Consider the following 57,671-nt stretch of genomic DNA (forward strand, 5'->3'; position numbering starts at 1 on the left):
GACAGAAACTGAATATAATTTGATTTAATTTACTGACCTCGTATTCATCAATCAATTTTGAATCGCCTGTGTAGTAAGCGATAATATCCATTTTTTTATTTTTTTGTGCGAAAGTTGTAGAAAGACCAAAGCACATTAAAAATAATGCGATAAGAGTAGTTTGTTTCATTTTTCTGGTTTTTAGAGTTTTTTAGAAAGCTAAATGTACTGCAATAAATTTGATATTTAGCTACTATAATAGATTTGGAGTACTAATTTTAACGAATATTTTGCAGATTTATGCAAAAAAGTTGCGAATTGTAGTTAAAATCTTTCTTAGTTATAATCGTCAAAAATAAACCCGCGCAGTTTCGGACTTGCGCGGGTTTAAACAAATTAAAAGCTAAAAACTATTTTCTATTAGAAGCAGTAAGTATTCTCTGCTACTAATTTTTCTGCAATTTTTTCTCTCAACGCAACTACGTTCGGAAGGTTTGTGTATTTTGTGAAACGTTTCAATCCCATTAACATCATACGTTGTTCGTCTCCTTCAGAGAATGAAGCAATTCCTTCTTTTCCTCTTAAGTTTACGATATCTACGGCTTTGTACAAGTATAATTTTGCCATTGCGATTTGTTCTTGTACTTTATCTTCACCTTGAGATTTCGCTAATTTCTCCGTTCTCAAGATTGTACTTTCAGCCATGTAGATTTCGATTAAGATATCGGCAGCAGCCATTAATAACTGTTGGTGAGAATCTAAATCTGGACCGTATTTTTGAACTGCACTTCCTGCAACCATTAAGAAAACTTTTTTCAAGTTCGCTACGATTACTTTTTCTTCTGAGAATAATTCAGAGAAATCTGGAGTATCAAAAGATGGAATTCCCATTAATTCTTCTTGAACTTTCATTGCAGGTCCAAGTAAATCAACGTGTCCTTTCATTGCTTTTTTGATCAACATACCTACAGAAAGCATTCTGTTGATTTCGTTTGTACCTTCGTAGATACGAGCGATACGAGCATCTCTCCAAGCGCTTTCCATTGGAGTGTCTTCAGAGAATCCCATTCCACCAAAAACTTGAATTCCTTCGTCAGAACAGTTTTGAACGTCCTCAGAAACAGCTACTTTCAAGATAGAACACTCGATAGCGTATTCTTCAACACCTTTCAATTCTGCTTCTTGGTGAGAAGTTCCTTCAGCTTCACGAGCAGCGATTCTGTCTTCGATGTCTTTTGCAGCACGGTAAGAAGCACTTTCTCCAGCGTAAGCGTTAGTTGCCATTTCAGCTAATTTGGAACGAATAGCTCCAAAAGATGAAATAGAAGTGTTGAACTGAATTCTTTCGTTAGCGTATTTTACAGCTCCAGAAGTAACTCTTCTTTGTGCATCTAAACAAGCTGCAGCCAATTTAATACGACCAACGTTTAAGGCATTCATAGCGATTTTGAAACCGTTTCCTCTTTCAGATAACATATTTTCAACTGGAACTTTTGTTTCGTTGAAGAAAACCTGACGAGTAGAAGAAGCACGGATTCCTAATTTATGCTCTTCTTCATTCATAGAAATTCCGTTTGAAGGATCGTTTTCTACGATGAAACCTGTAATATTTTTATCATCTCCAATACGAGCAAAAACGATGAAAACGCTGCAGAAACCTGCATTCGAAATCCACATTTTTTGTCCTGTAATTGAATAGTATTTTCCGTCATCAGATAAAACAGCTTTTGTTTTTCCTGAGTTAGCATCAGATCCTGCGCCTGGTTCTGTTAAACAATAAGCACCAAACCATTCTCCAGAAGCCAATAACGGAACGTATTTTTTCTTTTGTTCCTCAGTTCCGTAAAGTGTAATTGGCATAGTTCCAATTCCTGTATGAGCACCAAAAGCTGTAGAGAAAGATCCAGTTGCTCCAGAAATGTAGTCACAAACTAACATTGTAGAAACAAATCCCATTCCTAATCCGCCGTATTCTTCTGGAACTGCAACTCCTAAAAGTCCTAGTTCACCTGCTTTACGCATTGAAGATTCGGTATAAGCGTAATCTTTCTTTTCAAAACGATCTTTGTGCGCCCATAATTCTTTGTCTACGAACTCTTTTACAGAGTCACGCATCATTAACTGCTCTTCTGAGAAATCTTCTGGAGTAAAAATGTCCTCGCATTTTGTTTCTTTAACCAAAAACTGACCACCACGAGTCACGTTTTTTTCGATTGTATCTGCCATTTTGTTTTTGTTTTTTATGAAAGAAAATAGAATATAGATTATAGAAAATAGACTTTACTTTAGTCCGTTTTGAAAACCCATTGTCATTCTTTGAAATTCTTCTATTTTAATTTCTAATTGGTTAAATTGTATCTCGTTTATATATTTTCTATGTTTAGCAATCAATAATTGTGTAATTAGTTCAAATGAAGAGCCTAGAGAAATGTCTAAAAAGTGACTGAAAGACTTATCAGTTCTTGAAGATCCTTCAGCAATATTACTAGGCATCGAAACCGAACATCTGCTTATTTGAGAACTCAAATCGTATCGTTCGTGTTTTGGAAATTCTATTAATATGTCTGAAATTTCATTGGCAATTGCAATTCCGATCTTCCAAATCTTTAAGTTCTTATAATTGTGTCTCATGTTTTTTTGAGTCAAGTTAATAAAATAAAAAGTAGGAATATTACTATTTTTATTTGTTTTTAAAACTTTTATATAATTTCTAAAAGTCTATCTCTTTTATTCTCAAAGAAACATCTATTCTCTTTATTCTATATTCCTATTCTCTTTTTTAAAGAACTTCGTAAATCCCAGCAGAACCCTGTCCAGTACCCACACACATGCTCACAATTCCGTATTTGTTACCACGACGTTTCATCTCATCAAATAACTGAACAGAAAGTTTAGCACCAGTACAACCTAGAGGGTGTCCTAAAGAAATTGCTCCACCGTTTACGTTTACGATATCTGGATTTAAACCTAATTCGCGAGTTACTGCTAAAGCTTGAGAAGCAAAAGCCTCGTTTAATTCAATTAATTCGATATCGTTTAATGTTAAACCAGCTTGTTTCAAGGCTTTCGGAATTGCTTTTACTGGTCCGATACCCATAATTCTTGGCTCAACACCAGAAGAAGCAAAGTTTACCAAACGTGCAATTGGCTGAAGGTTTAATTCTTTTACCATGTCTTCGCTCATGATTAAAACGAAAGCAGCACCATCACTCATTTGAGAAGAGTTACCAGCAGTTACACTTCCGTCTGCAGCGAAAACGGGTCTTAAACCTGCTAAAGCTTCTTTAGAAGTTCCTGCTCTTGGTCCTTCGTCTTTATTAACCACGTATGATTTCGTTTCTTTTTTACCATTTTCATTGATGAAAGTCTGCTCAACAGTAATTGGAACGATTTGTTTATCGAATTTTCCTTCTGCTTGTGCTTTTAAAGCTTTCATGTGAGAATTATAAGCAAACTCATCCTGATCTTCTCTAGAAACATTGTATTGTTTAGCAACCGCTTCTGCAGTTAAACCCATTCCCCAGTAGTAATCTTCGTGACCTGCAGCGGCAACTTTATAATCCGGAGTTGGTTTGTAACCTCCCATCGGAATATAACTCATACTTTCTGCACCACCAGCAATGATACAATCTGCCATTCCAGACTGGATTTTAGCCGTTGCCATTCCGATAGTTTCTAAACCAGATGCACAGTAACGGTTTACTGTAACTCCAGGAACGTCTTCTACTTTTAATCCCATTAAAGAAATTAAACGACCAACGTTAAGTCCTTGTTCTGCTTCTGGCATTGCATTTCCAACCATAACGTCGTCAATACGTTTTTTGTCAAAATCAGGCAGTTCATTCATCATAAACTGAATGGTTTCAGCAGCTAATTCATCAGGTCTTTTAAATCTAAAAACACCTTTTGGAGCTTTTCCAACTGCTGTTCTATATGCTTTTACTATGTACGCTGTTTTCATTTGTTTTTGTTTTTTTAAATTATTCACAAACAGTTTACCTGTCCGAGGCACTAATTTTATTTTGTTGAATGCCTCGGAGAGGCAAACTGTTACTAGCAAAAAATTAGGATGAGTTAAGAAGCTCCGTAGGAGCGACCTCTTTATTCAATCCAATCAAATAAATATTTCTCATCATATTCAATTTCAAATTTTTCTAAAAATGAAAGATATTCTTCTTTAAATGTTTGTTTTCTATGATGTTCTTTTTGATTTAGAATATATTTCACCACATTATCTAAATGACTTTTCGAATAAGAAAAAGCTCCAAATCCTTCTTGCCAATTAAATTTTGTATTGATCCATTTATTATCATTAATAAATTTTGATGAACCTGCTTTAATGTCTCTTACCAAATCTGATAATGAAAGGTTAGGTTTCATCCCAATTAAAATATGAACGTGATCTGGCATTGCGAAAATCGATAATAATTTTTGACCCCTGTTTGAAACAATACCTGTTATGAATTTGTGTAATTCTTCACGGTTTTCTTCTTTTATCAAATTTGCTCTTCCTTTTACTGCAAAAACAATTTGAATATAAATTTGTGAATATGTATTAGCCATAATTCGTTATTAACAGGTCGCTCCTACGGAGCTAAATCAAAAAACATCATTTTATTTTCTACAAACAGGATGCCTCTCCGAGGCTTTAGTTTCTTAACGGTTTTCCTTTGGTTAACATATACTGAATACGCTCAAGAGTTTTTCTCTCTGTACATAAACTTAAGAAAGCCTCTCTTTCAATATCCAATAAATATTGTTCAGATACCAAAGTTGCTTCAGATAAATCACCACCAGCCATTACATAAGCCAGTTTGTTCGCGATTTTCTTATCGTGCTCAGAGATATATTTTCCAGCTTCCATTTGATCCGTTCCCACTAAGAACATACCTAGAGCTTGTTTTCCTAAAACTTTAATATCGTTTCTTCTGATTGGCTGTGTGTAACCTGCTTCTGCCATTAACAACGCATGTTTCTTAGCTTCAGCAATCTGACGGTCTTTGTTTACTACGATAATATCTTTTCCATGTTGTAAAAGCCCAGTGTCGAACGCTTCATAACCAGAAGTTGATACTTTTGCCATAGCGATAGTCAAGAAATACTCTTGAAGAACGTTCAATTCCACATCGTTTTTGCGGAATAAATCTGAAGCTCTTAAAGTCAATTCTTTAGAACCACCACCACCAGGGATAACTCCAACACCAAATTCAACTAATCCCATATAAGTTTCTGCAGCGGCAACCACTTTATCAGCATGTAAGCTCATTTCGCATCCACCACCAAAAGTCATTCCGTGAGGTGCAACAATTACTGGAATAGAAGAATAACGAACACGCATCATCGTATCTTGGAACAACTTAATTGCCATGTTCAATTCGTCGTATTCCTGCTCAACTGCCATCATGAAAATCATTCCGATATTAGCTCCAACAGAGAAATTTGCAGCTTGGTTTCCAATAACTAAACCTTGGTGTTCTTTTTCAGCTAATTCAATTGCTTTATTAATTGCTGAAAGAACGTCGCCGCCAATCGTATTCATTTTAGATTGGAATTCTAAGTTTAAAATTCCGTCTCCTAAATCTTGGATAATAGCTCCACTATTGCTCCAAACTTTTTTGCTTTCGCGGATGTTGTTCAGAATAATAAATGAATCTTGCCCAGGAACTTTTACTTGAGATTTTGTTGGAAGGTTGTAGAAATAAGTAGCCCCTTCTTTTACAGTATAGAAACTGTCACTTCCAGAAGCCAGCATTTCGTTTACCCATGCAGCAGGTTCTAAACCTTCTGCTTTCATGATTTCGATTCCTTTTGCAACACCAATAGCATCCCAGATTTCGAATGGACCATTTTCCCATCCAAAACCAGCTTTCATAGCGTCGTCAATTTTGTATAATTCGTCTGAGATTTCAGGAATTCTGTTTGAAACATAAGCAAACATTCCAGCGAAACTCTTACGGTAGAATTCTCCTGCTTTATCAGTACCTTTTACTAAAACTTTAAAACGATTGATAGGTTTATCAATAGTTTTAGTTAATTCTAACGTTGCAAAATTTGCTTTTTTTGCAGCGCGGTATTCTAATGTATCTAAGTCAAGAGAAAGAATATCTTTATCTATTTTTTTGTAGAAACCTTGTCCGGTTTTGCTTCCTAACCAATTATTTTCCATCATTTTGTTGATGAAATCAGGAAGTTTAAATAATTCGTGTTGTTCGTCAGTTGGGCAGTTTTCATAAATACCATTGGCAACGTGCACCAAAGTATCTAAACCAACAACGTCAACAGTACGGAAAGTAGCCGATTTTGGACGACCAATAACTGGTCCAGTCAATTTATCAACTTCTTCAATTGTTAATCCCATTTCTTTTACTAAATGGAACAAACTCTGAATTCCGTAAATACCAATTCTGTTTCCAATAAATGCCGGAGTATCTTTAGCAACAACCGAAGTTTTTCCTAAGAATTTAGAACCGTATTCGTTTAAGAAATCCAATACTTCTTTTGAAGTTTTTGGACCAGGAATAATTTCAAATAATTTTAAGTAACGCGCAGGGTTAAAAAAGTGCGTTCCGCAGAAGTGTTGTTGGAAATCTTCGCTTCTTCCTTCGCTCATAAAGTGAATTGGAATACCAGAAGTATTAGAAGTAACCAAAGTTCCCGGTTTACGGAATTTCTCGATTTGTTCGAAAACCAATTTCTTGATGTCCAAACGCTCTACAACAACCTCGATGATCCAGTCAACATTAGCAATTTTTGCCATATCGTCTGTTGTATTTCCAGTAGTGATTCGGCTAGCGAATTTCTGACTGTAAATAGGAGAGGGTTTCGATTTTAATGAGTTCGCCAAATGGTCATTTACCACACGGTTGCGAACGGCTTTACTTTCAAGCGTTAATCCTTTTTTAGCTTCAGCTTCTGTCAACTCGCGAGGAACGATGTCAAGCAGTAAAACTTCAACACCAATGTTGGCAAAATGACAAGCTATACCTGAACCCATAATTCCGGATCCAATTACAGCAACTTTTTTAATTGTGCGTTTCATACTTTAGTTAATTTGTTTTTTGCAGTTTTCGAATTATTTCTTGTCTGATGAAATGCTATTCGTTTTCTGCGTTTTCTGTTTGATTAAATATGTTTTTGTCGTGAATCAATTCATTAATGATTTCCGAAACTTCGATAAAATGGCTCAGTTTTTCGTCTGAAACATGTTTTCTAACGGTTTCATTAAACTTCAGGACAGTATTTTTAGATAATTCTCTTTTTTCTTTTCCAAAATCCGTCAGATAGATTAAAACACCTCTTCCGTCGCTGGGGTTCTTTTTTCGAACAATTAAACCTTTGTCTTCCATTGATTTTAATGTTCTTGTCAGGCTTGTAGCTTCCATTCCCATTCGTGGCCCTAAGGCTGTAGATGGAGTTCCATCTTCCTTATCCATGCTTAACAGAGCAAATCCCGTTGCCATTGTAGCATCGTATTTTGCGGCCTCTTCATTATACATTCTTGAAACAGCTTGCCATGTCGCTCTCAAAATATAATCTATCGTTTTGTCTTTCATAGGTAACTATATCGATTTCAAATATAATCAAAAAATACTATGCATGCATATTATTTTTTCATAAATTTTTGGTTAGTTAAATGATTCCCTTGATTTACTGGGGTTTGTGGTTAATTTATTTTGAAATATACTATTCTTTTTTGGGATTTTAACAATTTATCTAAAGTAAAAATCGCATTGTGATATTTATTTTAGATTTAATTCTGTATAATTCAAAAAATCATGAGTTTGTTTCAGTATTGACTTTAGGTTCATATCTTGAAATTGCTTGTTTTAAAATTTTTTTCATACGATTTCGTAAGCCTTCAGGTCTTAAAATTTCAATCGAATCTCCAAAACCTAATAAAAGTCTTTCCATTTCATAATTAGGCAAAATAAATAAGTGAATGATAATGCTGTGATCTTCATTTTCTTTGATTAATCGCTGAGACGGATGCAGCGGTTTTGTAATGACATAAGGCGCATTCGAAGCATCAATCCAAAGTTCGATACGTCTTGGCTGTAAACCAGAATTGACCGTTACACCTATAATATCTTTATAATAAGATTCGGCATCAAAATCTTCTTCTATATAGGGAAGGTTAAAATCGTAATCTATAGAGACAATTCTGTCCAAAGCCAAATTGGTAATAGGTTGCGTTGCTTTTTTCTTTCCAATTAAAAACCAACGGTTATTGAATTCCTTTAATATAAAAGGATGAAAGTGGAATACCGTTTCTTCTCTCGATTTAAAAGATTTATAAGTAATGATCAAAACCATCTTTTTGATAATCGCCTGATAAATTTCATCTAAATAATGCAACCCTTTCAGCTTTTCGTTTTTATCCAAATAAATAACAGGTTTGGTATGCGACTTTTCAGAATAGATTTTATCTTCCAATCGCTGTAAAATGTCCGATACATCGTTAAATAAAGAGAAATCTTTAAATTGTTTTAACATTGAAACGGTTTCAGTCAAAACATTCATATCGGTTTCTGTCAACGGAATATCCGTTATCGAAAAATCTTCATCTTCATATTTATAATATTTTTTATCGTAAACTACAATTGGCGCATTGTAACCGAGTTTTTCACTTCGCATCATTTGAATATCCATCTGAATGGTTCGTTTACTAATCGGTATTTTACGCCCTTCATATTCTTCTAGAGCCTGAGAACAGCATTCGATTAAATCTTCTAAAGTCCATTGTCTGTATTTATTTTGCAGACATTTGTCGATTGTTTTATAGCGGATTAAGGCATTTTTATTTTGTGACATACTGTGTGTGTTTTTTTGCTCGCAAAGTCGCGAAGGCGCAAAGTTTTTTAATTAAAAGATTATTAAGATTTGTTTCACGCAGATTTTACAGATTTGAGCAGATCTAAAAAGATTTTTTATTTTTTCAAATAATCTGCTGAATCTGCCTAAATCATTTTTAATCTGCGTGAAACAAAAAAACTTTGCGTCTTAGCGACTTTGCGAGATTATTTTTTGCTTTCTAAATAACTTATCTCTTTTTCAATATTTTGTCTCGCTTTCTCTTCATACAAATTCCTAAATACATTCGTCTGGAAAATAAACTCATATTTCAGAAAATGTTTCAAAGCTTTTGCTCTTCCAGGTTTGTATAGAAAATCAGGGTAAATACGATATTCTTTTCTAATTTGTTCAAAATAGATTTTATACTCTTCCCAATCTTTGGCGAGAATCTTCAAATCAAAATCAATTAACCAATTAATATCTTCGTTTGTGTTGTGCGCGTGTTGTTGTGTGGCGCAGATCGCATCAAAAACTAATTGTTTATTTAAATGATGTTTTTCAGATAAAATCGACAAAGCAAACTCAGCACTTTTCAATTCATTGTCTTTTTTTGAAGCCGAATACACAAAGTCATGATAAAAAATAGAAAATAATATTTCGTTCGGATTATGAAGACGATCACGATAGATTTCAAAACTCGCAATCATTTCTTTTAAATGTGTCAGATTATGATAATGCCTTGATTTATTGGAATATGCTTTTTCTAAAATATTCCAGTTCTGCTGAATTTCATTATCTTCAAAACCAATATTAAGAAGTAAATCACCGTAGATTTTATTCAAATTCATTTTGTTTTTTACTCAAATTTAAAATTCTTTTTTTACTGCGCAAAATAATTGCGTAGTGGTTTTGAAATCTTTGTTCAAGAAATAAAACAACATAGTATTTCTTTAAAATGAAACAAAAATTTTACTACGCAGAATAATTGCGCACTAGTTTAGAAATCTTTGTTCAAGAAATAAAAAACAAACGTTCATAGAAATAAAAACATTGAAAAAAGCAGGTCAAGTTTAAGTTACTTCTAGAAACCTTTCAACGATTTATACTTATACCATTACCGCTTAATTCAGGAAGCAGTAGCTCAGTTGGATAGAGCATTGGAATATTAGTTTTGGAATTATCTTAAAGGTCAATTAAAACTTACTTCAATTAGGGATCCAAAGGTCGTGGGTTCGAATCCCATCTGCTTCACTATTAATGGTCAATTGAAACTTACTTCTAGAAAATCGGTTTTTTCTGGTTCGAGTCCAGCAAGTTTTAGAATTATCATTAGTAAAAAAAACGAGGGTCAAAATTAGCTTACTTCTCGGGGAAACCCACAAACTTCCAATTTGAATCAGCTAATTCATTACACTCCAATTTAAGGTCAAGTGCTTCTTACTTCAAACACTCTTTTAGGTAGAACTTAGAGGTACAATTATCTAAATTTTAAAAATTAAAAAAAATGAAAACAAAAGAATTATTAAAAATCAGTTTACGTCAAAATGCTATTTTCATTCCATCAGAAATGATTGCGAATGATAACCAAAATTTATCAGGAATAACATCGGTTTTTGCGGCCAATGTTTCAAAATTAGGATATACATTTTCTGAAACGTTACTGCACGCTTTAAATAATGTCAGCCCAAATTATAAAATCGAGGTTTTAGAAGTGCTGAGAGAAGTTTTAGGAACAGATAAAAACTGGACACCATTGGTAAAAGAATGTAATGTGCCAACAAATGAATCTGTTATCGATCATATTATCACATTTTTCGGAAATGTTTTCCAAACTAAAAACGGAACAGTTTTACAATGCGGACATACAATTCCAGATAACACTTTTCCATTAGAAAGATATAACAGTTGCCCGTTTTGCGGAACTCCGTTTGAATTTGGGAAACTGGAAAATATCGGCCAAGGAAGTAAATTAAAAGTCCTTGAATTATGGAATGAAAAAGATTTAGAGCACTTTTATATTTCGTTATTACAGTCAAAAACTGCTTTAGACGCTACTCAGGTAGATAGTTTAAAAATAGCGATGAAATATTTGGCTTTGCCTAAAACTGAAATTGCAATGAAGGAAACTTTAATGCTGGTGATTGATCTTCTGATTGAAAACGGTAATGAAGATCAGGCTTCGCAATTTTTGAAAACGCCAACAGATATCTTACGTTATTTATGGTATAAAAATACTGGAATGTTGCAGATTATCGAACCAAAAACGATTATTAAAAGAGTAGCTAAAAACAATCAGCATTTTCATTATTCTTTGGATACAAGTGCGCAGGCTAGAATTGCATCTAAAAAAGATTTGAAATTAAAATATTCTCGAAAAGAATGTTTAATGGTTGCCAATTGGTTGAATAACATGAATTTGGATGTAGAAGCCATGTGCGAAATCATGCATCCAAAAAGAGGAATGTGGGTTCGTTTTATCCGAGCGTTGCGTTTGGCGGAATACAGCAAAAGAAAAGGATTCGAGAAATTGAATTTTTTAATGGATGTATTCTACAACCAAGTGTACGATGTTTGGCAAAGCAAAGTGAATTCGTCAAGATTGAAATTTGATGCCGATAAAACATTCGGATTGTTGAAACAACGTCCAGGTTTGTTTGCTCGTTCGTTATTTTCGAATATGCTTTGGTTTGGAGCCGATGAAACAATCGCTCATTTCGAAGAAGTTATCGATAAAGTTCCAGCACGATTGGTGTTTACATTAAACATGTACGCACAAAATTACTTTGATGTAAACATGCAGAGAAGTGTGAAACCTTTGGGAGGAACAAACAAACGTGTAGGATCAAACCCATTGTTGAAATTGTATGAAGACTTTATGTTGACTGATATGAAAATGAAAGTTGAAGACTTGACTATTTTGGCGATGAAAAAACGATTTGCATCGGTTTCAAACTCAAATAAAACAATGTATATCGATCCGCAATTGTTTAATATGCCGGTTTCTATTGGAGATCGAAGCGATACTGTTCAGGATTTGCCAGTTGCTTTAATGGGAACACGTTTCCCTGTTGAAGGAAACGAAGTGCGATTGTTTATGCAATGGGGTAAAGATTTGCCAGCACAACATTTAGATATGGATTTAAGCTGTCATATTGCTTACGAAGACCGTTCAGATATTTGTTCTTTCAGCCGATTAACCACTACAGGTTGTCAGCATAGCGGTGATATCAGAAGTATTCCGAATAAAATTGGAACGGCTGAATACATCAATATCAATATCGACGAATTGGCGAAAGCCAAAGCAAAATTTGTAACTTTTACTTGTAATGCGTACAGCAACGGAAGTATTACGCCAAATTTGGTGGTAGGTTGGATGAACAGTAAATATCCGATGAAAATTTCGGAACGAACAGGTGTTGCGTACGATCCGTCGTGTGTAGATCATCAGGTTCGTGTGACGCAAAATGTTGCCAAAGGTTTGGTTTTTGGAGTGTTGGATGTAGCCAAAAGAGAAATCGTTTGGTTAGAGATGACTTTCGGAGGTCAAGTTGTGGGTGGTTTGGATTTCAAAGGAGTTCAGGCGCTATTGACAAAATTGAACAGCAAATTGAATATTGGTAATTTATTAAAACTAAAAGCGGAAGCACAAGGTTTAACGATTACCGAAAATGAAATCGCTGATGAAGTATATACAGCACAATGGGCGATGAACCCAGCAGTGGTGACGCAATTATTGATTTACTAAGTGACAGAGGTTCAAAGTAACAAAGTGACAAAGGTTATTTTCACGCAGATTTAAAAAGATTTCAGCAGATTAGCGCAGATTATTTATTAAAAAAAATCTTTTTAGATCTGCTTAAATCAGCCAAATCTGCGTGAAATAAAATCTACGCAAAATAACTGCGCAGTAGTAAAAGACCTTTGTCACTATGTTACTCTGGCACTTTGTCCCTTAAAAAAAAGAAAAAAATGAAAACACAAATAAACGGAACAGATATATTAGAATTAGGATTTCCTGAAGGAAAAATAATTGGGATTGCCTTAAAAATAAACAGCAAAAGAAACGGATTCACAAGAGAAGAAATGATCGAGAATTATAAAAACGTTCTCGAAGCTCCAGAAAATTATATAGACGATAAAGTGTTCAGCAAACTGGCTGTTGCTTTAATCGAAAAATCGAATGAAAAACCAGAAGATTTCATTGCTTTAAACCAAAATCCGAATGCATATTCGGCTTACGGATTGGATCATATCGAAGACGGTGCCAGAAAACAAATGGAGGTTGCTATGAAACTTCCTGTTACAGTCGCAGGTGCTTTAATGCCAGACGCGCATCAAGGTTACGGATTACCGATTGGTGGAGTTTTAGCGACTAAAAATGCGATTATTCCGTATGGAGTTGGAGTTGATATTGGTTGTAGAATGGCTTTGTCGGTTTACGATATTCCAGAAGATTTTTACTTTGAAAACGAAGCTAAATTCAAAAGAGAATTAATCGCGAATTCGATTTTTGGAGCAGGTCACGGATTTCACGGCCAATACAAATCAGATCACGCGGTTTTGGAGAACGAGACTTTCAATATGAATCCGTTTGTGAAGAACTTGAAAGATAAAGCTTGGTCGCAATTAGGATCTTCTGGTGGAGGGAACCATTTTGTGGAATTCGGAATTATGGAATTTTCTAAACACGATGCTGTTTTAAATATTCCAAAAGGAAAATATGTCGCTTTATTGACGCATTCTGGTTCACGTGGAATGGGTGCAACGATCGCTGGACATTATACCAAAATTGCCAAAGACGAATGTAAACTTCCAGAAGTGGCGAAAAACTTAGCTTATTTGGATATGAACTCACAATTAGGTCAGGAATATTGGTTGGCGATGAATTTGGCAGGAGATTACGCTTCGGCTTGTCACGAGATTATCCATAACAAAATGGAAAGAGCTTTAGGTGCCACAATTTTAGCCAAAGTCGAGAACCACCATAATTTTGCTTGGAAAGAAATCTGGAACGGCGAAGAAGTAATCGTGCATAGAAAAGGAGCAACTCCAGCCGGAAAAGACGTTATGGGAATCATTCCGGGAAGTATGACCGCGCCAGGATTTTTGGTGAGAGCAAAAGGCCAAGAAAATGCAATAAACTCCGCTTCGCATGGAGCAGGAAGACAAATGAGTAGAACTCAAGCCATAAAAAACATTACACAAACCGAGATGAAATCCATCTTGAGAGATCATGGCGTTACGCTTATCGGTGCCGGACTAGACGAAGCCCCAATGGCGTATAAAGATATCAATCAAGTCATGGAAGCGCAACAAGATTTAGTGGATGTTGTAGCCAAGTTTACACCGAAATTAGTGAGAATGGCAGATGATGGGAGCCGTGAGGATTGAGTTTAGTTTTCAGTCGCAGTCGCAGTTTTCAGTGTAGAGGCGCACTGCAGTGCGTCTAACGTAATGTATTCTCATTTTGTTTAAAAATATTTCACGCAGATTTGGCAGATCATAGCAGATTTAATTAGATTTTTTTTAAATAATCTGGGGGATCTGCTTAAATCTTTTTAAATCTGCGTGAAACAAAAAACTTTGCGACTCAGCGACTTTGCGAGATTTAAAAACGCCTTAGCGGCAAAAAACATAAAAAATAATTTAAGGTAATTGAGAGGAAAAAACTTAGAATCTTAGCCTCTCAGAACCTTAGCAACTTAAAAAAAATGACATACATAGACATAGGAATTAATTTGACAAACAAACAATTCCAAAACGACATAGACGATGTCGTACAAGACGCGCTCGATGCCGACGTATCGCAAATGATACTTACAGGCACGAGCGTACGAAATAGCGAAGAATCTGCAAAGATTGCGCGACAATATCCAGGCGTGTTGTATGCGACGGCAGGAATTCACCCGCATGATGCGAAGAGTTTTGATGCGCAGAGCATTTCGAAATTAAAGAATTTATTACAGCAGAAACATGTGGTTTCGGTTGGCGAATGCGGACTCGATTTTGATCGTGATTTTTCGCCCCGAAACAAACAGGAAGAATGTTATAGAGCCCAGTTAGAATTGGCGATTGAAGTTCAGAAACCTCTGTTTTTGCACGAAAGAAGCGCTTTTAGTTCTTTTATGAATATCACAAAAGACTATCTGCCGAAACTGCCAAAAGGCGTTGTGCATTGTTTTACAGGAAGTCTACAAGAAGCCAAAACCTATCTCGATAACGGATTTTATCTGGGTTTTACGGGAGCGATTTCAGATGCCAAACGTTTCAGTCATTTAAAAGAAGTCATTCAGTACGTACCGCTTGATCGAATGATGATTGAAACCGATGCACCGTTTATGCTTCCTAAAAACGTCCCGAACAGTCTTTTGAAGAAATACCACGAACGACGATGCGAACCCTCTTTTCTGCCTTATGTAGCGGGAACAATCGCACAGTTTAAAGGAATTGCTTTGGATAAAGTTGCGGAGGAAACGACGGGGAATGCTAAGAGCTTTTTTGGGATTTAGATTTGTGTATTAAAAAAAATAATTAAATTATTTATTTTATTTCAGAATTCGCAATATTTATTATATAGGAAAATAACTATTTTAGCTAGGTGAAATGTAAATTATTATATTAAGTATTATTCAATTAATATGGATGCAGACTGGACAGAAAAAAAGATAATTGGTCAAGGAGGCAATGGTAATGTTTATAGAATAAGAAAAAGCGACGGAAATTTTTATGCGGTTAAATTTTTGACTAATGTAAAAGCTGATAAAGCCTATTCTAGGTTCAAAGATGAAATTGAAGTTTTAAAAAGACTTGCTGATACAAAAGGTGTTATAAAAATATTAGAATACAACTTACCTGAAAGAATAACAAGAAAAGATAAGCCTTATTATGTAATGCCTTTAGGCACTCGTCTTGATGAATATTTAAAGTATAAAACACATACACAGTTTTATAGTATATTAATAAAATTAGCAAAGACATTAGCTTTATTACACGAGTTAGATATTACACATCGAGATATAAAGCCTGAGAACATTTTAGTTATAGAAGATGAACCGGTTTTTTCTGATTTTGGTTTAGCTCATTTTCCTAAAAAAGAAAAAGTTTCTGATTTAAAGGAAAAAATTGGGCCAAAATGGACGATAGCACCAGAAATGAAACGAATTTCTTCAAGTGCTCAATTTAAGAAAGCAGATATATATTCTTTTGCAAAAACACTTTGGATTTTAATTACAAAACAAAATTCAGGCTTTGAAGGACAATACATCGCAAAAAGTTCAATTTCGATTGATAATTATGTCAAATTGAAAATAAATGACCCTTATCATGTAATTGGAGAATGGGAATATCAGTCAATTGTTTTGTTAGAAAGTCTTCTAATTGATTCTACTAATAATGATCCACATCAAAGACCAGATGCAATTGATTTTTTAGAAAGGCTTGAGAGATGGTATAACACAAGTGCTATATTTCATAAAAGGAATGTTTATGAGTGGGAGCATTGTCTAGCACGCATTTTTCCTATGTCAATTCCTGAAAACTGCTCTTGGAGTAAGATCAATGAAATTTACAAGATATTACAACTTTTATCTAAAGAATATGACAACTTAAATTATACTTTTTTTCCCGAACATGGGGGAAATGATTTTGTTCAAATCGATTTAGCAATTGAAAATAAGACTTTATTAATTAATGATTACATTATATTAAATCCCAAGCGTTTAGTTTTTGAATCGATGGGGAATTTGGACTTTAGTTATTTTATGTTAGAACTTAATGACGTCCTGCCAATTTGTAAAAATGAACGGAATAATATTTGTGAAACAATTTACATGAAAAAAAATGGTAAATATTCAATAACGGAAAAATCATCATATAAAAAAATTACTAGATATTTGAGTGGTAGTTTTGTTATAACAAGGAAAACATCAATATTAAATCAAATCAGAGGAGATTATGATGGACATTTTGGAATTCATTCAAAAAAAGCAAAAGATGATTATAAGAAACTTGTAATGAAATTTGTAGAAGTGTTTGAAAATTAATTTTTTATAATTAAATATTTATTAATAAAAATTTTAAAGGAATTAACCAACAGAAGCTATATCGAAAATTTTTAAAGGATACATATTTGTGTTCATTTCTCTAACGCATTGTATTACTGAATATTTAGCAATATTTGATTTTAAACGAGTAATATTGTTTCTTATATCAATATTAGAAGGTAACATTGATTTAAACGCCATAACAAAAAAAATTTCTTTATTATTTATTGAGTTAATAAGATTTTCTCTTACAATTAAATTTCCAGCGTTAATTTGTTGAGAGTTATATGCGTTTATTATGCCATCTAAAAATTCGTATGTGCCAGAATTCTTATCATTAGTAAATCTTGTCGCTGATAACACAATTTGATTTGAAAGATCTCTTAACATACCATCAAAACCATTTTTAATGTGTATGAAATAAATAGAATCTTGATCTTCATACACTAAATCGCATAATTCAATATTTTGACTTATTACTTTGTCAAAAACTCTGAATCCATTTGAGCCAAAATATTGCATATTGTAATAACCTTCAGAAATACCATTTTGCCAAACATTGGTTAAAATATTATCTCTTAAATAATTTTTATTTATCATATCCTGACATGTGCTATTAATAGAAGTTATAAAATCATTTTTAACTTTATAATAATTACTATCGATTAAAAAAATGGGATGCCCATTTATATTTAGTTCACAAGTAATATGTTGTGTAAACATTGCATGTGTCTTTTGGCTGTTACCTTTAAAACCATATACCCTTATTCCAGATAATATATAGTTAAAAGTTAGTGGGTTAAAATCTTTAAAAAGAAATTTTAAACCTTCTAAATATAGTTTAGATCTATCGTTGCCACTGAAAAATGGTTTTTGAGTTCCTCTAGCAAACATTTCGTATCTATCACATTCATAAAAGTCTTGTAATTTTGATGGATGAACAAAATCAAGATCAAGTTTGGGTGGTCTAGTTGCACTAGAAGGAGTTAAACGATCAAACATGTCAAGTCTTACACGGTGATATAATTCAATTCTATAATCGTAGTCGATTATGTTTCTATCTTTTACAAGGGTAAAAGATGTCAAAGAAGTGGTTATTCCTGTTGACAAAACTTGAGACATAATTTTAAAAATATTATGTATTTCCTCAAAACTTACTCTTATTTTGATGCAAAAATATGATGAGATTTCCAAATATATGCGATCTGTTTGAAAATCTATAAAATCGAATACGGTATTCATAAGATCTTCACGTAATAGTAAATTTATTTTTGTTGGAATACTTGTGAAGTTTAGACTATCGCCTAACTTTTGTCCATCTCTAAAAGTGGCACTTTCTTGACTTAATTTCCCTGAAATACCTCTTGTTGTTATAAAGTTTATTACATCTTCTTGTATGTCTGCTAAATATTCGTAGAATTCTAGACCGTATCGATAATTAAGAAATCGAGAGATTACTTTTATGCCACTTCCTCCTACGAAAGCAAATATTTGATCGTCAACTTCAGCAAATAAAGCCAAAGACAATTGTTGAATTGTGAATGTTTCATTCTCCGTTATTCCAGTTGGTAGAAATGAAGCCCAATGTGATTCTTTTTCATTTTCGTTGTAAACATAAGTGTAATAATTTACAGAATCAATTGATTGGACTGGAATTAAAATTCCAATTGATGCAATGTCACCTATGTTATTTCTATGTGTATCTACAATATGCTGAATTATTTCAACTGTTGTATTTAAAGTATGAAATTCATAAAAGGTTTTGTCAATTTGAAAAATTTTAATTTCATATTTTGCATCTGAATCGAAAAAAACATTCATAGATAATTTGTAATATTATGAGTAATTAACTCTTGTTATCTCAATCTAATTTTATCTTACAATTGTAAGAATAAATATTAACTAGTGACCGAGTACTATTACTGTATTTTGTAAAATGGAAGGTTTAATGAAGGGTCCGAATTTTCTAAATGATTTTTTGCAAAGATAAAAGGTAGTAGTTATATACTTTTTTAAATAGTCAAATGATGTTATTAAAAATCTCTCTCAGTTAATAATCTCTATATTTGTTTTCTGTTATAGATAAAGCAGTAGTTTTTTAAATAAAGTAAGTTATTTCTTTCTTTTTAAAATAAAAGAATATCTTTGTAATGTCAAAATACAATACAAGGAGAAATCCGAAACTTAGTAAATAAGTTAACATAAACGAGCCCTCATTCACGTTGCTGGAGCTAGTGATAGCCCTAATTCCACTCCTTGTAGTGTTTTGACACAACCGAAGATGAGGGCTTCGTGCGTTTAAATATTTTCGAAAATGTCAAAAGAAAATCAAAAACCAACACATCGAGATGTAGTACCATCCGTACTTAATTTCCTTTCAGACGAAATGTTTGATGGAGATTACAAAGAACAGCCCATGTATTTGCAGGAAATCTTCGAGCTCCTCATGCATACAGAATTTGGCGACGATCAATATTTAAGGCAAAAAATGCTAAGCTGTTTACGAACAAGCAGAAATCTGGCAGAAACTTTAGCTCCGTTTTCAGACAAGCAAATTCATAAGGCTTGCGCCAGTTTAAAAATAAACCAATAAAAACCCAAACCCTGCCAATACCAATTGGCAGGGTATTTTTTTGCAATCAAATTGTACTTTTAATTCATTAGATTTTTTAACACTTTAAAGACATTCTTTTAAGAAAAAATTGCTGTAAAATTCCTATTTTACAGCTTCAAAATAAAAGCCCGTAAAGATGAATATAAGCATCTCAGTTAAACAATTAGGAAAAAAGCATCCTTTGCTTCAGGAAAAGAATATCGCTTTAGCGCTCGAAAATCCTGTCATTACTACACAAAAACTCATCGAATCAATTGTCGATCATCAGGTACAATTGTTTCGTTCTGCCTCATTTGAGTTTGAAGACGAAGACAAAATCCATCTTCCAAAAGAACATTATTTACCCATTTTAACCGATACCGGAAAAGTAGGTTTCGGCGCGCTGTACAATCACAATGAAGTCGATTTGGCCAAAGCGCAGGAAAATGCCATTCAAGCTTTTGAAGACGGAATGTACGCTGTTTTCTACGGAGACGATCAGCTGGAAACCCTAACTGAACAAATCGATTTATCTCAAAATAAAAACCTCATTTTTATCAGGCTGACCTTTTTGGCGGGAAGCTACTGGTAAATTGTTAATTGACAATTGATAATTAATAATTGATAATTAATAATTGACAATTGAAATTTCGAAAATCAATTGCAATATCAATGTCAATGTCAATTCAAATCTAAAATCTGCAATCTAAAATCTAAAATAATCATGACGATAGAAGATCTTTTAAAAAGTAAAGTAATTGAAAATCCAATTAAGAGATTTAAAAAAGAACTGGAAGAAATAGTAAACAGCAATCTGGTTACGAAATTATTTTCAGGATCAAAACTGAAAAAAGAAGTGGCGGAGTTTGGTCTGGAACTCTTGAAACTTCAGGACAATTATTACAGCAATTATATTTCGCTAGGTTCTACAGAAGCCGAAAAGTTTGCGACTTTGGTAAAAGAAAATATCTGGGACGATAAAAATTACTACGATTTATTGCTTTTCTTTTTTGGTGAAGAAAACGCTTCGTACGTAAAAGAAGCTTGGAACAGATTGCCTCAAAAAATGTATCAGAATGGTTATACGCGAAGAGCTTTTAGAGCGCCAAATCATCAGAAATATTTGTTGGTCAATCAGATCAATTTTCTGCGTTCTTTGCTAAACGGACCTTACAAATATAATTATCAGGACAGCAGTACTTTTTACTATAATTTGAGTATTGAAGATGAAGTTCGTTACGATACCGAGATTTCAAATTCGATGAATAAATTCATGGTTTGGTCTTCGGCATTGGATGCTGGAAAAGCAGGACTTTATCAATTGTTTGAAGACATTATTTTCAATAAAGACACACACGGAAAAGTTTCCAGAAATATCATCAAAGCGCTTTTAAACAGCGAAAAACAAGAAAACTGGGAATTGGTAGAAAAACTACTTTTAGCTGCACAACGTCAGGAAGGTTTGCGCCAAACGATTCTAGAAGCTTTAGACGAAACGAGTATCGGTGCTTTGCAATACATGATAAAAGTTTTGATTGATAATAAACTGACTCGTTTTTCATCAGTCGTAAGAGCGATCGATACGTGGACAGGTTTAGGCTGGGATTCTGAAAAAGAAACGACAGTTCGTAATATTATTGAGTTGGCTTCGGGTTATTTTTCAAAACCAGAAACGATTCCGACTGGCGTTAAAAGTAAAAACAACAACGAAGTCTACATGGCACTTTGGGTTCAAGGTGTTTTGGATGTTGAGAAAACAGTTCCGTATCTACATGAATTATTAGAAAACGGTTCGGCTGAAAAGAAATCTTTGGCGTTGAAATTTGCTGGAGAAACCAACGATCCGTATATCGAAATGCCACTTTATTTTAAAGCTTTAGAAGATGAAAATCTACAAGTTTTAGCATTTGCTGTTCCAAGAATGAATGCTTTGTTGGAAGCGAATGCAAAATCGAAATTCTATATCGAAAATACAGATTATCCAAACTTCTTTGATAAAGTTTACAATCTGGCACAAAGCATTACCGAGAAAGAAAAAACTTTTGAAGGAAAAGTATTTTCATGGCTGAATGTAAAGTTCGAAAGAGATACACTTTATGCCGCAGCTATTAATTTAGTTGGCGATAACAACGAGAGATTAGAAGCCGTTTTACAACACTTTGAAGGTTTCTCGATCAACTTAAGAGAGAAACTGACTAGAAATTTATTGGGCAATTTTTACAGCTATTCGTACTACAACAATCAAAACAATCAACCCAAAACAGAACCGACTGAATTTCAAAGAAATTTTGCCTTACGTATTATAAAAGACAGGGGAGAATCTCTTGTGGCTTCGGCGGTTAATGTTTTAAAAGATTTGAGTTTAACGGAAGACGAATTGGCGATTTTTAAGGAATTGTTTAAACGTAAAAATTCTAATTTAAAGAAAAATCTAACCGCAATTCTAATCAAACAAGAAGATCAAAAAGTAATCAATTTTGTGGATCAGACTGTAGAAAAAGGCGATTTAGAACAGCGAATGTCGATGTTGGATGTTATGTTACAGCTTCAGAAAAACAATAAACTGACAGATAAGGTTAATGATTGGGTAAAAGACTATCTGAAAAGACCAAAAATTACCGAGAAAGAAACCAAGTTTATTGAGCAATTAGAACCTTCAAAAAAACAAGATCTTTTAAGCGCCGAAAACGGTTACGGATTTTTTACGCCAAACGAAATTTCAGCTTACGAACTGCCAAAACCAAAAGCAGATTCTTTGTACACAAAAGCGGTAAAAGAACACCAATACGGTTTCTCCAAATCGATGTCGCATATTAAAAGTGAAATTGCGAAGCTTTATAAATTATATGAAGAAAACAGAAACTATGAATACGAAATCGAAAACTACGATAATAGCAAATCGACTGTTTTATTGGGGAATACTTTTAGAACATTAAAAAATCTAAAAGATGATAAAGCTTCAGAATTAGCAAAAACAAATTATCCGTTGTACGAAATTTGGGAAGAATGGTTTACAAAATCGGGTCTTGCTAATAGAGATTTATTTTTGATGACAATGATTAGCAATTGCGATCGAAAAGTCTGGAGAGATTTTCTGGAAAAACATGTTTTTTATTATAAAGAATTACTGCCACATCAAAACAAAAGAGGTTACGATTGGGATAATGCTATTCTGAATATTTTGAATGCTTTACAAGTAAAATATGCCTTTGAAGAAAAAGCCGATTTCTTGATTGATGCTTGTGCTACTTTGTATGCCGATCTTCCAGAATCTGTAAAAGAGTTTGAATATGTGCCTGGTAAAAATGAATATTATTACAACAATAACAACGGAAACGGTTGGCAAAGTCAAGGTTTCTTCGATATTTATTTGAATAAAATTGGTTTACTTGATTTAACAGAAGAGCAAAATGCTAAGGTTTGGAATCTGTACAGATGGAGACAATTAAACGGTTTAGAGAAAAACAGACCTTTTGCCAAACCGCCTATTCACTTGTATTGCGTGGCTTTCGAACAAAAATTAATTACCGAAGGCGAATTGTACGAAGGTATTTTAGAAAGCGAAAGAATTTCTGTTTTAACCAGCGAAACCAAACATTATAGACATTTTGGAAGCGAAGATTTAATTAAGAAGTTTCCGTTCCTAGTTCCGATGATTGATAAAATTAGAGAAACATTTTTGGATGTTGAGGTTAAGCGTGGAGATTCGAATACAACGGTAACGCATTTGGTGCAGAGTTTCCAAAAGATTTTTGGCGCCAACCGTTTGGTCGAATTAATCACAGCACTTGGAAAAGCAAGTTTGTACAAAGGTTATATTTATTCATGGAGTTATACCGATTTAACGAAACAGAAATTATTCAGTTTCTTATTGAAAAGATGTTATCCGTTAGCGACAGATACGCAAGAAAGTTTTAATGCCTTAATTAAAAAAGCCAAAATCTCTGAAGAAAGATTGATTCAGACTGCGATTTATGCACCACAGTGGCAAAAGTTTATCAGTAGTTATTTAGATTGGAACGGGTTGGATGAAGGAATCTGGTGGTTCCACGCGCATACGAAAACAGCGTCTTACAGTGCGACAAATTCAGAATAAGAAAGTGAAGCAGCAAGATTTTCGACTTTAGATTTACAAGATTTTAAAGATGGAGCTGTCGATAAAGATTGGTTTACATCGGCTTACAAAAAATTAGGAAAAGCAAAATGGGAACTTTTATACGAATCTGCGAAATACGTAACAGACGGAAACGGTCACAGACGTGCCAGATTATACGCGGATACGATTACGGGAGATTTGAAAATTAGAGAAGTTACGGCCAAAGTAAAAGACAAACGCGATCAAGATTACTTAAGAGTTTACGGATTGGTTCCGTTAAGTAAAGCAAGTCCGGAAAAAGATATTTTGGCGCGTTACGAATATTTACAGCAGTTTAAAAAAGAAAGTAAAGAATTCGGCTCGATGAAACAGGCAAGCGAAGCTTTGGCGATTCGTGTGGCTTTAGAAAACTTGGCAAGAAACGCAGGTTATCCAGATCCAGTTCGTTTGACTTGGGCAATGGAAACGAAGCAAGTTCAGAATATTTTATCAAAAGAAACAGAAGTTGTTTTAGACGATGTTACAGTCAGCTTAGTCATTAATAAAGAAGGAAAAGCCGATTTGGTTACGTACAAAGCAGGAAAAGAATTAAAATCGGTTCCGCCGAAATACAAAAAAGACAAAGGCATTCTAGAATTAACGAATTATAGAAAAACCATGCGCGAACAATGGACACGTTCAAGAAAAGGTTTGGAAGAAAGTATGATTCGCGGCGATGAGTTTTTATTCGCAGAAATGCAAAACCTTTTTGAACATCCTATTATTTCGAAACATCTGGAGAAATTAGTTTTTATTTCGAATGACAATCAGATTGGTTTTTATGTCGATGGAAGTTTAGTAACTGGTTTAGGCGAAATGATTTCGTTAAACGAAAAACAAACTTTCAGAATCGCACACTGTTTCGATTTGCATAAAAATAACGTTTGGGTCGATTATCAGAAATATTGTTTTGATAACAAATTACAACAGCCATTTAAACAAGTTTTCAGAGAATTGTATGCGCCAACACCAGACGAATTGAAAGAGAAATCTATTTCAAGACGTTATGCAGGGCATCAAGTACAGCCGAATCAAACGTTGGCTTTACTGAAAACAAGAGGCTGGAAAGTAGATTACGAAGAAGGATTACAGAAAGTTTTCCATAAAGAAGGGTATCAGGTGAAAATGTATGCCATGGCCGATTGGTTTTCGCCAGCAGATGTTGAGGCGCCGACTTTAGAAACGATCGAATTCCATTCTTTAAAAGATTATAAAAACATCGCTTTTGAAGATATTAATCCGAGGATTTTCTCAGAAGTTATGCGCGATATTGATTTGGTGGTAAGTGTTGCCCATGTTGGTGGCGTAGATCCAGAAGCGAGTCATTCTTCTATCGAAATGAGAGGCGTTTTATTGAGAGAAACATTGCGATTGTTTAAAGTCAAAAATGTTGAAATCAAAGAAAACCATGCGATCATAAAAGGAAAACTTGCTGATTACAGCGTGCATTTAGGAAGCGCGGTTGTACATCAGCTTCCTGGTAAATATTTATCGGTTCTGCCAATTCATTCGCAACACAGAGGACGTTTGTTCCTTCCATTTGCAGATGAAGATCCGAAATCGGCTGAGGTAATGTCTAAAGTTTTATTGTTTGCTAAAGATGATGAAATTCAGGATCCGACTATTTTGAGCCAGATTGATAAGACTTATGCATAATATTACGTTTCCCACGGTTGAAACCGTGGGCAATGTTTTAAAAATGGTATGGAAAAAAATAAAAATCCGTTTAATTCTGCGTTCCATTCGCCAATCTATTTGAAATTTTCAAAATGATATTTTTTAACATTTTGAATTCAAAATGTTAAATTAAGAAATAAAATATTTACATTTGCTCAGTAATTAAAAAACAGAAAAATACATATGACACTTTCAATGGCAAAATATTTTGACCACTTAGCAGGATCACTTCCGGCTGAAGTATCAGGATGCAATATGTATTTTATGAAATTAGAATGTAAAATTTAGAGTCCAACTCATCATAAAATAGAAAAGCGTCCTCAAAGTAGGGCGCTTTTTTTGTTTAAGATACTTTGATTTAGATTAAAAAGCACTTCGACTTCGCTCAGTGTGACAAGAAAAATGATAGAATATTAAACCATAACTAAAAAAAATCAAAAAAATAATTGACAAAATGTTTAATGATTAATCAAAATAGCGAAATATAATCTTGGAAAGTAATCTAATGAGTAACAGTCATTTGATAAAAAGAGAAATCTGCACCAGTATGCGGACAGGAATTTCTTTGCTTTTATTCTGGGTTTAAGTTATTGATAATCAGTAAAATAATATTGGTATTAATTTGGAAATATGATTTTTTCGACATTATCTTTGCCAAACAAAATCGAAACAAAAAGTTTCAAACAACAATGATTTTAAAAAATAATAAAATATATAAAATGGATTTTCATATTAACATACCTAGCGCAAAAGGGCTATTAGCGAGTTCATCTCGTGAAGGGATAAACATGTCGGTGCATCAATATACGCAATAAGATAATTATATCTATTTGTTATGAAGCACCTTTAATCGGGTGCTTTTTTTATGTCTTTTTATTAGCCGCGAAGACGAAGGCACAAAGAATTTTACTAAAAGATTAAAAAGAAAAACTTTGCGACTTTGTGCCTTTGCGGCAGAAAATAAAACTACGCAAAATAATTGCGCAGTATCATTTGAATCTTTGTTCAAGAAACAAAAAACGTTCTTATAAAAAATGAAATGACATCAAAGGAAACTTTGATTTACAATATCAAACAAGCCTTGTTGGGTGTTTCTACATAGCACCATTGTAGGAGACTTTTCGCGAAAGCGTATGATGTTTTTCTATCCAGCTTGGTTTGGAGGTTTTGATGGTTTTCCAAAAAATTATCCGCACTCTATGTGTCATGGGTTCGATTCCCATTCGCAGTAATGCGATAGCTCAGTCAGGTTAGAGCAATAGAAATTTGCAGGTTCGAATCCTGCATCAACTTATGGTTGATTGGACGAATTGGTAAGTCAACAGACTGAAAATCTGTATTTCCAGAGACCATCACTCTTAAAAAGATGACCATTAGAAAAAAACTGATTTGTCTTTGTCAGTGAAGTTAGAATTCTAGAATTCAAAATTTCACACTCTGATAAAGCCAGTGCAAATAGAATTGTATTTTGAAAAGTTTGTTTTCTTTTTGATTTGATTGTTAAGAGAATTTGGGGATTCTCTCAATAAAATAGAATCAGAAACAATTCAGACAAACCAATAACAAACTATTTGTCCGTTTTTCTTGGAGGAGAAAGACAATGAGGTTTTTTATTTAGAAGATTTATAGAAGAAAGAAAATAGAAAATAGAATAAAAATAACAAAGGTTTACGGATTTCAAAACTTGAAACTTTAAACTTGAAACAAAAATATTATGATAAAAAGAATTAAAATCGAAACATACCAAGTAGGCTTGGTGTTCGAAAATAGAAAATTAGTTAAAGTAATTGAAGAAGGATTACACTGGATTTTTGGAGATAAAAATGTGATGATTTTCGATCTTAACGGATCTTTTCAGGCTCCTTTTGAGTTGGATATTTTATTGCAAAATGAAGTATTATCTTCTCTTTTGGAAGTTGTTGAAGTTGCCGATAACGAAATTGTATTGCAATTCGTGAAAGGAAATTTCAAAGAGATTTTAACGCCAGGAAAGTATGCTTTTTGGAAAGGAGTTGTAAAAAACGAATTCATTAAAGCAGATTTGTCTAAGATTGAAATCACAGAAAACATTCCAGTTAACTTATTAGAAAACGCGAAGATGAGATTCTTTACAAGAAAATTCATTGTGGCAAGTAATGATAAAGCATTGTTATTTGTAAATGGCACTTTCGTGAAAGAATTGAAATCTGGAACACATTATTTCTGGAATAACGCGATTACAATCGAAGTAAAAACAATCGATATGAGACAACAACAATTGGAGATTTCTGGACAAGAGTTGTTGACTAAAGATAAAGCGGGATTAAGAATCAACTTTTTTGTGAGATACCAAGTGGTTGATATTATGAAAGCTTTGGTTGATAACAAAGATTTTGAAAAACAATTGTACGTCGCAATGCAATTGGCTCTGAGAGCTTTTGTTGGCGGATTGACTTTGGACGAATTATTGTCTAAGAAAGAGGCTATTGCTGAGGCTATTTTAGAAGAAGCAAAAACTAAAATCAAAGATTTAGGTTTAACAATTTCTGATGCTGGAATAAGAGATGTAATTCTTCCAGGAGATATGAAAGAAATCATGAATCAGGTTTTGGTTGCCGAGAAAAAAGCACAAGCCAACAGTATTATGAGAAGAGAAGAAACTGCTGCAACAAGAAGTTTGCTTAACACTGCAAAGTTGATGGAAGAAAACGAAATGTTGTGGAAGTTGAAAGAGATGGAATACGTGGAGAAAATCGCAGATAAAATTGGTGAAATCACCATTTCTGGCGGTGGAAACGTAATCGGTCAATTAAAAGAAATCTTCGTAAAATAAAAAAGAAACGGTTAACAGTTAATGTTGATCGTTTTAGTTTAACAATAAAAATTTAAGGATGAATCAAGAAAGAATATTTGCGTCGGACCAAGATTATGGTCAAACAGATATAGTTGAGTTAAGTGAGTTTCCGTTCGCCTCGTCGAAGGAAATGAATCTGAAACTCATTAACCAATGGAATGATAAAGGTAAGATTAAGGGAATTTATAGATAGCTCCGGAGAGATTTCTCCAGCAAAGTAGTGGTGTTTAAAACTTCGCGGCTATTGGGTTTCCTGAGATCTACTTTTTCTGAGGTTCCCAAGAATTGCAAAAAATAAATACCATGAACAACAATACACTAAAACAATATAAAAAAGCGATTCAAGCTAAATATGAGATAGAAAAAAAAGGAAAATACTTCGATTATTTGTACAAGCCTTCTCGTGGAAAACTACGTGATTTGTGCTGGTTGATTTTCGAAAATAATCCAACTCAGGATGACTTGAACGTTTTTAAAAATCTATTAGGTTTAGATTTCGATCATACTAAAAAGAATAAGTTTAAGGAAAAGAAGGATAAATTCCGACCTATCGAAACATTCTTTAAAGGAGAAACAGATCCAGCTAATATTGATGCTATAAATATGGCAGCTATTTTTGTTGATTTTGAGCCACGTCCTTTCAAAAAGTTTTATGAAATGTCTAAAACTGAAAAGCCTAAAAAAAAGCCTAAGAAAAGAAGTTTCTTTAGAGAAATCAAAAGCATGTTCTTCTAGACATTTTGCCACAAAGACGCTAAGACACAAAGTTTTTAGCCATAGATTACAGATAAAGGATTACTCAAAAATCTGCTCAAATCTGCTGAATCTGTGTGAAATTAATCTCAGCGTTCCTTTGCGAAAATCTTTGCGACCCTTGTGGTTAAAAGATTAACACAAGTATTTAAAAATTAGAAAAAATGAAAACTACAGATAAAATTATTATTATCGATTTAGAAGCCACATGTTGGCAAGGCGCTGTCCCGCAAGGTCAGCAAAATGAAATTATTGAAATCGGTTTGGCTGTCTTAGATACAGAAACTGGTTCAATTTCGAAAAACAAAGGAATTTTGGTCAAACCGCAACGCTCTAGCGTAAGTTTGTTTTGTACTGAACTGACAACAATTACTCAAGATTTACTTGATGAAAACGGAGTTAGTTTTGAAGAAGCCATTAATCAACTGATTGATGAGTATCATCCAGATTTATACACTTGGGCGAGTTACGGTCAGTACGATTTGAATATGATTAAAAAACAATGTAAATCGTTTGGCATTTCTTATCCGATGGGAGAGGAGCATATTAACGTAAAAGAATATTTCGCCGAAAAATTTGGTTTAGTAAAACCGACCGGAATGAATGGTGCATTACATATGTTGAATATTCCATTAGAAGGAACACATCATCGCGGAATTGACGATGCCAAAAACATCGCTAAGATTTTGCACTGGTGTCTGCAAAACTAAAAAAGGCTGTCTCGTAAAAGACAGCCTTTCTTTTTGGTTATATTATTTTGATTTATTAATTGTTCCCGTAGATTTTAGCGTAAAGATCTTTATAGATTTCTTTAATGATTTTACGTTTCAATTTCAATGTTGGAGTAAGCTGTCCGCCATCAATAGACCAAACATCTGGAGTTAATTCAAAGCGTTTTACTTGTTCCCAGTGTCCGAATTTTTTGTTGATGCTTTCTACTTCTTCATCGATGCGTTTAATAACATCCGGATTTGAAGCAATTTCAGCTGTAGAATCTCCCAAAGTAATTTTATGGATTTTTGCCCATTCTTTCACAAAATCAAAATTCGGCTGAATAAAAGCAGCTGGCATTTTTTCGCCTTCGCCAATAACCATGATCTGCTCGATAAAACGAGATTGTTTCATCGCATTTTCAATCATTTGTGGAGCGATATATTTTCCTCCCGAAGTTTTGAACATTTCTTTTTTACGATCGGTAATTTTTAAGAAACCTTCGCTGTCAATTTCTCCGATATCTCCCGTGTGGAAATATCCGTCAATAATAGCTTCAGCAGTTTTTTCTGGATCTTTGTAATAACCCAACATCACATTTGGTCCTTTCAATAGAATTTCCCCATCTTGAGCAATTTTAACTTCAAGGTTACGAATTGGTTTTCCTACAGTTCCAATCTTGAAACCTTTGTTTCTTTGATCGTTAACTGCAATTACTGGAGATGTTTCAGATAAACCATAACCTTCCATAACCGGAATTTCCGCAGCAGCAAAAACTCTTGTTAATCGTGGTTGTAAAGCGGCGCTTCCAGAAACCATTAAATCTAAATTTCCGCCCAAACCTTCTTTCCATTTACTGAAAATCAATTTGCGGGCAATTTTTAATTGGAATTCATACCAGAATCCGTTTGCTCCGTAAGGTTCGTATTTTAAACCTAAATCAATAGCCCAGAAAAACAGTTTTTTCTTAATTCCGGTTAATTCTGCACCTTTTGCATATATCTTATCGTAAACTTTTTCTAGAAGTCTTGGTACAGCCGTAATTACAGTTGGTTTAACTTCTTTTAAGTTATCACTGATTTTTTCAATAGATTCACCAAAATAAACGGAAACACCATAATATTGATAGATGTACAAAATCATTCTTTCAAAAATATGGCAGATTGGCAAGAAACTTAAAGCCGTACTTTTTCCTGGATCAAACGGAATTCTCGGTGCACTGTCTAGAACATTTGATACAATATTTTTATGCGAAAGCATTACTCCTTTAGGTTTTCCAGTAGTTCCAGAAGTATAAATGATGGTTGCTAAATCGTCTGTTTGAATGCTGTCTTTTCTAGCTTCAACTTCACTTTGATTGCTTTCGTCTGCACCCAAAGTCAAAAGTTCTGACCAATGTTTGCAGCCTGGAATTTCATTAAAAGAATAAACCTCTTTTAAAGTTGGTACATTGGCTTTAATAGCATTTACTTTTTGTAAAACTTCTTCATCAGAAACAAAACAGTAAATACTACCGCTGTGGTTTAAAATATATTCGTAATCTTCTTCTGCAATCGTTGGATAAATCGGTACGTTTTGCGCACCTGTCTGCAAAATACCAATATCCATGATATTCCACTCCGTTCTATTGTTTGAAGTTATTAATGCAATTTTATCATCTTTCTGTACGCCCATGCGCAATAATGCTCTCGAAACAGCATTTGCTTTTGCAATATATTCCTGGCTAGATGTTTTTTCCCAGGCTCCATTTTTTTTGGTTGCTAGAGCGACTGGAAGGTTGTAAGTTTCTTGTTGATAGTAGGGAAAATCAAAAAGGCGTGTGATTGGAACCATGTCTAATATATTGAATTTTACTGCAAATTAAATAAAATTTGGGAATGATTTTTAATTTTATAAAATTAAATGGCAAATTTTATGGGTACTATTAAAATTCAACGAAAACGTTTTCTTTTTAATAGCAAATTTTACAAAAAATCGAGAAAAATTTATTTACTGTAAGGTTTTTTTCATGTCATTATAATCTTCGTACTCTTTCATACGTTCTCCCATAATAAACATTTTCTTTTTATTGAAGTGAATAGAAAACTGAGTATAATTCCATTCGTCTTCATTTTTATCTCTGTACCAAAAAGTGTAAGAGGCACTATTGAAACCTTCTTTAAAAGTAGGAATACCTTCTTCAGAACATTCGATACCCCAGACAATATTTTTCTTTGTCAGATCTTCAAATTGAAAAACTCCGCTTCCGTCTGCATTTAGTTGTACAATTGGTTCTTTTTTACCTTCAGATGTAAAAGTGCCAATTACAGGATATCCAATTGTTGTGGTAATATAATGATCGTGAATTTTATAAGTAATTTGATCGACTTTAATTTGGGAATGGGAATGGGAAGCAGTTAAAAATAAACTGCTTAAAAAAAGTAATTTTAAAAATTTCATTCTATGTAGGTTTAATGTTTTTGGGACTGAAAAATCTAATCTCCGATTTTTGGTTCGGCGAATATAAATTAAATTTTCAATAGAATTGAACCTTAAAAATACAAGAATGAAATTTTTATTTTTTACTCTTTTTTGGTAAGTTTTTTACTCTGTTGAAAACTGATTTTCGAGTAATTTTTCTTTAAAATCAGATTTAAAGGTGTAAGCAAAAGTAACCATCAAAGCGCGCGTGTCAGATTTTGAAGTTCTGTTGCTTCTAAATAAAAAAGTGTTGTTTTTGTAACCACTTTCTAAGGTGTTAAACATATCGGTAACAACAATTCCGAGACGGGCATTGCCGCTTCCTAGTTTCTGCTGAAAGCCTAAATCTACGTTATAAATCGGAATTCTTTTTCCTTGCGGAGTGGCAACAGAAGAATTATAATTTCCAATAACTTGAAGTTTTCCACCTTTCCACGGATTAAAATTATTGATCATTTTTCCGTACCAGCTAAAAGCACTGTTTACAACATCTTCTGTTTGTGACAAATTATCTGCTTTGATATTTTGTTGAAAAGCAGTCAAGCTAATATTGGCATCATAAAATGAAAATGGCTTAAAAGTGAAAAGCGTTTCCAATCCGTAAGTAACCATATTTCCAATATTTTGAGGCTGTAATAAAACAGCTCCATTATCCTGAAGAATTGAATATTGCCTGATGGTATTATTGGCATTTCTATAGAAAGCATTTCCCGAAAGTGAAGATTTCTCCCATTCTTTATTATAACTCAATTCTACAATATGAATAATTTCAGGTTTCAAATAAGGATTTCCACCATGCGGATTCAAAGCGTCTGTAATATCCACAAACGGATTCAAATCATCTAAATCGGGACGATTGATACGTTTGCTGTAACCGAATTTTACAGATTCATCAGCTTGTAGATTCAATTGTATTGACGCGGAAGGGAAAAGTTTTATATAATGATTTGAAAAATTATCACTTCCATTTTCCGTTTTTCCATTATTTGAAACTTGTTCTGCACGAAGTCCCAAATTGTATTTCCATTTTTCATTGTCTTTTGAACCTGAATACGAATTTAAAAGTGCGTAAAAAGCATTTATTTGTTCATTAAAGTCAAAAATATTGCTCGTTAACGGGTTGACTACATAATCGCCGTTAATCTTGTCGGCGCTTTGAAAATCAGAATTGAAAAATCGGAAAGTTCCTTTATATCCTGTTTCAATAACTGATTTTTCTGAAATTGGAAATGCATAATTAAGAATGGCATTCGAAATGTTTTCCTTCGAATAATTGTGCGTTCGCTGTAAAAACGGATCTCCAATTACTACCTCGTTTTCATCATAATTATTAGTATCAATATCGGTATTTTCTCTGCCGAAATTATAAGAAGTAGTAATACTGGCGTTTAAACTTTTTCGATCATCAGAGAATTTTCGATCATAATTGAAAGCCATTTCGGCTGCTTTAGCTTTTTGTATTTCTGAAGAAAAACGTTGATTTCCAGAGAAAAACAGATTTGAATTATTGAAAATATTGGTTTTTAAAGTTTCTTCATTGTCTTTGTTTTCAAGATTTCCAAGTGCCTCAAAAGAAAATGTATTTCTTTCATTGGGAGAAAAATCAAGATTGAATTTTAGATTCTGTAATGCTTCGGTTCTCTGATCGCTTCGATTCTGATCAATAAAATGTTCGTCGTCAATAAAATAATTCGTACGATCGCCTTTTATGCTTTTGGTTCTTCCTGCAAAACGATTGTCATAAGCAAGACCAATATTCCATTTGTCATTTTTATAATTTAAAAGAGCCGAGCTGCTTAATCTGCCTTTTGCTCCAAAACCAGCTCCAAGAACTGCCGCACCATTTATTCCGTTCTGATTATTCTTTTTGAGTTTAATATTTATGATGCCACTTTCTGCATTTGCATCATATTTTGCGGTCGGACTCGTAATGATTTCAATGCTTTCAATACTACTCGCCGGAATCTGATTCATATCGGTAATGGCGGAATTTTTACCATTAATTAAAATTAAAGGCGTTTTTCCTCTTAGCGAAATGGCATCGTCAGCATCAACAGAAACTGTTGGGATATTTTTAAGCATATCAATCGCTGTTCCGCCAGATTGAGAAATATTAGAAACTGCATTAAAAACAAAACCTTCAGCAGTTTTCTGAATTTGCTTTTTCTCCGATTTTACTACGACAGTATTTAAAAGATTTGCATCTTCTTGTAAAACAATTGTTTGAAGTGAAATAGGAGAGCCCGTAAAATTTATTTTTTGATTATAAGTTTTAAAACCAATCAACCTGAATTTTAAAATATATTCAGATGGAGCTATATTTTCCAAAATGAATTTTCCAGCCGAATCTGTAACGGTATAAGCTGCTGTTTTAGTGGTATCATTTATAGGTTTTAAAACCACGTCAACAAATTCAAGTGGTGTTTTTCCGTCGGAAATTGTTCCGTTTATAGAATTGTTCTTTTGACTAAAAGTATATTGGCAAATAGCAAATAAGATAATTGCGGTGACTAAATTTTGTTTCCATTTTTTCATAAAGCAAAGTTATTTATCCAATGAAGAAAGGAACAATAAAGCGCCTTAAGATACTATTAAATTAAACTTAGGGCAGATTAAGTCAATTAAGAAAATAAAATGTTGCGAATAAAAAAGGTGTTTTTCCCCTTTAAAAACAGGAAATTTCATTACTAGTTTAAAAAACATGATTTCTATTTTTATCTCGTCATAATGCGGAAGCCGAAAAGCACATGAGTAGGCGTTTTTAAATTGAAAAAATATGGAAACTGCTTTTTTCTTAGCGATGGGCTGGTGTGGTACGAAATATCCTGGCTGGTGGAAAAAATTCTTCAAAAATCCACCAATTCCAGAACCTGAACCGTGGTGGATTATCGCTACAATTGGACTCGGATTAATTGCGGGTTTAGCTGGTGGGACAATTTTTAGCATTGCTATTCGAAACAGTCCATTTTTTGCGGGTCAGGCTGCAATTGCTTCCGGATTGTTTGCTTTTGGTACTGCAAATATTGTAACCGGAATTGCCACTTCTTTTAGAAACTGAAAATAAAGAATGTCTCGAGAATGTGGGGATAGGATCGGGATATTTCCTGTCACCAATTGTGCAAATTTTTGCGAACTGATTTGTGTGATTGGTGACAAATAAAAACGCCCGATAATTCGGGCGTTTATTAAAGTGTTTAACCTTTTAGATATTAAGTCGATTAAGAGTTTAAACTTAATTTTCTAAAGTAATTATGGTATAAAAATCACATTAAGAGACAAAGACTTAATTAACTTAATATCTTAATGGTGATAAATAATATTAGTTTTTCTCAATCCATTTTCTTGCATTGACAAAAGCTTCGTGCCAAGGCGTAACCTCGTCGTTTCTGTCTTTTGCATAATGAGCCCAGTTCCATTGGAAAGTCGAACGCTCAATGTGAGGCATCATAACCAAGTGTCTTCCAGTTTTGTCACACATCATTGCAGTGTTGTAATCAGAACCGTTAGGGTTTGCTGGATATCCTTCGTAAGCATATTTAGAAACAATGTTGTATTGGTCTTCTGCGTAAGGCAATTTGAATTTACCTTCTCCGTGAGAAACCCAAACTCCTAAAGTGCTTCCTGCCAAAGTAGATAACATCACAGAATTGTTTTCCTGAACTGTTACAGAAGTAAAGATACTTTCGTGTTTCTGGCTTTCGTTATGGTGCATTTTTCCGTGAACTTCGTGCTCTGGATTAATTACTTCTAATTCCATAAACAATTGACATCCGTTACAGATTCCAACAGATAAAGTATCTTCTCTTTTGAAGAAATTATCTAAAGCTGTTTTTGCTTTTTCGTTGTATAAGAAAGCTCCAGCCCAACCTTTAGCAGAACCTAAAACGTCAGAGTTAGAAAATCCACCAACAGCTCCAATGAACTGAATATCTTCTAAAGTTTCACGTCCAGAAATTAAATCCGTCATGTGAACGTCTTTTACGTCAAATCCAGCCAAGTACATAGCGTTTGCCATTTCACGCTCAGAATTACTTCCTTTTTCACGAATAATAGCTGCTTTTGGTCTTGGTTTAGAATTGTCGATTTCTGGTTTCTTTCCTGTAAAATGTGCAGGGAAAGTATAATTTAAAACCTGATTTTTATAGTTTTCGAAACGTGCTTTTGCAGTTCCGTTTTTAGATTGTTTTTGATCTAATAAATAAGAAGTTTCAAACCAAACATCTCTGTAGGTTGGAATATCCAATTTATAAGTTCCAAATTCCAAACTTGCAGATTCTTGAACTGAACCTAATTTAAAGAATTCGATGTTGTTTCCTTTTAATTTAGCTTCAACTGCTGCATCTGATTTTGCTTGGAATACGATTCCGATATTTTCTGCGAAAAGGATTTTCAATAAGTCTTTTTCCGCGAAAGCGCTGAAATCAATTTTAGCTCCAAGATTTACATCAGCAAAACACATTTCTAATAAAGTCGTGATCAAACCACCACTTCCGATATCGTGACCCGCTAAGATTTGGCTTTCGCCGATTAATTCCTGAACGGTATTAAATGCATTTTTAAAGAAAGCCGAATCTTTAATAGTAGAAGTTTCGTTTCCGATTGTATTTCTGATTTGTGCAAAAGAAGAACCTCCTAATTTGAAATCATCTTGAGACAAATTGATATAATAAATTGATTCTCCGTTTTTCTGTAAAACAGGCTCAACTACTTTTCTGATATCTGTACAGTTTCCAGCAGCAGAAATAATAACCGTTCCTGGCGCAATTACTTCATCATTTGGATATTTTTGTTTCATTGAAAGTGAATCTTTTCCTGTTGGAATGTTGATTCCCAATTCAATTGCAAATTCTGAACATCCTTCAACAGCAGCGTATAAACGAGCATCTTCACCTTCGTTTTTACAAGCCCACATCCAGTTTGCAGATAATGAAACTCCTTTTAATTGATCTTTAATTGGCGCCCAGATGATGTTTGATAAAGATTCTGCAATTGCATTTCTAGAACCCGCAACAGGATCAATCAAAGCAGCGATAGGAGCATGCCCGATAGAAGTTGCGATTCCTTCTTTTCCTAAATAATCCAAAGCCATTACACCCACATTGTTCAATGGTAATTGTAACGGACCTGCATTTTGCTGTTTCGCCACTCTTCCTCCAACGCAACGGTCAACTTTGTTGGTCAACCAGTCTTTTGAAGCAACAGCTTCTAAACGTAATACGTCTTTTAAGTAGCTTTCAAAATCTCCTGCGTTGTAAGCAACGTCAGCATATTTTCTGTCTACTTTTTTATCTGTCATAATTGTTTTTGGAGAACTTCCAAAGAAATCTTCCAAAGCATAATCCATTGGTTTAGAACCGTTAGATTTTGATTCAAAAGTAAAACGGTGATCACCAGTTACATCTCCAACTTCGTACATTGGAGAACGCTCTCTGTCGGCAATTCTTTGTAATGTATCGATGTCTTTTTGACCAATAACCAATCCCATTCTTTCTTGAGATTCGTTACCGATAATTTCTTTTGCAGAAAGAGTAGGGTCACCAACAGGCAATTTATCTAAATCGATCAAACCTCCAGTTTCTTCAACCAATTCAGAAAGACAGTTTAAGTGTCCGCCCGCACCGTGATCGTGAATTGAAACAATTGGGTTATTGTCGCTTTCTACTAAACCACGAATTGCGTTTGCAGCACGTTTTTGCATTTCTGGATTTGAACGCTGAATGGCATTCAACTCAATTCCTGAACCAAAAGCTCCTGTATCTGCAGAAGAAACCGCAGCACCACCCATTCCGATTCTATAATTTTCTCCACCAAGAATTACGATTTTATCACCTTCTTGTGGTTTGTTTTTGATAGCTTGATTTAATTTTCCGTAACCAATTCCACCCGCTTGCATGATTACTTTATCGTAACCAATTTTTCTGTTTTCTTCTTCGTGTTCGAAAGTTAAAACAGAACCTGTAATAAGCGGCTGTCCAAATTTATTTCCGAAATCAGAAGCTCCGTTTGAAGCTTTGATCAAGATATCCATTGGCGTTTGGTACAACCATTTTCTTTCTTCTACTGCATTTTCCCATTTTCTGTCGTTGTTCAAACGAGAATATGAAGTCATGTAAACAGCAGTTCCAGCCAATGGCAATGAACCTTGTCCACCTGCTAAACGGTCACGGATTTCTCCTCCAGACCCAGTTGCAGCACCGTTGAAAGGCTCAACAGTTGTTGGGAAATTGTGTGTTTCGGCTTTTAAAGATAAAACCGAATCAAATTCTTTTATTTCGTAAAAATCAGGTTTATCAGCCGATTTTGGAGCAAACTGCTGCACTTTTGGTCCTTTTACAAAAGCAACGTTGTCTTTGTAAGCAGAAACAATATCGTTAGGATTTTCCTGAGATGTTTTTTTGATTAATTTGAAAAGAGAAGTTTCTTTTTCTTCGCCATCGATAACAAATGTTCCGTTGAAAATTTTGTGACGGCAGTGTTCTGAATTCGCTTGCGAGAAAGCAAAAATCTCAGAGTCAGTTAATTTTCTTCCTAGTTTAGTCGAAAGATTGTTTAAGTAATCAACTTCTTCTTCGCTTAAAGCTAAACCTTCAACTTTGTTGTAAGTCGCAATATCATCAATTTCCAAAATTGGTTCTGGCTGAATGTTGATAGTGAATATTTCCTGATCTAATTCATTGAATTTTTGAGAAAGCATCGGATCAAAATCAGTAAAATCTTCCGTTGCTGGATGAAATTCTTCAATTCTGATAATGCCCGGAATACCCATATTTTGAGTAATTTCTACAGCATTTGTACTCCAAGGAGTGATCATAGTAGCGCGTGGACCAACGAAGTAACCAGGCAATGCTGATTTTTCGATTTTACTCGCGTCGGCGAAAAGCCAGTTTAGTTTTGAAATGTCTTGAGCTGAAATTTCGTTTTGCGTTTGTACGGCAAAAACAGTTTTGCTTTGGTTTTCAAAGAAATGGATCATTTGTGTAGTTTGTTGTTTTGAAGGTGCAAATTTAGTGTAAATAAATAGTAAGCGCAAATTTGAAAACCATCTCTTTTCAAAAAAAATGAAATTGCTTTTTTCTTGCATTTTTTCTACCAAAAAGACGCAAAATCAATAGGTTTCGGTCTTTCGTGAAATTTAAAGATTTAGTAAAATTTCTTTTTTGATAAACGTTGATATATTAAAGTTTTAGAAGGGGAAAATGTTGATATATAAACTACACAAATTTTAGTTTTTTGAAAAAATAGATTTGCAAAATTTATGAAACGTTCAATTTGTCAAAAAGGAATATTTGTCAAAAAATAAGGTTTTTAGAATAAAAAATGTTGTTTTTCTCAGTTTTTTAGGTACAATTTGTCATTTCGATAAAGGAGAGATCACTCGAAAATGGACAAATTAGATTTTCGTTCCAATATTCCGTAGAGACGCACTGCAGTGCGTCTAAAGTATTGTGTATATTCGTTGCGTAAGATGCACTGCAGTGCATCTCTACAGATATACTTTGCGTAAAAAGAAACCTTTGCGCCTTAGTGCCTTCGCGGCAAAACCACTATTTAGGAAAATCTTTACTCTGATAAGCGCCCAAATCTGGCGGAGAAGTTCTCGTAATTCCTAAAATATCTGTCGGAATGATGTATGACTGATTCCCTTTCGCGAAAGCGGCAGAAGTTTTATCAATATTGAATTTATTCTGAGCAACGTTATAAAACTTCGGGTTTTCATTCAAAATGATATTGTTATAATGTTCAGTGTCGGTTTTAAATTGATAATCTGGATTAGAGGTGTTTCCGAATTTTAATAAGCAATTGTTTAATTGGTAAACAAAAGCAGCAGCTGTATTTTTGCTCAAATTGAATTCATTAAAATTTGAACCATAAATAATGCAATTATTGAAAGTAGCTTGGGTTAACGGATTCGTTTCTGGTGTTGCTCCAGCCAAACTATTGCTCAAAGTGACGGCAAAATGTGTAGGATTAGACCAATTATTGTAAAAAGTACAATGCGTGAACTTGTAATTTCCTCCGTAAACACAAGATAAGCCCGCAATTGAAGCATAATTAATGACAATGTTTTCTCCCACAATTTGAGCATTTTGAGCTAAAATTCCATACTCCACACAATTGTAAATCTGAGTATTTTTAATTTCGATTGTATTTAATGGATTCCTGAAATCTAAACCGATTACTGCATTTTTTAAAGTAAGATGATTAATAGCGTGATTCGCGCTTCCTTTTTCAAAAATTACAGATTTCCATTGTCCAGGAATGTCAGAATAAAGCGGTTCTAAACGATCGCCTTCAAAAACAACTTCGTTTTCCAGTTTTTCTGTTGTAGAAGCTGTTCCATTGATTTTTAAAGAAGCATTTTGGGCAACATATAAGCCTGAATTGGCATGAAAATGAACTCTCGCTCCGGCTTCAAAAGTTACGGTTTTGTTTTCTGGAACTCCTGCATAACCATAAATTACATAAGGTTTCTGTTTAGTAAAAAGAAGCTCGTTTCCGTTTGTAGGATCATTTTCATTCAAATAAAATCCGTCAACATCTTTTCTGTCGATTTTGATTTTTTCTTTCGAGCCATCAGGATTTTGATTCGGATATAAAAAAACAGCATCCTGAATTAAAGTAACCAAAGCGACTTCCTGAAGATTGGCGCCACTGTCAAACTGAATTTCATCGGTGTATAAAAAATCAGTTGGATTTGCATCTGTAATATCTGCAGTGGTTTCTATAAAAATGTATAAACTATCTTTTGCTAAAAGCGTAACATTTTGAAAAATTTTCCCATTGTTGCCCGTCATTCCGTCAACCGTCATGCGGTATTTAGAACTTAAGCCTTTTTTAAATTGAACAACTGGAATCGAAATGTCATTTTTACTTCTATTGTATACTTTTAATTGATAAGTACTCGAGCCTATATTCTTGAAAACAGTGTCCAAGTAAACGGTGTCTTTTGAGAACTTCAAATCTCCAGAGCTGGCAACAGTATCAAAGTCAGTTCGGCAAGAACTGAAAGTTATAATTATTGCAAGAATGAAAAAAGTAAAATATTGACGCATTTAAATAGTTTTTTTGCCACTGATTATAAGAATTAAAATGATTTTTTCTCGCCACGAATTTCACTAATTCCCCGAATTAAATTAGTGCAAATTGGTAAATTTCGTAGCAAACAAAATTAATCTGTGTTAATCTGTGTAATCTGTGGCCCAAAAAAGCCAAAGATTGATTCTGATTGTTTTTGTAAAAATAACAAAAAACCTACAGCTTTGAAGTGGAATTTTAAATTTTAGAATCGGATTTTAGATTTATGTCTTATCTTTCTTTAATTTTACGATTTTAAAGTTTATTTTAATGAATCATACAAAAGAGCAGATTTTGGCGCGATGCAATGAGTTTTCTAAAAACACATTAATGGAAACGCTGAAAATTGAATATATAGATGCTGGCGAAGATTTTTTAACTGCAAAAATGCCTGTAAATCCAAGTGTTCATCAACCAATGGGATTATTGCACGGCGGTGCTTCTGTAGCTTTGGCAGAAAGTGTTGGAAGTGCGGCTTCTTTCTTTTTTATCAATCCGAAAGAGCAGGAGGTAAGAGGTATCGAAATTTCGGCAAATCATCTAAAAAGTATTCGTGAAGGTTATGTTTTCGGAACGGCCAGAATTATTCATAAAGGAAGAAGTCTTCATCTTTGGGAAATTAAAATTACCGATGAAGAAGGTAATTTGGTTTCGCTTTGTAAACTGACGAATATGGTTTTGGATAGAAAGAAAAGTGAATAAATTATGAGTCCATTTTTCTTGAAAATTAAAAATCATAAAGAACAAAATTTACCCTTTGTACTTTATTCAAAACCCAATACAGATAGATATATTGGAATTTTACAAAAAAACAATACGTTGCATCAAGTTTCTGATTACAGCGAAAAAGGTTTTGTTTTTGCTTCTTTTGATGAAAAACAACTAATCTTAATTCCTGAAAATGAGTCGGAAATTGTCACTTCAGAGAAAATAGCAACTTCATTTGAACCAATCGAAATTGATGATTTGAATTTTGATGCCGAAGCTAAATTTCAATACGAATATTTAGTAGCGCAGGGAATTCAAGCGATAAAAAATGAAGAATTCAAAAAAGTGGTTTTATCAAGAAGTGAGGAAGTTTCTTTGGCAGAATTCGATTTTATTGAAACTTTTCAGCATTTGGTTCAATTATATCCTGCCACTTTCTGCTATTGTTTCTTTCATCCTAAAATCGGACTTTGGATGGGAGCAACTCCAGAAAAACTGCTAAAGGCAAATGAAAATGCTTTTGAAACCATGGCTTTAGCGGGAACGCAAAAAGATAATAAGGAAACAGAAATCGTTTGGCAGCAAAAAGAAAAAGACGAACAACAATTTGTAACTGATTTTATCGTAAAAAGGCTTCGAGAATTTACGGCTTCTGTTGTAGTTTCTGAACCATACAGTTTAAAAGCAGGATCGATTTGGCATATTAAAACTGATATTTCGGGAGTTTTAAAAGAGAATTCTACTTTAGAAGAAGTAATAGATACTCTGCATCCAACGCCAGCCGTTTGCGGACTGCCTAAAAAGAAATCAAAAACTTTTATTTTAGAAAACGAAAATTACGATAGAACTTTCTACACCGGATTTTTAGGAGAATTAAATAGCACTTTTGCAGGAGAGAATGCAAGTTCTGATTTATTTGTAAATTTACGATGCATGCAGATTCAGGAAGAAAAAGCGATTTTATACATGGGTTGTGGTATTACAAAAGAAAGTATTCCCGAAAAAGAATGGGAAGAAAGCGTCAACAAATCGATGACGATGAAAAGAGTATTGAAAAAATAGTTTAAAGTTTCAGGTTTCAAGTTTCAAATTACTAATTGAAACGTATACCTGAAATGAAAAAATAAATAAGTTTTAAGTTTCTGTTTCATTAGCAGTGTCACCCTGAGCGAAGTCGAAGGGTACAAAGGGCTTCAACTTCGCTCAGCCTGACACATCGAGAAGAAAACCTGAAACCTGAAACCTGAAACAAAACAAACAAAAAACAAAAATGAAACTAGACATATTAGCCTTTGGCGCACATCCGGATGATGTAGAATTAGGTTGTGCCGGAACAATTTTAAAAGAAGTTTCCCTTGGGAAAAAAGTAGGTATTGTAGACTTAACGCGTGGTGAATTAGGAACGCGAGGAACAGCAGAAACAAGAGATCAGGAAGCAAAAGACGCGGCTAAGATTTTAGGGGTTCTGGTACGTGAGAATTTAGCAATGCGAGATGGCTTTTTCGTTAATGATGAAAAGCATCAATTAGAAGTCATAAAAATGATTCGTAAATACAAACCTGAGATTGTTTTGTGCAATGCAATAGACGATCGCCATATCGATCACGGAAAAGGAAGCAAATTAGTTTCTGATGCTTGTTTTCTTTCGGGTTTGATGAAAATCGAAACTTCAATAGACGGAGAGAAACAAGAAGCTTGGCGACCAAAAATAGTGTATCATTATATTCAATGGAAAAACATTGAGCCAGATTTCGTGGTAGACATTACAGGATTTGAAGAAAAAAAGATAGAAGCGATTATGGCATACAAAACACAATTTTACGATCCGAATTCGAATGAACCTGCAACGCCAATTACAAGTAAAAACTTTTTTGAGAGCTTAAATTATCGTGCGCAGGACTTAGGAAGACTGGTTGGGAAAGATTTTGCAGAAGGATTTACAGTTGAAAGGTGTTTGGCAGTCAATAGCTTAGAAGATTTGATTTAATTTTTGTGAAATTTTTTCATTTTTTTCTTTGTAGAACTCAACCTTTGTTATATATTTGCACTCGCTAAGCAGAAAAATGGTGGTTGTAGCTCAGCTGGTTAGAGTAGCGGTTTGTGGTGCCGCGGGTCGCCGGTTCGAACCCGGTCAGCCACCCAGATAGAAAGCCTTGAAGAAATTCAAGGCTTTTTTTGTGCTTATATTTTTCTGAACCCTATAAGTAATGTAAGTTCATTTTAGGTATAAGTCTCCACAAACAAAACTTAAATTATTTATATCACTTATATGGTTTAAACTAAAAAAAGCACAACTGTTTAGGTCGTGCTTTTCTGGCGGTTATTATATTTGGTTTATGTATTATCTAATTTCTTCAAATGTAGTTCCTTGTTTAATGTCTCCAGTTTTAAAACCTTTTTTAAACCAATACATTCTTTGTTCGGATGTTCCGTGTGTAAAAGAATCCGGAACAACATGTCCTTGCATTTTACTTTGTATAGCATCATCTCCAACTGCGTTTGCGGCACTTAAAGCTTCTTCAATATCTCCAGTATCTAAATTTTCCTGATTGTAGTGTGCCCAAACTCCGGCATAAAAATCAGCTTGCAGTTCTAGTGCTACAGATAGTTTATTGGCTTCGGCTTCGCTTTTGCCTTGTTGTTCCTGACGCATTTTGGCAGATGTTCCTAATAGAGTTTGAATGTGATGACCAATTTCATGTGCAATAACGTATGCGATGGCAAAATCACCTCCTTTTGCACCAAATTTAGTTTTTAGTTCTTCAAAAAAAGCTAAATCCATATATACTTTTCGGTCTCCCGGACAATAAAAAGGACCTGAAGCAGATGATGCACCACCACAAGCCGTTTGTACAGAGCCTTTAAAAAGTACTAATTTTGGTTTTTCATATGTCATTCCGTGTTCGGAGAAAATTTTGCTCCATATGTCTTCATTGTCCGCCAAAACAACTTTTACAAAATTCCCCATTTCTTCATCTTCTTTGCTTAAAGGAGCTGAAGTTTCAGTTTGTTGCTGTTGTCCACCTTGCAATTGCTCTAAAACAGGAGTGATCATTTGGGCATTTTCGCCTCCAAATACATTTACTAAAAGGATGATGATTCCGATTATTCCGCCACCAACTACAGCTTTTCCACCAGATATACCTCTTCTGTCTTCGACATTATCACTTTGTCTTCTGCCTTGCCATTTCATATTGAATTGTTTTTAAACTTATTATCAAAAGGGATGTACGAATTTATATATTTTTTATGATAAATTTTACATTCGAATGAGGAATGTTTTGAAAAGTTTGGGTTTCTCAACTATGACTGCTGAATACTATAATTTTACGCCAGCCATTTTGTTAATGCTTCTTCAACAGTTCCTTTCATAATAGGTTTTGAGATGTAATCGTCCATTCCGGCAGAGATACATTTGTTTCTTTCCTCTTTTTCTGTTCCTGCTGTTACTGCAATAATAGGAATATCACGGCCTTTTTTGGTGTTTCTGATCGCTTTAGCAGTTTCATAACCATTCATAATTGGCATCTGAATGTCCATAAAAATAATAGTCGGATTGATTTGCTCGAATTTCTGAATGGCTTCGTAACCATTTTCACATTCGTAGATAAAAGCGTTGTTGTAAAGGTTTTTAATAATTGTTTTTAGAAGCAACATATTTACTTTGTTGTCTTCTACAATCAAAAACGTGATGTTGTTGCTATTTGGTTCAGTATTGTCAGATTCCAATTCGATATTTAAACTTTTAAGTTCAGCATTATATTTGTCATTAATGCTTTGGTTACTCGTTTTTAGATTTAAATCAAAAAAGAAAGTACTTCCTTCGTTAATTGTGCTTTCAAGTTGTAAACGGCTTTCCATTAAAGCGAGTAACTGATTTGAAATGGTCAATCCTAATCCTGTTCCTCCAAATTTTCTCGTTGTAGAACTATCTTCTTGCGAAAAAGCTTTGAAAATTTTCTTTTGATTTTTTTCTAATATTCCAATTCCGGTGTCAATTACAGAAAAGCGAATTAAACAATAATTATTTTTCTTTTTTTCTAAAACCGAAACATTTAATTTAATAGAACCTTCAGTTGTAAATTTTATTGCGTTAGAAAGCAGATTAATCAAAATTTGTTTGATACGGACAATGTCGGTCCAAATGTATTTCGGTACATCGGGATCTATATTCAATTCGAGAGTGAGGTTTTTTTGATTGGATTCGTAAATAATTAAATCGAAAACTTGTCCCAGAACTTTTTTAATGTCATAAAGATCAATAAACAGTTCTAGTTTTCCTGCTTCAATTTTAGAGAAATCCAAAATATCATTCACAATTTCAAGCAGCGAATGCGCCGATTGATTTATGGTGGTCATGTATTTTTCCTGAATTTCTTCCAATTCGGTTTTCATTAATAAATGAGTAAATCCTATAATTCCGTTGAGCGGAGTCCTAATTTCGTGCGACATATTAGCCAAGAAATCAGATTTAGATTTGCTGGCTGCTTCTGCCAGTTGTTTGGCTTTTATAGCATCTTCAATTTCTTTTTTGTTGGTAATATCGAAATAGATTCCGCCTACAAATTCAATTTCGTCATCTCTTTTTATTACATCTCCAAATTCTTCTATCCAGATATATTCGCCGGTTTTTTTTCGAATACGGTAAACATTGTGCAACGGCATTCCATTTTGTAAATTATCAATTTGATTGTTGATAACTTCCTCTTTGTCATCATGATGAATTAATGAAAGAAACGATAAATTATTTTCTATAAATTCTGATTTTGAATACCCTGTCAAATTTAAGACTTCATCATTTAAGAAAATCTTGGTTGAAAAAGCATCAAATTTGGATAAGTAAACAGTTCCCGGAATGTTATTAGCGATTAATTTGAACTTTTCTTCACTTTCAATAATCTTACTTTCGTTACGATTTCGTTCTAATGCAGAAGAAATATTATTGGCCAGGACTTGAAAAATATTGATTTCATCTTCGGTCCATCTTTTTTCTTTAAAACAATCATCGAAACCAATAAAACCTGTAAAAATATCGTTGATGTAAAGAGGTAATATTAAGATCGATTGGATCTCGTTATTGATGAGTAGTGTTTTAAAAAAGCCTTCATCGAGATCACGTGTCAATGTGTTTAGGATTTTCTTTTGCTGAGCGGCTTCGTAAATTTCTTTTAAATTTTCTTCCGTCATATGACGCAAGGGCGTAATCTGGTGAATCACTCCTTCGCGAGACCATTTGTATTTTTGGCTGACCGTATTGTAAATCGGATCTTTTTCGTAATAATACATATGATCTACTTTTGCTGCTCTTCCTATAATATTATAGGTTTCCTGAAACATCTGTTCGGTAGTTTTGCTCAACAGAAATTTTTCTGTACAAGATGAAAGAGCCGACAAAAGATGGCTTTTAAATTCTAATTTTCTCTCTGCTTCCAAACGCATTTGAGAAGAGATTGCTAGAGAAATTACATCTGAAATGGTTCTCGCATAATTAATATCTTCATTGTCCCATTCGCGTTTTCGAACGGTACTTTCAAAACAAACCACCCCTGCCAATTGTCCCGTTAAGAAAATTGGAACATCGAGCATGGACTTAATGTTGTTTTTGGTAAAGTATAATTTTTGAAATTCGGAAGTTTCTAATTTGTTAAAAACATCCGGAGCATTTATGATTGCTTTGTTGCTTAAGGTTTCAAAATAAATAGGATAAGATTCTTTGTTTAGAATATTTTTATCGTTCAGATTTTGATTATCATGGCTGTAAAGATTTTTACAAGTAATTAAATCTTTATGGTATTTCCAGAAACTTACACGATCGGCATTGCTGATGGTAGAGGCTTCTTTTAGTATTAAATCAATGACAGTATTTAATTTGTCGTATTTACTAAAATCGGTGGTAGATAGTTTTTTGGTTGAATTGTTGTACGCTTCAATTTTTTTGAGACGTCTTTTTTTCTCTTTTTCAATGTTCTTTTTTTCTGTAATATCTCTTGCAATTCCTGAGAAACCTGCAAATTGCCCAAACTCATTTCTGCGTACTGTAATTTTCTGAGAAATCCACATCTCTATTCCGTTTTTCATTAAAATTGGAATTTCTATTACAGGATTATGAGCCTCATTTATAACTAAATTAGAGTAAAAATCGGCAGCACTTTTTACGTATTTCTCCCGAATAAAACTAGAATAATGTTTCTTGATGATTTCATTTTCCGAGTATCCTAAAATAGAAATACCAAATTCATTTATGAAGGTGAAATTACCGTTGGCATCAAACTCAAAAATGATATCGGTTGCGGTCTGGATTAAATTTTTGTATTGATCCTGAACCAAAATTTGCTCTGTAACATCTTGACCGATACTGATAATTAAGTCTTCGGAGAATTTTTTATCTTTCCATTGAATGTATTTAAATTCTCCATTTTTACATTTTAATTTACGAATGTAAAGTTTGTCTTCTTGGTTTTTTAATGGATTCAACTTTGTGTTGAACTCTGAATCCTTTGTTAAGTCAGAAAACTTTAATCCCATAACTTCATCAGGATGATAGCCTAAAATGGAGGTTATGGTTTCGCTGCAAAATAAAATTTCACCATTTTGATTAGAGGCAATAGTTAACGAATTTCCTTTGTGAACAATTTCATTGGCGAATCTAAAATTATCACGATTGTTTAATAAAACGGCATATTTTACCTGATTTATAATAAAAATCAGGATGCAGAAATTAATCAATAAAATAGATGATTTTGTCGGGATGAGCTGAAAAGCAATTGTAAGGATAAGAAAGACAAAAACGGAACCAACAAAAAACCAATAAATTTTAATAGGTTTTAGAATGTTGTATGAAAAGAAAAAAGAAATCAGAAAAACAATAATCGGGACAACATCTTTAGGAAGCAAAATGATATTGGATCCTACATAACTCATGTAAATGAAAAAACAAAATATAAAAAGCTGCTGAATTCGATCGCGAAGCCATTTTACTTTATCTGTAATGGCATAAAGAATAAGTACTCCAACACCAATAGAAACATTTAGGATTAAAAGGCTTTTGGGTCTGATTTTAAAGATTTCATTGATAATTTCGATTACAATTACCGCAATTCCAAAGAATAAAATATAGAGTTGATATTCTTTGCTAATAGTATCCTGTTCTTTCTTTTTTTCAATGAAATATCCAATTTTTGCTTTAATTCTAAAAAACTGATAAACAAGCAGTGAAAGAAATGCAAAAAGAGATAATCCTAAAACAATAAGTTTAGGATTATTATAGAAAATAATATCTGAATTAAAAAGATGCCAACTTGCCATAATAACTTCTAGGGCATTTCCAATACTGAAAATTCCCGAAATTACCGAATTGAAAAAACTACAGTCCGTGGCCATAGAATTTGGGGTAGTTGGTTTTACTAAACAGCCTTTGAAAATTCTTTAAAGAGGTGGTTAGTCTCTTTATAAATTAGAATTTTCTATTTTAATCTACATTATATTTTCCAATTGAATCAATTGAATCTTCTTCCTCTTCGTCTATCCCAAAAATGGCAAAATACGTTGCATATTGCATTGAACTGTTAAAAACTACAGTAAAAATAACTCCAACGCAGCATCCTACAAGTCCCACAAGGGCACCTAAAAAACCTGTTAAAAAAAATGCTAATATAGCAAGCGGATTTTTGGTTACAACTGCAATACTTGATTTTAAGGCATCTAAGCCAGTTAGATTTCCAAAAATAATTAAAGGTGCTGCAAAGTACACGAAGTAAGAGACAATATATGGAATTGCAAATGCAACTACATTTTCGTACGGAATATCCAGACTTCTAACTAAGTTAGAAAGTGCGTTTCCAATAATGGCAGGTATTATAGCAGCTATAAAAAGTTGTGCAAAATGTTTTCCTTTGTAATACGTGAACATTGTAGAAACATTAAATTCAACATCTTTATCTGCTGAATCAGCCATTTTTAAGAATCCCGCGCTAAAAGGAGCTATTAATGCCGCTAAAGCAGAAAAACCAATAGTTTGTATTAAAAGTTCAACTGCGCTAAATTTTTGATTGTTAAGTTCTTTTAGATAATCTTCTTTCAGACTTTCTACTCCGAAATAAGTAATCATTATTCCCATATAAACCATGACCGCGATAACGGTAAAAACCAAAATAATAAGCCCAGAATAAATTGCTATTTTTTTATAATTTTCGAAGGCGTGATTAAAAACTGTAGCAAAATCAAGGGAATAGCCGTTTCTTTTGATGTCCTCAATTTGGTCAAGTGTAGATTTCATTTTTAGCGTAAAATTGTTTTATAGACTTGTAAGGTTTTATAAGTATCTTGACGTAAATATAGCATTTTAAATCAATTCCGTATAAAAATCTAAAAAACATTCTACGATGTTCTAAGTGATTTAAAGCCAGTTCAGAATGCGTTTTATGGAAGCTAATTTATCTTTGTAAGGAGCATATCGCATTGGCAAATCGAGCCAGTTTCCTTTTTTAACGATTGCTTTATGATGAGAAAATGTGTCAAAGCTAAGCTTGCCGTGGTATGCCCCGATTCCGCTATGACCAACACCGCCAAAAGGAAGTCTTTTATTAGAAAAGTGAACAACCGTGTCATTGATGCATCCGCCTCCAAAAGAGTATCTGGAAATTAATTTTTTGGAGAATGAATTATTTTCACTAAAAATGTAAAATGAAAGAGGTTTCTCATAACGGCTGACGACATTTTCGATATCATTTTTATTTTCGTACGTAAGAATTGGCAAGATTGGACCAAAAATTTCTTCTTTCATAACCGGACTGTCTAAATCTGGATCTTCAAGTAGAGTTGGAGCAATGTACAGCTTGTTGGCATCACTTTCTCCTCCAAATAAAATATGTTCACCCTGAATCATATTTGTTAGACGGTACCAGTTTTTAGTATTTATAATTCGTGCAAAATCAGGCGATTTGTCTATTTTTTTTCCGTAAGCTTTAAGGATTTCCTCGATTAAATAGCTAATGAAATTGACTTTCATGTTTTTCTGAACCAGAATATAATCGGGAGCTATGCAAGTCTGGCCTGCATTAATGAATTTTCCCCAAACAATACGTTTTGCTGCCAGTTTTAAATCGGCAGTTTCGTCAACGATGCACGGATTTTTTCCTCCCAATTCTAATGTGACAGGAGTGAGGTTTTCGGCTGCGGCTTTAGCAACGATTTTTCCAACGGCTACGCTTCCGGTAAAAAAGATATAATCCCAACGTTGGGCTAATAGTTTATTTGAAACTTCGACTCCACCTTCAAAAACTTCCACATGATTAACATGAAAAGTCTTTTCTATAATTTTAGCAATAATGGCAGAAGTATGCGGTGTGAGTTCAGAAGGTTTTAAAACAACTTTGTTTCCTGCAGCAACAGCAGCAATTAAGGGGCAAAGTGCCAATTGGAAAGGATAATTCCACGGCGCAATGATTAAAACATTTCCATAAGGTTCTTTGTACAGATAATCAGAGGAAGGAAAATTGAGTAGCGAGGGAAAAACACGCTTAGGTTTTGCCCATTTACTGATATTTTTAATGACATTTTTTAAATCCGAAATAACGTAGTTGGTTTCCGTTAAAACAGCCTCAAACTCTGGTTTTTGAAAGTCATCATGCAAAGCTTTTACGATAAGATCCTCGCTTTTCTGAATATTATACAATAACTTTTTTAGGGTTTCTTTTCGATATCCGATGTCGCTTTTATAATCCATTTTTTCGATTAGCTTGATTTTTTCTCTATGCAAGTTAATTGATAAATTTTTAAAAATTAACAATTATATCATAAAAATCAGACAGCATTCCAAATAGAATCGTCGGGAGTAGGGGCGATAATAGTAATTTCTTCTTTTGAAACCGGATGTGTAAAAGTCAATTTTCTGGCATGAAGATGAATTCCTCCGTCAGGATTACTTCGATCTGCGCCGTACTTTAAATCGCCTTTGATCGGAGAACCAATCGCTGTTAATTGGGCTCTAATTTGATGGTGGCGACCCGTATGCAAATTGATTTCTAGAGCGGTATAATTCTGAAGTTCTTTAATAATAGTATAATCTAAACTGGCTAATTTACTATCAGGAACTTCTTTTAAATGTGCTTTTGAAGTGTTGTTTTTTTCGTTTCTTTTTAAATAATGAACCAATTTAGCTTTCGCCTCTTTTGGTTTGTTTTTGACAACAGCCCAATATGTTTTTTTGGTTTCACGATTACTGAATAATTCATTCATTCGAGATAGAGCCTTACTCGTTCTAGCAAAAACCACAATTCCAGTTGTTGGTCTGTCCAAACGATGAATTACACCCAAGAAAACATCACCAGGCTTATTGTATTTGGCTTTAATATATTCTTTTACAACATCAGAAAGAGGTTTGTCACCAGTTTTATCTCCCTGAACAATATCACCAACACGTTTATTGACCACAATGATGTGATTGTCTTCATGTAATACTTGTAAGTTGTCTTTATTAGAAATGATTTTCATTAAAAGAATTTTAGATTTCTGATTTTAGATTGAAATTTGGCTAAAGCCGAGAAAAGCCTTAAAAATAAACCTCCAGCTAAAGCTGGAGGCAATTCATAAAACTTTGTCCCTTTGTTACTTTGTCCCTTTGACCCTTAGATTAATATTGTTCTTTCTCGTTAGGAAAATCACTAGACTTAACATCTGCTGCGTATTGACCAATTGCTTTTGTCATTTCTTCATAAAGATTTAAGTAACGACGCAAGAAACGCGGACTGAATTCATTATTCATACCTAACATATCATGAATAACTAAAACCTGACCATCAACGGCACCTCCAGCACCAATTCCGATTACAGGAATAGAAATACTGTCTGCTACTTTTTTAGCAAGATCTGCCGGTATTTTTTCTAGAACAACTGCAAAACATCCAATTTTTTCAAGCATTTGAGCATCTTCAATTAGTTTTTCTGCTTCTTCTTCCTCTTTTGCACGAACGCTGTAAGTTCCGAATTTGTAGATAGATTGAGGTGTTAAACCCAAATGGCCCATTACCGGAATTCCGGCATGTAATATCTTTTTAATAGATTCTTTAATTTCCTTTCCGCCTTCTAGTTTTACTGCGTGTCCGCCACTTTCTTTCATAATTCTGATAGAAGAACGAAGCGCTTCTTTAGGATCCGATTGGTAACTTCCAAAAGGTAAATCTACGACAACTAAAGCTCTTTCGACAGCGCGAACAACAGACGAAGCATGATAAATCATTTGATCTAAAGTAATTGGCAAAGTCGTTTCGTGACCCGCCATAACGTTCGATGCAGAATCTCCAACTAAAATTACGTCAACACCTGCAGTGTCAACAATTTTCGCCATAGTATAATCATACGCAGTAAGCATAGAGATTTTCTCTCCATTGCTTTTCATTTCAATTAATGACTTTGTTGTGATTCTTTTATAATCTTTCTTTGCTACTGACATTTTTTTATTTTTTTGATATTGTAAAAGTATTGAATAATTGTAAAAGAGGAATCAGCAGTAATAGAATATTTCAACAGAAAATGCTTTTCGGTTTTTAAATTCTAATAGAAATTGACTGTTTTCCATTACAATAGATTTATTGTGTAGTGATTTTAATGGTTTTTGCCACGAATTCCAAGAATTTAAATACAAAAGAAATTCGTGAAAATTCGTGTAATTCGTGGCAAGCCTAGTTTTTTAGCAATCCGCCATATTTACGGCAATTGCAAGTCCACCTTCTGAGGTTTCTTTATATTTTGAATTCATATCTTTTGCCGTTTCCCACATGGTATTAATTACTTTGTCTAACGGAACTTTAGCATTTTTAGAATCAGTTTCTAAAGCCAATTCTGCAGCATTAATGGCTTTTATGGCGCCCATTGTATTTCTTTCTATACACGGAATCTGAACTAAACCGCCAATTGGATCGCAGGTTAAACCTAAATGATGTTCCATAGCAATTTCTGCTGCCATTAAAACCTGTGCAGGAGTTCCGCCCATTAATTCGCAAAGTGCCGCTGCTGCCATTGATGATGAAACGCCAATTTCGGCCTGACATCCGCCCATTGCAGCAGAAATCGTAGAACCTTTTTTGAAGATACTTCCAATTTCTCCGGCAACCATCAAAAATTGTTTGATTTCTTTTTCGCCTGCATCGTGGTTTTCAATTACCATGTAATACATTAAAACGGCCGGAATTACACCAGAACTTCCGTTTGTTGGAGCAGTAACCACACGACCTAAAGACGCGTTTACTTCATTCACGGCAAGTGCAAAACAGCTCACCCATTTTAAAATCTGACGAAATTTTACCTCGGTTTTTCTAATTTCTTCCAACCAAGACTGTGGATCGTTATAATTAGACAATCCAATTAAGTTTTGATGCATGTCAAAAGCTCTTCTTCGAACGTGGAGTCCACCAGGAAGAATACCTTCAGAATGACATCCAATATACATGCATTCTAACATCGTATTCCAAATACGCATTAATTCAGAATGCACTTCAGCTTCTGGGCGCATCGAAATTTCATTTTCATATACAATCTCAGAAATCGATTTGTTTTCAGAAACGGTATAATTCAATAATTCTGCCGCATTTTGAATCGGATAGGGAAAGGCACATTTTATAACTTCTTTCAGTTTTGCATTAGTACGTTCTTCTTTCACAACAAATCCGCCTCCAATTGAATAAAAAGTAGATTCATATTCAGAATCGTCAGCTTTATAAGCGGTGAATTTTAAGCCATTTGCATGGAAAGGAAGAAAATCTTTGTTGAAAACGATGTCCTGAAGAAAAAAGAAAGGAATCACTTTTTGGTTGCCCAAATTGATTTCGTTTGTTGTTTCAATTTTTTTAATAATTCCGGCAATATCTTCTACAGGAATATATTCAGGATCTTGTCCGCTCAAGCCAAGCATAACGGCAAGATCGGTTGCGTGCCCTTTTCCGGTTAAAGAAAGAGAGCCGTATAAATCGACTTTTACTCTTGTAATATTGTCTAAAATAGCTTCGTCTTTCAATTCTTCTAGAAAGCGTTCAGCAGCGCGCCATGGTCCTAAAGTATGTGAACTTGAAGGGCCAACGCCAATTTTAAGCATATCAAAAACAGAGATACATTCTTCCATTGTTCATTTTTTGTTAAGACAAAGATAATTGAATAATGTAATGAAAGTTTATATTTGAATATTAATCTTGCATATTTGTTAAAATAAATATTAAATTTTAATAATTCGGCAACGAAATAAAATTAATTCCTTAATATTCGGTTTACGTAAAAAGTTCGTGTTTTTTAGGTATTTTTGTAAATAGAGTTTTAAAAGACTCCATTTTTAATATTAATACTTCCTGGATTTAGTTTTAATTCTGAAAATCGTCTTTTTCAAATTTATAATGCCACAAGAAGATAAAGTTACCCTATGATAGAATTTTTCAAACATCTATTACAAGAATTCGAATTACCACTAAGCAATCCAGTATTGATATTTTCGTTAATACTTTTTATTATTCTGCTTTCGCCAATTTTACTTAAAAAAATTAACATCCCTGGAATTATTGGATTGATTATTTCTGGAGTTGTGATTGGTCCTCACGGATTAAACATTCTCGCAAAAAACTCTGCAGTAGATTTGTTTTCAACAATCGGTCTTTTGTATATCATGTTTATTGCCGGATTAGAATTGGATATGAATGAATTTAAAGCCAATCGAAATAAAAGTGTTTTGTTTGGTTTTTTTACTTTCATTCTCCCGCTTTCAATCGGATTTCCAGTTTGTTTCTATTTATTGAATTATGATTTTAATGCCAGTTTCTTAACTGCCAGTATGTTTGCTACACACACGCTAGTGGCATATCCAATTGTAAGCAAGTTAGGAATTGCGAAAAATCAAGCTGTTGCAATTACGGTAGGTGGAACTATTTTGACAGATACAGCTGTTTTGATTATTCTAGCAGTAATTATGGGAAGCAGTCAAGGAAATCTAAATCAGGCGTTTTGGGTAAAATTGATCGTTTCTTTAGCTATTTTTTCGGCCATCATGTTTTTGATTATTCCGCGTGTTGCAAAGTGGTTTTTCAAAAAATTAGAAAGTGAAAAACATGCACATTATATTTTTGTACTTTCTGTCGTTTTCTTTGCCGCATTTTTGGCGGAAGTAGCAGGAGTAGAGCCTATTATTGGAGCATTCGTTGCTGGTTTGGCATTAAATCCTTTAATTCCACATTCTTCTGCTTTAATGAACAGAATCGAGTTTATTGGTAATTCACTTTTTATTCCGTTTTTCTTGATTTCTGTCGGAATGCTTGTTGATGTGAGCGTTATTCTAAGCGGACCCACTGCGTTAATCGTGGCAGGAACTCTGAGTGTTGTAGCTATCTTTGGGAAATGGATTGCGGCTTTCTTTACTCAAATTGTTTTTAAATATTCTAGAACAGAAAGACAACTTATTTTCGGATTGAGCAGTGCACATGCTGCAGCAACTTTGGCTGTAATTTTGGTTGGATTTAAAGCCAAAATTCTTGATGAAAACATCTTGAACGGAACTATTATTTTGATTTTGATAACCTGTATCGTGGCTTCATTTGCAACAGAAAAAGCAGCGAAAAAAATTGCAATCTGTGAAGAAGAAATTTCGCATGAAGATGCTGAGAAGGATCAGATTTTAGACGAACATATTCTGATTCCGCTGGCAAAAACTTCTGCAGCAGCGGGCTTGTTAGATTTTGCGCTTTTAATTAAAGATAAAAAATCGTCTAATCCTGTTACTTTGTTAACGATTGTTCCGAATAATAATCAGGCAGAAAAGAATATTTTAAAATACAGAAAAGCAGTTGATAAATTTGTAATTCAAGCTTCTGCCTCAGAAGCAAAAATCAATACCATTGCCAGAATTGATCATAATCCAGCGAGTGGAATTGCAAGAACTTCTAAAGAAATTATGTCGGATATCGTAATTGTAGGATGGCCGAGAAAGACCGGTTTTATTGATAAGATTTTTGGTGAAAATGTAGATTCAATCATTAATAATGTAGATAAGAATTTATTCATTTGTCGATTCCAAATGAATTTTATAGAAGAAAAAAGGCTGGTTTTTGTTTGTCCGCCATTTTCAGAAAGAGGAATTGGTTTTCATTTATTATTACAAAAAGTTACCCGTTTGTCTCAGGAACTTAGTATTCCAATTGTGGTTTACGCAGAAGAAAAAACATATCAGACTATTCAGCAGATTGCCTTAAACTTAAAGTTAAACAGCAAATTAGGTTTCAAAAATATTTCTGACTGGGAAGATTTTGAAGTGATTTCAAATGATATAAAAACAACAGATTTAGTAGTTTTCAATTTATCAAGAAAAGGTTCTGTTTCCTATCAATCGATCTTTGACAAATTGCCTCAGAAATTCGAAAAATCTTTTGGAGATAACAATGTGATTTTGGTTTATCCGCAAGACGATCGCAAAGAAAGCGCAATGGATGCTTACGAAGATTTTACCGCATCTCCTTTAACCAAAAGTCTGGAAGCAATTGAACAAATCGGTCGCGGTTTGGGAAGTATTTTGAAAAAAAGCTAATTTAATTTTATTATTTTTTATTAACGTATGGGAGTAAAATTACGTTTCATTGTTTTGTTTTTAGTAAGTACTATGTGTTTAGGGCAAAGTACCTTATACAAAAAATGGGATATTTTTACCTTAAATGGTAAAAAAGGAATTAAAAATAAAAGTGGAGCAGTGGTCTTACCTGCAAAATATGATGATGTAATGTTTGATTACGCAGATACTTTACCTAGAGTTAAACTTGATGATAAAATTGGGGTAATAGATAAGTTTGGTAAAGAATTAACTCCGATAAAATACACACTTACGTATTGGTATACTGATAATTTACTTCTTGTAAAGGCAGATGGAAAATGGGGCTATTTGGACCGAAA

Annotated in this window: 38 protein-coding genes, 2 tRNA genes and 1 pseudogene (2 of these 41 cut by a window edge); 19 read left to right on the forward strand and 22 right to left on the reverse strand. The window is 33.8% G+C overall.

Annotated features, from left to right (window positions below; genetic code table 11):
- The 9 genes from K6T82_RS01570 to K6T82_RS01610 form a co-directional block, all read right to left on the reverse strand.
- Positions 1 to 169 carry the 5' portion of a glycoside hydrolase family 18 protein gene (locus tag K6T82_RS01570; RefSeq protein WP_223704263.1) on the reverse strand. 926 nt of this gene lie to the left of the window's left edge, so only the first 169 of its 1,095 coding nucleotides appear in the window; it begins with the start codon at positions 167 to 169; its stop codon lies off the left edge, out of view.
- A gap of 230 nt (positions 170 to 399) precedes the next feature.
- The gene (locus K6T82_RS01575) at positions 400 to 2,205 is read right to left on the reverse strand and encodes an acyl-CoA dehydrogenase family protein (RefSeq protein WP_223704264.1); all 1,806 of its coding nucleotides are present in this window, start codon (positions 2,203 to 2,205) and stop codon (positions 400 to 402) included.
- A 54-nt stretch (positions 2,206 to 2,259) separates the two neighbouring features.
- Positions 2,260 to 2,610 (reverse strand): four helix bundle protein, encoded by a 351-nt coding sequence (locus K6T82_RS01580; RefSeq protein WP_207295241.1) that lies wholly within the window; start codon positions 2,608 to 2,610, stop codon positions 2,260 to 2,262.
- A 148-nt stretch (positions 2,611 to 2,758) separates the two neighbouring features.
- Positions 2,759 to 3,940: a thiolase family protein gene (locus K6T82_RS01585; protein ID WP_223704265.1), complete on the reverse strand. Its 1,182-nt coding sequence runs from the start codon at positions 3,938 to 3,940 to the stop codon at positions 2,759 to 2,761.
- Between the two features lie 140 nt (positions 3,941 to 4,080).
- Complete coding sequence (gene tnpA, locus K6T82_RS01590; protein ID WP_223704266.1) at positions 4,081 to 4,542, reverse strand: IS200/IS605 family transposase; 462 nt, start codon at positions 4,540 to 4,542, stop codon at positions 4,081 to 4,083.
- A gap of 85 nt (positions 4,543 to 4,627) precedes the next feature.
- Complete coding sequence (locus K6T82_RS01595) at positions 4,628 to 7,018, reverse strand: 3-hydroxyacyl-CoA dehydrogenase/enoyl-CoA hydratase family protein (protein ID WP_223704267.1); 2,391 nt, start codon at positions 7,016 to 7,018, stop codon at positions 4,628 to 4,630.
- A 55-nt stretch (positions 7,019 to 7,073) separates the two neighbouring features.
- A complete protein-coding gene (locus tag K6T82_RS01600; protein ID WP_144218794.1) occupies positions 7,074 to 7,532 on the reverse strand; it encodes a MarR family winged helix-turn-helix transcriptional regulator in 459 nt (152 codons plus the stop codon).
- Between the two features lie 220 nt (positions 7,533 to 7,752).
- The gene (locus K6T82_RS01605; RefSeq protein ID WP_223704268.1) at positions 7,753 to 8,790 is read right to left on the reverse strand and encodes a helix-turn-helix transcriptional regulator; all 1,038 of its coding nucleotides are present in this window, start codon (positions 8,788 to 8,790) and stop codon (positions 7,753 to 7,755) included.
- A 206-nt stretch (positions 8,791 to 8,996) separates the two neighbouring features.
- The gene (locus tag K6T82_RS01610) at positions 8,997 to 9,620 is read right to left on the reverse strand and encodes an HD domain-containing protein (protein ID WP_223704269.1); all 624 of its coding nucleotides are present in this window, start codon (positions 9,618 to 9,620) and stop codon (positions 8,997 to 8,999) included.
- A gap of 282 nt (positions 9,621 to 9,902) precedes the next feature.
- Between K6T82_RS01610 and K6T82_RS01615 the strand changes: the two genes are divergently transcribed.
- The 5 genes from K6T82_RS01615 to K6T82_RS01635 all read left to right on the forward strand — a co-directional run bounded on the left by K6T82_RS01615 (position 9,903) and on the right by K6T82_RS01635 (position 16,814).
- Positions 9,903 to 10,023, forward strand: a tRNA-OTHER gene (locus K6T82_RS01615).
- A 253-nt stretch (positions 10,024 to 10,276) separates the two neighbouring features.
- The gene (locus K6T82_RS01620; RefSeq protein WP_223704270.1) at positions 10,277 to 12,517 is read left to right on the forward strand and encodes a hypothetical protein; all 2,241 of its coding nucleotides are present in this window, start codon (positions 10,277 to 10,279) and stop codon (positions 12,515 to 12,517) included.
- Between the two features lie 224 nt (positions 12,518 to 12,741).
- A complete protein-coding gene (locus K6T82_RS01625) occupies positions 12,742 to 14,163 on the forward strand; it encodes an RtcB family protein (RefSeq protein WP_223704271.1) in 1,422 nt (473 codons plus the stop codon).
- Between the two features lie 320 nt (positions 14,164 to 14,483).
- Entirely contained in the window at positions 14,484 to 15,281 is a 798-nt protein-coding gene (locus tag K6T82_RS01630; RefSeq protein WP_223704272.1) for a TatD family hydrolase, read from the forward strand.
- Between the two features lie 129 nt (positions 15,282 to 15,410).
- On the forward strand, positions 15,411 to 16,814 hold the full coding sequence (locus K6T82_RS01635; RefSeq protein WP_223704273.1) for a protein kinase domain-containing protein: 1,404 nt from the start codon (positions 15,411 to 15,413) through the stop codon (positions 16,812 to 16,814).
- A gap of 42 nt (positions 16,815 to 16,856) precedes the next feature.
- On the opposite strand, the gene K6T82_RS01640 is transcribed toward K6T82_RS01635, so the two are convergent.
- Positions 16,857 to 18,635, reverse strand: coding sequence for a DUF6119 family protein (locus tag K6T82_RS01640; RefSeq protein ID WP_223704274.1), 1,779 nt, complete (start codon positions 18,633 to 18,635; stop codon positions 16,857 to 16,859).
- Positions 18,636 to 19,128: 493 nt separating this feature from the next.
- On the opposite strand from K6T82_RS01640, the gene K6T82_RS01645 reads away from it, so the two are divergent.
- The 7 genes and pseudogenes from K6T82_RS01645 (at position 19,129) to K6T82_RS01675 (ending at position 29,515) form a co-directional block, all read left to right on the forward strand.
- Positions 19,129 to 19,407, forward strand: a complete 279-nt coding sequence (locus K6T82_RS01645; RefSeq protein ID WP_223704275.1) for a hypothetical protein — start codon at positions 19,129 to 19,131, stop codon at positions 19,405 to 19,407.
- 157 nt (positions 19,408 to 19,564) lie between these two features.
- Positions 19,565 to 19,999: a hypothetical protein gene (locus K6T82_RS01650; protein ID WP_223704276.1), complete on the forward strand. Its 435-nt coding sequence runs from the start codon at positions 19,565 to 19,567 to the stop codon at positions 19,997 to 19,999.
- 132 nt (positions 20,000 to 20,131) lie between these two features.
- Positions 20,132 to 24,595: pseudogene (locus K6T82_RS24790) on the forward strand (DUF5724 domain-containing protein); the annotation flags it as partial.
- A 285-nt stretch (positions 24,596 to 24,880) separates the two neighbouring features.
- Entirely contained in the window at positions 24,881 to 25,198 is a 318-nt protein-coding gene (locus K6T82_RS24795; protein WP_476702579.1) for a DUF7737 domain-containing protein, read from the forward strand.
- Between the two features lie 1,735 nt (positions 25,199 to 26,933).
- Complete coding sequence (locus K6T82_RS01665) at positions 26,934 to 28,031, forward strand: slipin family protein (RefSeq protein WP_223704277.1); 1,098 nt, start codon at positions 26,934 to 26,936, stop codon at positions 28,029 to 28,031.
- A 324-nt stretch (positions 28,032 to 28,355) separates the two neighbouring features.
- Positions 28,356 to 28,787 carry a hypothetical protein gene (locus K6T82_RS01670; protein WP_223704278.1) on the forward strand — a complete coding sequence of 144 codons (432 nt, stop codon included), beginning with the start codon at positions 28,356 to 28,358 and terminating at the stop codon, positions 28,785 to 28,787.
- 182 nt (positions 28,788 to 28,969) lie between these two features.
- A complete protein-coding gene (locus K6T82_RS01675; RefSeq protein WP_223704279.1) occupies positions 28,970 to 29,515 on the forward strand; it encodes a 3'-5' exonuclease in 546 nt (181 codons plus the stop codon).
- A gap of 55 nt (positions 29,516 to 29,570) precedes the next feature.
- Here the strand turns inward: K6T82_RS01675 and K6T82_RS01680 are convergent, their stop codons facing one another.
- The 3 genes from K6T82_RS01680 to K6T82_RS01690 form a co-directional block, all read right to left on the reverse strand.
- Positions 29,571 to 31,349 (reverse strand): AMP-dependent synthetase/ligase, encoded by a 1,779-nt coding sequence (locus K6T82_RS01680; protein ID WP_223704280.1) that lies wholly within the window; start codon positions 31,347 to 31,349, stop codon positions 29,571 to 29,573.
- 156 nt (positions 31,350 to 31,505) lie between these two features.
- Positions 31,506 to 31,955: a hypothetical protein gene (locus K6T82_RS01685; protein WP_223704281.1), complete on the reverse strand. Its 450-nt coding sequence runs from the start codon at positions 31,953 to 31,955 to the stop codon at positions 31,506 to 31,508.
- Positions 31,956 to 32,099: 144 nt separating this feature from the next.
- Positions 32,100 to 34,511 (reverse strand): TonB-dependent receptor, encoded by a 2,412-nt coding sequence (locus tag K6T82_RS01690; RefSeq protein ID WP_223704282.1) that lies wholly within the window; start codon positions 34,509 to 34,511, stop codon positions 32,100 to 32,102.
- Between the two features lie 241 nt (positions 34,512 to 34,752).
- Between K6T82_RS01690 and K6T82_RS01695 the strand changes: the two genes are divergently transcribed.
- Complete coding sequence (locus tag K6T82_RS01695; protein WP_223704283.1) at positions 34,753 to 35,034, forward strand: hypothetical protein; 282 nt, start codon at positions 34,753 to 34,755, stop codon at positions 35,032 to 35,034.
- Positions 35,035 to 35,295: 261 nt separating this feature from the next.
- Here K6T82_RS01695 and purL read toward each other — a convergent pair whose 3' ends face one another.
- Both purL and K6T82_RS01705 read right to left on the reverse strand, forming a co-directional pair.
- Positions 35,296 to 38,949 carry a phosphoribosylformylglycinamidine synthase gene (gene purL / locus K6T82_RS01700; RefSeq protein WP_420828324.1) on the reverse strand — a complete coding sequence of 1,218 codons (3,654 nt, stop codon included), beginning with the start codon at positions 38,947 to 38,949 and terminating at the stop codon, positions 35,296 to 35,298.
- 571 nt (positions 38,950 to 39,520) lie between these two features.
- A complete protein-coding gene (locus tag K6T82_RS01705; protein WP_223704285.1) occupies positions 39,521 to 41,029 on the reverse strand; it encodes a hypothetical protein in 1,509 nt (502 codons plus the stop codon).
- A 292-nt stretch (positions 41,030 to 41,321) separates the two neighbouring features.
- Between K6T82_RS01705 and K6T82_RS01710 the strand changes: the two genes are divergently transcribed.
- From K6T82_RS01710 to K6T82_RS01725, 4 genes are all read left to right on the forward strand, one after another.
- Positions 41,322 to 41,753 carry a PaaI family thioesterase gene (locus tag K6T82_RS01710; RefSeq protein ID WP_026730337.1) on the forward strand — a complete coding sequence of 144 codons (432 nt, stop codon included), beginning with the start codon at positions 41,322 to 41,324 and terminating at the stop codon, positions 41,751 to 41,753.
- A 3-nt stretch (positions 41,754 to 41,756) separates the two neighbouring features.
- Positions 41,757 to 42,821, forward strand: a complete 1,065-nt coding sequence (locus K6T82_RS01715; RefSeq protein ID WP_223704286.1) for an isochorismate synthase — start codon at positions 41,757 to 41,759, stop codon at positions 42,819 to 42,821.
- 208 nt (positions 42,822 to 43,029) lie between these two features.
- Positions 43,030 to 43,746, forward strand: a complete 717-nt coding sequence (bshB1, locus tag K6T82_RS01720) for a bacillithiol biosynthesis deacetylase BshB1 (protein WP_223704287.1) — start codon at positions 43,030 to 43,032, stop codon at positions 43,744 to 43,746.
- Positions 43,747 to 43,825: 79 nt separating this feature from the next.
- Positions 43,826 to 43,899: transfer RNA gene (locus K6T82_RS01725), tRNA-His, on the forward strand.
- Positions 43,900 to 44,100: 201 nt separating this feature from the next.
- Here K6T82_RS01725 and ypfJ read toward each other — a convergent pair.
- The 7 genes from ypfJ to K6T82_RS01760 all read right to left on the reverse strand — a co-directional run bounded on the left by ypfJ (position 44,101) and on the right by K6T82_RS01760 (position 54,873).
- Complete coding sequence (gene ypfJ / locus K6T82_RS01730) at positions 44,101 to 44,952, reverse strand: KPN_02809 family neutral zinc metallopeptidase (protein WP_223704288.1); 852 nt, start codon at positions 44,950 to 44,952, stop codon at positions 44,101 to 44,103.
- Positions 44,953 to 45,086: 134 nt separating this feature from the next.
- Entirely contained in the window at positions 45,087 to 49,139 is a 4,053-nt protein-coding gene (locus K6T82_RS01735; RefSeq protein WP_223704289.1) for a PAS domain S-box protein, read from the reverse strand.
- 88 nt (positions 49,140 to 49,227) lie between these two features.
- Positions 49,228 to 50,034 carry a hypothetical protein gene (locus tag K6T82_RS01740; protein ID WP_223704290.1) on the reverse strand — a complete coding sequence of 269 codons (807 nt, stop codon included), beginning with the start codon at positions 50,032 to 50,034 and terminating at the stop codon, positions 49,228 to 49,230.
- 120 nt (positions 50,035 to 50,154) lie between these two features.
- The gene (locus K6T82_RS01745) at positions 50,155 to 51,483 is read right to left on the reverse strand and encodes an aldehyde dehydrogenase (protein WP_223704291.1); all 1,329 of its coding nucleotides are present in this window, start codon (positions 51,481 to 51,483) and stop codon (positions 50,155 to 50,157) included.
- Between the two features lie 77 nt (positions 51,484 to 51,560).
- Complete coding sequence (locus tag K6T82_RS01750) at positions 51,561 to 52,250, reverse strand: RluA family pseudouridine synthase (protein ID WP_223704292.1); 690 nt, start codon at positions 52,248 to 52,250, stop codon at positions 51,561 to 51,563.
- 139 nt (positions 52,251 to 52,389) lie between these two features.
- Positions 52,390 to 53,208: a 3-methyl-2-oxobutanoate hydroxymethyltransferase gene (panB, locus tag K6T82_RS01755; protein ID WP_223704293.1), complete on the reverse strand. Its 819-nt coding sequence runs from the start codon at positions 53,206 to 53,208 to the stop codon at positions 52,390 to 52,392.
- Between the two features lie 237 nt (positions 53,209 to 53,445).
- Positions 53,446 to 54,873, reverse strand: coding sequence for an L-serine ammonia-lyase (locus K6T82_RS01760; RefSeq protein ID WP_223704294.1), 1,428 nt, complete (start codon positions 54,871 to 54,873; stop codon positions 53,446 to 53,448).
- Positions 54,874 to 55,164: 291 nt separating this feature from the next.
- Between K6T82_RS01760 and K6T82_RS01765 the strand changes: the two genes are divergently transcribed.
- Together K6T82_RS01765 and K6T82_RS01770 are read left to right on the forward strand one after the other, a co-directional pair.
- Positions 55,165 to 57,312, forward strand: a complete 2,148-nt coding sequence (locus K6T82_RS01765; protein WP_223704295.1) for a cation:proton antiporter — start codon at positions 55,165 to 55,167, stop codon at positions 57,310 to 57,312.
- A gap of 27 nt (positions 57,313 to 57,339) precedes the next feature.
- Positions 57,340 to 57,671, forward strand: the beginning of a protein-coding gene (locus tag K6T82_RS01770; protein ID WP_223704296.1) for a WG repeat-containing protein. The gene runs 643 nt beyond the window's last position; 332 of the gene's 975 nt are visible here — the first part of the coding sequence; the start codon lies at positions 57,340 to 57,342; its stop codon lies off the right edge, out of view.

The organism is Flavobacterium potami (assembly GCF_020026915.1).
Lineage (GTDB): Bacteria > Bacteroidota > Bacteroidia > Flavobacteriales > Flavobacteriaceae > Flavobacterium > Flavobacterium potami.

Coding starts and splice junctions, on each gene's coding strand:
- K6T82_RS01645 (WP_223704275.1), top strand. CDS start 19,129: ATGTCAAAAGAAAATCAAAAACCAACACATCGAGATGTAGTACCATCC.
- K6T82_RS01620 (WP_223704270.1), top strand. CDS start 10,277: ATGAAAACAAAAGAATTATTAAAAATCAGTTTACGTCAAAATGCTATT.
- panB (WP_223704293.1), bottom strand. CDS start 53,208: ATGTCAGTAGCAAAGAAAGATTATAAAAGAATCACAACAAAGTCATTA.
- K6T82_RS01670 (WP_223704278.1), top strand. CDS start 28,356: ATGAACAACAATACACTAAAACAATATAAAAAAGCGATTCAAGCTAAA.
- K6T82_RS01605 (WP_223704268.1), bottom strand. CDS start 8,790: ATGTCACAAAATAAAAATGCCTTAATCCGCTATAAAACAATCGACAAA.
- K6T82_RS01740 (WP_223704290.1), bottom strand. CDS start 50,034: ATGAAATCTACACTTGACCAAATTGAGGACATCAAAAGAAACGGCTAT.
- K6T82_RS01715 (WP_223704286.1), top strand. CDS start 41,757: ATGAGTCCATTTTTCTTGAAAATTAAAAATCATAAAGAACAAAATTTA.
- K6T82_RS01630 (WP_223704272.1), top strand. CDS start 14,484: ATGACATACATAGACATAGGAATTAATTTGACAAACAAACAATTCCAA.
- ypfJ (WP_223704288.1), bottom strand. CDS start 44,952: ATGAAATGGCAAGGCAGAAGACAAAGTGATAATGTCGAAGACAGAAGA.
- K6T82_RS01575 (WP_223704264.1), bottom strand. CDS start 2,205: ATGGCAGATACAATCGAAAAAAACGTGACTCGTGGTGGTCAGTTTTTG.
- K6T82_RS01695 (WP_223704283.1), top strand. CDS start 34,753: ATGGAAACTGCTTTTTTCTTAGCGATGGGCTGGTGTGGTACGAAATAT.
- K6T82_RS01595 (WP_223704267.1), bottom strand. CDS start 7,018: ATGAAACGCACAATTAAAAAAGTTGCTGTAATTGGATCCGGAATTATG.
- K6T82_RS01680 (WP_223704280.1), bottom strand. CDS start 31,349: ATGGTTCCAATCACACGCCTTTTTGATTTTCCCTACTATCAACAAGAA.
- K6T82_RS01650 (WP_223704276.1), top strand. CDS start 19,565: ATGAATATAAGCATCTCAGTTAAACAATTAGGAAAAAAGCATCCTTTG.
- K6T82_RS01665 (WP_223704277.1), top strand. CDS start 26,934: ATGATAAAAAGAATTAAAATCGAAACATACCAAGTAGGCTTGGTGTTC.
- K6T82_RS01625 (WP_223704271.1), top strand. CDS start 12,742: ATGAAAACACAAATAAACGGAACAGATATATTAGAATTAGGATTTCCT.
- K6T82_RS01685 (WP_223704281.1), bottom strand. CDS start 31,955: ATGAAATTTTTAAAATTACTTTTTTTAAGCAGTTTATTTTTAACTGCT.
- K6T82_RS01745 (WP_223704291.1), bottom strand. CDS start 51,483: ATGGATTATAAAAGCGACATCGGATATCGAAAAGAAACCCTAAAAAAG.
- tnpA (WP_223704266.1), bottom strand. CDS start 4,542: ATGGCTAATACATATTCACAAATTTATATTCAAATTGTTTTTGCAGTA.
- K6T82_RS01640 (WP_223704274.1), bottom strand. CDS start 18,635: ATGAATGTTTTTTTCGATTCAGATGCAAAATATGAAATTAAAATTTTT.
- K6T82_RS01600 (WP_144218794.1), bottom strand. CDS start 7,532: ATGAAAGACAAAACGATAGATTATATTTTGAGAGCGACATGGCAAGCT.
- K6T82_RS01690 (WP_223704282.1), bottom strand. CDS start 34,511: ATGAAAAAATGGAAACAAAATTTAGTCACCGCAATTATCTTATTTGCT.
- K6T82_RS01585 (WP_223704265.1), bottom strand. CDS start 3,940: ATGAAAACAGCGTACATAGTAAAAGCATATAGAACAGCAGTTGGAAAA.
- K6T82_RS01710 (WP_026730337.1), top strand. CDS start 41,322: ATGAATCATACAAAAGAGCAGATTTTGGCGCGATGCAATGAGTTTTCT.
- purL (WP_420828324.1), bottom strand. CDS start 38,949: ATGATCCATTTCTTTGAAAACCAAAGCAAAACTGTTTTTGCCGTACAA.
- K6T82_RS24795 (WP_476702579.1), top strand. CDS start 24,881: ATGAGAGGCGTTTTATTGAGAGAAACATTGCGATTGTTTAAAGTCAAA.
- K6T82_RS01750 (WP_223704292.1), bottom strand. CDS start 52,250: ATGAAAATCATTTCTAATAAAGACAACTTACAAGTATTACATGAAGAC.
- K6T82_RS01610 (WP_223704269.1), bottom strand. CDS start 9,620: ATGAATTTGAATAAAATCTACGGTGATTTACTTCTTAATATTGGTTTT.
- K6T82_RS01760 (WP_223704294.1), bottom strand. CDS start 54,873: ATGGAAGAATGTATCTCTGTTTTTGATATGCTTAAAATTGGCGTTGGC.
- K6T82_RS01705 (WP_223704285.1), bottom strand. CDS start 41,029: ATGCGTCAATATTTTACTTTTTTCATTCTTGCAATAATTATAACTTTC.
- K6T82_RS01675 (WP_223704279.1), top strand. CDS start 28,970: ATGAAAACTACAGATAAAATTATTATTATCGATTTAGAAGCCACATGT.
- K6T82_RS01765 (WP_223704295.1), top strand. CDS start 55,165: ATGATAGAATTTTTCAAACATCTATTACAAGAATTCGAATTACCACTA.
- K6T82_RS01580 (WP_207295241.1), bottom strand. CDS start 2,610: ATGAGACACAATTATAAGAACTTAAAGATTTGGAAGATCGGAATTGCA.
- K6T82_RS01635 (WP_223704273.1), top strand. CDS start 15,411: ATGGATGCAGACTGGACAGAAAAAAAGATAATTGGTCAAGGAGGCAAT.
- K6T82_RS01735 (WP_223704289.1), bottom strand. CDS start 49,139: ATGGCCACGGACTGTAGTTTTTTCAATTCGGTAATTTCGGGAATTTTC.
- bshB1 (WP_223704287.1), top strand. CDS start 43,030: ATGAAACTAGACATATTAGCCTTTGGCGCACATCCGGATGATGTAGAA.